Raw genomic sequence first — 55,888 nt, forward strand, 5'->3', positions numbered from 1 at the left:
CGCGGACTGGTTCAAGGCCATGGGCACCGAGAAGTCGACCGGGTTCGGCATCTTCAGCCTGTCCGGACACGTGAAGAACCCTGGTCAGTTCGAGGCCCCACTGGGGATCACGCTGCGCGAGCTGCTCGACCTCGCCGGCGGGATGCGCGACCCGCAGAAGAGGCTGAAGTTCTGGACTCCCGGTGGGTCCTCGACGCCACTGTTCACCGACAAGCACCTCGACGTCCCACTGGACTTCGAGTCGGTGGGCGCCGCCGGGTCGATGCTCGGCACGCGGGCACTGCAGATCTTCGACGAGACCACCTGCGTCGTTCGGGCGGTCGAGCGGTGGACCGACTTCTACAAGCACGAGTCCTGCGGCAAGTGCACGCCCTGCCGCGAGGGCACCTGGTGGCTCGCGCAGATCCTCGAGCGGCTCGAGCACGGTGAGGGCAGCGAGGCCGACCTCGACAAGCTGCTCGACATCTGCGACAACATTCTCGGCCGGTCGTTCTGTGCCCTCGCTGACGGTGCGACCTCGCCGATCACGAGCAGCATCGAGTACTTCCGGGACGAGTACATCGCGCACCTGACCCACGGCGGCTGCCCGTTCGACCGGGACGCCTCGTCGCTCTTCGCGAGCCAGAAGGAGTCGGCGTCGGCATGACCACCACACCCACCTCACCCAGCACGTCTCAGAGCACCTCCGTCGCGGGTACGCCGTTGACCAGCCCCGCTGACGGCGGCAACGCGGTGAGCAGCGGCAGCAACGCCAAGCCGCCCAAGGGAGCCGACGACATCACACTCACGGTGGACGGCGTCGAGGTCTCGGTCCCCAAAGGCACCCTGGTGATCCGGGCGGCCGAGGAGATCGGCGTCCAGATCCCGAGGTTCTGCGACCATCCGCTCCTCGAACCGGTCGGAGCCTGCCGGCAATGCCTCGTCGAGATCGCCACGCCGGGCCCCGACGGGTCGATGCGCCCGATGCCCAAGCCACAGGCGTCGTGCACGATCACCGTGGCCGAGGGCATGAAGGTCAACACCCAGCTCACCTCGGCCGTCGCCGACAAGGCCCAGCACGGGCAGATGGAGTTCCTCCTCATCAACCACCCGCTCGACTGCCCCGTCTGCGACAAGGGCGGCGAGTGCCCGCTGCAGAACCAGGCGATGAGCAACGGGCGCGCGGTCTCGCGGTTCGAGGACGTCAAGCGCACCTACCCCAAGCCGATCAACATCTCCAGCCAGATCCTGCTCGACCGCGAGCGCTGCATCCTGTGTGCGCGCTGCACGCGTTTCTCGGACCAGATCGCGGGTGACCCGTTCATCGCGCTGGTCGAGCGGGGTGCGCTCCAGCAGGTCGGGATCTACCAGGACAAGCCGTTCGAGTCGTACTTCTCCGGCAACACCGTGCAGATCTGCCCGGTCGGGGCGCTCACCGGTGCGGCCTACCGGTTCCGCTCCCGGCCCTTCGACCTGGTCTCCACGCCGAGCGTGTGCGAGCACTGCGCCTCCGGTTGCGCGATCCGCACCGACCACCGCCGCGGTGTCGTGCTCCGGCGGATGGCGGCGACCGACACGGCCGTCAACGAGGAGTGGAACTGCGACAAGGGCCGGTGGGCCTTCCAGTACGCCACGCTCGCCGACCGCCTCGAGGTGCCGCTGGTGCGTGGTGACGACGGGGAGCTGCGAGCAGCAGGCTGGCCCGAGGCACTCGAAGCCGCGGCCGCCGGGCTGCGTCGCTCTCGGGCTGCAGGCGTACTCGTCGGCGGTCGAGTGTCCGTCGAGGACGCCTACGCCTATGGCAAGTTCGCCCGAGTCGCGCTGCACACCAACGACGTCGACTTCCGCGCCCGACCGCATTCCGCTGAGGAAGTCGACTTCCTGGCTCGGCACGTCGTCGCGACCGGCCCGGACGGGGGAGCGGTGACCTACACCGACCTCGAGCACGCCAAGGCCGTCCTGCTGGTCGGTTTCGAGCCCGAGGACGAGTCCCCGATCGTCTTCCTGCGGCTGCGTAAGGCCGTCCGGGCCGGCACCACCTCGGTGTATGCCATCGCGCCTTTCCGCACCCGCGGGCTCGACAAGATGCTGGGCACCCTCCTGCCGTCCGCACCAGGGCGCGAGACCGCGATCCTGCGCGAGATCGGCGCCACCCGTGCCGGGTCCGGCGCCCACGAGGCCCTGCGTGACGGCGGGGTCATCCTGGTCGGGGAACGGATGGCCATCGTCCCCGGTGCCCTCACCGCGGCGGCTGCCCTCGCGGCCGAGACCGGCGCTCGACTCGCATGGATCCCCCGACGTGCCGGTGAGCGCGGCGCACTCGAGGCCGGCGCCCTGGGGGCGCTGCTGCCTGGCGGTCGCCCCGCCACCCACGCCGGAGCGCGAGCCGAGGTCGCCGAGGCCTGGGACGTCGTCGGTCTGCCCGACACCCCCGCTCGAGACACGGCCGGGATCCTGCGGGCCGCCTGCGAGGGCGAGATCGACGCGCTCGTGGTCGGCGGCGTCGACCCAGCCGACCTCGCGAGCCTCGATGTCGAGGAAGCGCTCGCCAAGACGTTTGTCGTCTCCCTCGAGGTCCGGCGGTCGGCCGTGACCGAGATCGCCGACGTGGTGCTCCCGGTGGCCCCACACGCCGAGAAGGTCGGTGCGTTCGTGAACTGGGAGGGCCGCGTACGCCCGTTCCATGACGCTCTCGCCACCAACGCGATGAGCGACCACCGGGTTCTCGACATGCTGGCTGCCGAGCTCGGGAGCTTCCTCGAGACCCGGACCCAGGAGCAGGTGCACGAGCAGTTCCAGCGGCTCGGCGCCTGGACGGGGACCTACGACGTCACGGAGCCGACCGACGCCAACCCCGACGCCCCCCCCGACGCCGCCCCCGACACCCCCGGACCCGGTGCGGGCGGCGCCTTCCTGCTCGCGACCTGGGCCAGCCTGCTCGACGCCGGCCGACTGCAGGACGGCGAGCCGTTCCTGGCCGGCACGGCTCCTCGCGCTGTCGCCCGCCTCAACATCGCCGACGCCGAGCGCGTCGGCGCCGCCGACGGCGACCTCGTCACGGTGTCCACCGAGCACGGGTCGGTCACGCTCCCGATGCTCCTCACTCCGCACCTCGTCGACGGCGTCGTCTGGTTGCCGACCAACAGCATCGGTTGCGCGGTGCGGAGCATGCTGGGTGCCGAGTCCGGTGCCCGGGTATCGGTGGGCGTGGCCGACGCCGACGCGGACGCCATCGCCCTCGACCGAAAGCATGATCTGGAAGGTGGGTGGCAGTGATGATGAGCGGCGCGCTGGTGCAGGCGGGCGGCATACCGGCTCTCGTGATGCCGATGGTCGACAACCCCCGCACCGACTTCACCACGACCCCGTGGTGGCTGTCCCTGATCAAGGCTCTGCTGATCTTCGTCTACCTGCTGATCAGCACGCTGCTGGTGATCTGGTTCGAGCGACGCGTCATCGGTCGCATGCAGCAGCGCCCCGGTCCCAACCGCGCCGGGCCGTTCGGTCTGTTGCAGACCCTTGCCGACGGTTTGAAGTCGATGCTCAAGGAGGACGTCACCCCGGCAGCTGCCGACAAGCTCATCTTCACCCTGGCGCCGATCCTGGCCGCCACCATGGCGTTCGTGTCGTTCTCCATCATCCCGATGGGTGACAAGGCGTCGATGTTCGGCACCATGACGCCGTTGCAGCTCGCCGACTTCCCGGTCGCGGTGCTGCTGGTGCTGGCCGTCGCCTCCGTCGGCGTCTACGGGATCATCCTGGCCGGCTGGTCGTCCGGCTCGACCTACCCGCTGCTCGGCGGCCTGCGTGCCACCGCTCAGGTGATCTCCTACGAGATCGCCATGGGTCTGTCGCTCGTCGCCGTGTTCATCTACAGCGGCTCGATGTCCACCTCGCAGATCGTCTTTGGACAGTCGTCGGTCTGGTACCTCATACCTGCCTTCTTCTCGTTCGCCGTCTACATCATCACCATGGTCGGAGAGACCAACCGGCTCCCGTTCGACCTCGCCGAGGGCGAAGGCGAGCTGACGGGCGGGTTCCACACCGAGTACGGCTCGATGCGGTTCGCCATGTTCTACCTCGGTGAGTACATCAACATGTTCACGGTCGCGGCGCTGGCCACGACGATGTTCCTGGGCGGCTGGCAGGCGCCCCCGCTGATCTCGCTGATCAACGACAACATGTTCAGTGGTGGCTGGTGGGGCGTGCTCTGGTTCACCGCCAAGCTGTGGTCCTTCATGTTCTTCTTCGTGTGGCTGCGCGGATCGCTGCCCCGGGTGCGCTATGACCAGTTCATGCGCTTCGGCTGGAAGTTCCTCATCCCGGTGACGCTGGTCTGGGTCGTTGTCGTGTCGTTTATCCGCGGCTCGCAGAACGGCTGGTTCGGCGACTCGGTCGTGTCCATCGCCGGGCGCAACTTCCCCACCGTCACCCTGGCCGCGGTCGGCGTCGTCGCCGTGCTGGCGCTCGCGGTGTCGTGGGTCTACGACACCCGTCGCGCCGAGGAGGAGGACGCCGAAGGCTCGCCGGGCACGCCCCGCGAGGTGGACCCGTTCGCGGGTGGATACCCTGTTCCGCCGTTGCCCGGTCAAACCCTGAGAGAGCCGGCACGTAAGGCTGTCCCCGTCGGCAGCACGACCACCATCGAGGAGGACACCCGTGGCTGAGCGCCAGAGCGGTGCTGACGTTCCGGAGACCCCGGAGCAGCAGCCGGCTCCGGCGACGCCCCCGGCCAAGCGAGTCCCGCCTCGGACCAACGTCAACACGCCCAGCACCAGCGCTGGTGCGCCGGAGGAGCAGGAGAGCTTTCTCAAGGGTTTCTTGGCTCCGGTCGCTGGGTTCGGCGTCACCTTCGCCACGATGTTCCGCAAGGTGGCCACCGAGGAGTACCCCGAGGTGAAGCGCCCCACCGAGGCCCGGTTCCACGGCCGCCACCAGCTGAACCGGCACCCGGACGGCCTCGAGAAGTGCATCGGCTGCGAGCTGTGCGCCTGGGCCTGCCCCGCGGACGCGATCCTCGTCGAAGGCGCAGACAACGACGACAGCGAGGGCGGCACCGGCCGGTTCTCACCGGGTGAGCGGTTCGGCCGCGTCTACCAGATCAACTACCTGCGATGCATCTTCTGCGGGTACTGCATCGAGGCCTGCCCGACCCGCGCGCTGACCATGACGAACTTCTACGAGCTCGCCGACAACAACCGCGCCGACCTGATCTTCACCAAGGACCAGCTCCTCGGGCCGATCCAGGACGGGATGCTGCCGGCGCCGCACCCGATGGTCGACGGCATGGAGGAGCAGGACTACTACCAGGGCAAGGTGACCCGTTCGACGGCGGAGCAGGAGGAATGGGTCCTGTCACACCGTCGTCAGAACGAGGATCTGGACGGCACTGCCGGCGACGTCACCGAAGAGGCCGTCGGCCTTGGCAACACCGGTACGCGTGGACCCGCACCGACGAAGCACGCCGGTGGCGCCCTGCAGACCGGCTCCGTGAACTCCCCGGTCTCCCAGACAGGGGGTGCCCCGTGACGTCCACGGGTGAGGCGGTCATCTTCTGGATCCTCGCACCGCTCATGGTCATCGCCGCGTTCGGGCTGCTGTTTGCTCGCAAGGCGGTCCACGCCGCCTTGTGCGTGGCGTTCGTCATGGTCAACCTGGGCGTCCTCTACATCGTGCAGCAGGCGGAGTTCCTCGGCGTCGTCCAGATCTTCGTCTACACGGGCGCCGTGGTGATGTTCTTCCTGTTCGTGCTCATGCTGGTCGGCGTCGACTCCTCCGACTCGCTGGTGGAGACGATCCGCGGCCAGAAGGCGGCCGCGACCGTGCTCACCCTGGGCCTGGCCCTGGTGATGTTCTTCGCGCTCGGCTCGATCACACTCCCGACCCCGAAGTTCCTCGACGCCGTCAACGCCGACCCCGGCAACGTCAGCGGGGTCGCCAACCTCGTGTTCGGCAAGTACGTCTGGGCGTTCGAGCTCACCTCCGCCCTGCTCATCACGGCCGCGATGGCGGCCATGGTGCTGGCCCACCGTGAGCGGTTCGGCGAGAAGCGCTCCCAGAAGGCCTGGTCGCAGCGCCGGGTCCGCGAGAACCAGTTCGTCGCTGGCCTGCCGGCGCCGGGTGTCTACGCACGTCACAACGCAGTCGACACCCCAGCGTTGCTTCCGGACGGGACGCCCACCGAGCTGTCCGTCTCCCGCGTGCTCAAGTCGCGCGACCAGGTCTCCCCCCCGGGGCGCTACAGCGCCGTCGAGCAGGCCATCGAGAGCGAGATCGAGGAGGGGTCGACGCGGTGAACCTCGTCCACTACATCTACCTCGCCACGATCCTGTTCGCGATCGGGGCGGCCGCCGTGCTGATGCGCCGCAACGCGATCATCGCGTTCATGGGCGTCGAGCTGATGCTCAACGCGACGAACCTCGCCTTCGTCACGTTCGCCAGGGTGCAGGGGACGATCGACGGACAGGTCATCGCCCTGTTCGTGATGGTCGTCGCCGCCGCCGAGGTCGTCGTGGGCCTGGCCATCATCATGGCCATCTTCCGTGCCCGCCGGTCGGCCTCGGTCGACAACGCCAACCTCCTGAAGCTGTGAGGACCCGACTGTGCTGACCCTGGCCGGCCTACCCAACGCCGAAGGGGCCGCTTCGGCTGCCACCGGCATCACCTCATACGCGTGGCTGCTCGTTGCCCTGCCCGCGCTCGGTGCTGTCGTCCTGCTGGTCGGGGGTCGCCGGACGGACAAGTTCGGCCCGTTGGTCGCCACCTTCCTGTCCTGGGGGTCGTTCTTCGTCGGCCTGCTCGTGGTGCTGTCGATGGTCGGGCGTAGCGCCGAAGCCCGGGCGATGGGGGTCCACCTGTTCGACTGGCTGCCCGTCGGGCAGTTCCAGCTCAGTGCCGGCCTGCTGATCGACCCTCTGTCGATGTCGTTCGTGCTGCTCATCACGTTCGTCGGGTCGCTCATCCACGTCTACTCACTCGGCTACATGGCCCACGACCCCGACAAGCGCCGGTTCTTCGCCTACCTCAACCTGTTTGTCGCGTCGATGCTGCTGCTGGTCATCGCCGACTCCTACCTGCTGCTCTACGTCGGATGGGAGGGCGTTGGCCTGGCCTCGTGGCTGCTCATCGGGTTCTGGAACTACAACCCGGCGTATGCGACAGCCGCCAACAAGGCGTTCGTCGCCAACCGCGTCGGTGACCTCGGGCTGTCCGTCGCGATCATGATCATGTTCTTCCAGTTCGGCAAGGTCGACTTCGCCTCGGTCAACGCCGGGGTCGGCCAGGCCAGCCAGGGCGCGCTGACGGCAATGGGGCTCTTCCTGCTGCTCGGTGCCTGCGGCAAGTCGGCCCAGTTCCCGCTGCAGAGCTGGCTCGGTGACGCCATGGCCGGCCCGACACCCGTCTCGGCGCTGATCCACGCCGCGACCATGGTCACGGCCGGCGTCTACCTGGTCGTGCGCAGCCATGCGATCTTCAACGCCGCGCCGACCGCACAGCTGTTCGTGGTGATCGTGGGTGCCATCACCCTGCTCTACGGCGCCATCGTCGGCTGTGCCAAGGACGACCTCAAGAAGGCGCTCGCCGCTTCGACGATCAGCCAGATCGGCTACATGATGCTCGCCGCTGGTCTCGGGCCGGTGGGATATGTCTTCGCGATCGCCCACCTGCTGACCCACGGCTTCTTCAAGGCCGGGCTGTTCCTCGGTGCCGGGTCCGTGATGCACGGGATGAACGACCAGGTGAACATGCGACGGTTCGGGGCGCTGTGGTTCGCGATGCGGATCACCGCTGTGACGTTCGCGTTCGGATGGGCGGCCATCATCGGCTTTCCTTTGCTGTCTGGCTACTGGACCAAGGACAAGATCATCGAGGCGGCGTTCGTGGGGGAAGGCGTCCGCCCATGGATCTTCGGGCTGGCCGCGATGCTCGGCGCGGGAATCACGGCGTTCTACATGTCGAGGCTGTTCTTCATGACTTTCCTGGGAAAGAAGCGCTGGACAGAGGATGTGCACCCGCACGAGTCGCCGTTGACGATGACCGTGCCGATGATGATCCTCGCCATCGGCTCGGCCGCGCTCGGCGCAGTCCTCGTCCCCACCGGTGTCATCCAGAGCTGGCTCGAACCGGTCGTCGGGTCCCTCGAGGACGAGCACCCGGTGCTGGCTCCGGTCGCGATTACCGTGCTCACCCTGGTGCTGGTCGCCGCCGGCGCAGGTCTCGCGTGGATGCGCTACCTGCGCGATGAGGTGCCGCAGACCGCTGCGGTCGGCAGTCTGTTCACCCAGGCGGCTCGCAACGACCTCTATCAGGACGAGGTCAACGAAGGGCTGCTGATGCGCCCGGGCATCCACCTGACCCGCTCGCTCGTCTTCGCCGACAGCGCGGGCGTCGACGGAGCGGCGACCGGCCTCGCACGGCTGGTCGGCGGGCTGTCGAGTCGATGGCGACGGCTGCAGAACGGGTATGCCCGCTCCTACGCGCTGACCTTCTTGGCCGGCGTGGTCGTCCTGCTCGGCGTCCTGTGGGTGATGCAGGGATGAACCAGTTCCCCTGGCTCACCGTCCTCGGCGCGGTTCCCCTGATCGGGGCCGTCGTCGTCTGGCTGCTCCCGACCGGAGCGGCGGCGCGTGCCAAGCAGGTGGCCCTCGGCTTTTCGCTGGTCACGCTCGTCCTCGGCGTTGCCGCGACCGTCGCCTACGTCGGGCAGAGCTCCACCGGACAGTTCAAGTTGGCCGAGCAGCACTCCTGGATCCCACAGTTCGGGGTGAGCTACGCACTCGGCGTCGACGGGATCGCGCTCGCGCTGATCCTCATGGCACTGGCGCTCACGCCGATCTGCCTGATCGCCGCCTGGCACGACCTGCCCGCCGGCGATGGCGGTGAGAAGAACTACTTCGCCCTCATGCTCGTCCTCGAGACGTTCATGGTGGGCGTTTTCGCGGCGACCGACGTCTTTCTGTTCTACGTGTTCTTCGAGGCCATGCTCATCCCGGTCTACTTCCTGATCGGGCAGTACGGCGGCCCTCGCCGGCAGTATGCCGCGGTGAAGTTCCTCATCTTCTCGCTCGTCGGCGGTCTGATCATGCTGGCGTCTGTCATCGGCCTTTACACGCAGGGACCCGGCGGGTCGGACGGGTTCCTCGTCGAGAAGCTCACCGGGTTGGCGCTCGACCCGACCACGGGTCGGCTGCTCTTCCTCGGGTTCTTCTTCGCGTTCATGGTCAAAGCGCCGATGGTGCCCTTCCACACCTGGCTGCCCGACGCTGCGACCGAGTCGACCCCAGCCACAGCCACCCTGCTGGTGGGCGTGCTCGACAAGGTCGGCACCTACGGGATGATCCGGTTCTGCCTGCAGCTGTTCCCCGAGGCCAGCAAGTGGGCCACCCCCGTCGTCATCGCGCTCGCGGTGATCTCCGTGCTCTACGGGGCGCTGCTGGCGATCGGGCAGACCGATGTGATGCGGCTGATCGCCTATACCTCGATCAGCCACTTCGGCTTCATCGTCCTCGGCATCTTCGCCATGACGACCACCGGATTTGCCGGGTCGACGCTCTACATGGTCAACCACGGGTTCACCACGGCTGCACTGTTCCTGTTCGCCGGGATGCTCGTCAAACGCCGTGGCAGCAAGAAAATCGCCGACTTCGGCGGGTGGCAGCGGGTCACACCGTTGCTTGCCGGTGCGTGGCTCGTCGCGGGTCTGTCCGGCCTGGCCCTTCCTGGGCTCGGAGCGTTCGTCGCGGAGTTCCTCACCCTGGTGGGGACGTTCCAGCGCTATCCCGTGCCGGCGGTGCTCGCGACGATCGGGATCATCCTCGCAGCCCTCTACATCTTGTTGATGTACAAGCGGATGATGACGGGACCACCGCCGGAGTCTGCCGCGGGCACCTCCGACCTCAGCGGCCGTGAGAAGTGGGTCGTGACACCGCTGATTGCTCTGTTCCTGGTCCTGGGCTTTTATCCCAAGCCCGCCCTCGACATCATCAACCCCGCTGTGTCGGTGACTCTGAAGTATGTCGGCGTCACCGACCCTGCGCCGGTCGTCCCCGTGAGCGTCGCCGAAGGGAGCGCGAAGTGACTGCCGTGGCACCTGCCGTGTTCACGCAGGCCAGCATCGACTACGCGGCGGTACTCCCGATGCTCATCGTGTTCGGGGCCGCGGTCGTCGGCGTGCTGGTCGAGGCCTTCGCTCCCCGTCGACGTCGATATGCCCTGCAGGTCGGGCTCGCCCACGCGGCGATGCTCGGCGCCTTCCTTGCCGTCGTCCTGGTCGCGGTGAACCACCAGACCGCGACGGCCGGGATTGTTGGCGTGGGAGGAGCCGTGAAGGGTGCCGTCGTCATCGACGGCCCGGCTCTGTTCCTGCAGGGTGCGGTGCTCCTGCTGTCCTTCATGGGCATCCTCACCATGGCCGAACGGCTCGGCGGCGTGGGCGCCGACGCGTTCACCCCCATGGGTTCGGCGGTCCCGGGCTCCGCCCAGGAGGCCCAGGCCATGCGTGCCGGGATGATGACCTCCGAGGTCTTCCCCCTTGCCCTGTTCGCCGTCGGGGGCATGATGCTCTTCCCGGCCGCCGGCGACCTGCTCACGATGTTCATCGCTCTCGAGGTCCTGTCGCTCCCGCTCTATATCCTCACGGGACTGGCTCGACGCCGTCGGCTGCTCTCGCAGGAGGCATCCCTCAAGTACTTCCTGCTGGGCGCCTTCTCGTCCGCCTTCTTCCTCTTCGGTACGGCGCTACTGTTCGGGTACTCGGGCTCGGTCTATCTGCCGGACATCGCCCAAGCCATCCCGACCGGTGGCACAGAGCTCAACGGTCTGCTCGTCCCCGGCATCCTGCTTGTCGCCGTCGGCCTGCTCTTCAAGATCGGTGCCGCCCCGTTCCACGCGTGGGTACCCGACGCATACGAGGGTGCTCCGACTCCCGTCACGGGCTGGATGGCTTCGGCCACCAAGCTGGCGGCGTTCGGCGCGATCCTGCGGTTCGTCTACGTCGGCATCGAGTCCGATCGATGGGACTGGGCGCCGGCCGTCAGCGCGGTCGCGATCCTCACCATGATCGTCGGCGCCGTTCTGTCGGTCACCCAGACGGACATCAAGCGGATGTTGGCGTACTCGTCTATCGCGCACGCCGGGTTCATTCTCGTCGGCGTGCTCGCGTTCGACCGGGCCGGTGTCAGCGGTGTGATGTTCTACCTCGTCTGCTACGGCTTGATGACGATAGCCGCGTTCGGGATCGTCGGGCTGGTTCGCGACAAGGACAACGCGTCGGAGGCCACCCGACTGACCCAGTGGGCCGGTCTCGGCCGAAGCCATCCCCTCACCGCGGGAGTCTTCGCCTTTCTGCTCCTGGCCTTCGCCGGCATACCGCTGACCTCGGGTTTCACCGCGAAGTTCGCGGTCTTCGAGCCGGCCCTTCGCTCCGGTACTGCGGGGACGGTCATGGTCATCGTCGGTCTGATCTGCAGCGCCACCACCGTGTTCGTCTATGTGCGGGTCATCGTGCTGATGTACTTCAGCGAGGCGTCCTCCGGTTCGGTCGGGGTGGTCACCCCTTCGGCGATGACCAAGATCTCGATCGGGATCGGCGCCGTGCTCACCCTCGTTCTCGGTGTCGCCCCGGCGTCGCTGCTGCTGCTAGCCCAGAACGCGGCTCAGTTCCTGCGGTGAAGCCTTCGCGTTCGACCGACCCTGAGACACTGGTGGTATGAGTACCACGCCGCCCGTCCTCGCGATCCCGGGCATCTCGGTGGGCCTGTCGACGCGGCTGCAGGACGGTCTCGCCAAGGTCGACGAGCTCATCACCGCGACCGTCGACTACGACGACCCCTTGATCGCCGACGCGTCCGCGCACCTGTTCGACGCGGGTGGCAAACGGGTTCGCCCGTTGCTCACCCTGCTGGCCGCGGAGCTGGGCACCGGCCCCAACCCCGACGTCGTCGCGGCAGCCGCCGGTTGCGAGCTGACCCACCTCGCCTCGCTTTACCACGACGACGTGATGGACGAGGCAGACGTACGAAGGGGCGTTCCGAGCGCCAACGCGAAGTACGACAACTCCACGGCGATCCTCATCGGTGACCTGTTGTTCGGCAAGGCGTCCGAGCTGGTGGCCGGGCTGGGTGCCGAGGCGGTCCTCATCCAGGCGCGCACGTTCGTACGCCTGTGTGCGGGTCAGATCCGCGATGACCGTCCGAGCCCGCCCGGGGTCGACCCGGTCGAGTACTACCTCGGCGTTCTTGCCGACAAGGCCGGTGCCCTGATCGCAACGTCCGCGCGCTATGGCGCCATGTTCTCCGGCTGCTCCGCCGAGACCGTCGACGTCATCACGGCCTTCGGCGAACGGCTCGGCGTCGCCTTCCAGATGGCGGACGACCTCATCGACATCTCCTCCGACGGGACGGAGACCGGCAAGACCCCGGGCACCGACCTGCGCGAGGGGGTGGCCACCCTGGCAGTCCTTTACGCACGAGCCGGGACCGACCCGCGCGATGCTCGGTTGCGCGAGCTGCTCGGCGGCGACCTGCGTGACGACGCCCGACTGACCGAGGCCCTCGACCTGCTGCGGACCAACGCGGCCCTCGAACAGGCCCGCGAACGGACCAGGGCCGTCGGAGCAGAGGCCGTCGCGCTGCTCGGCGGACTGCCGGAGTCGGACGCGAAGACGGCGCTCACCGCGCTGGTCACCTCGGTCGTCGACCGGCTCGGCTGACGCCCGGTGACACCATGAGCCCCACACTGTTGACCGTCAACCTGGGCCGGCTGACAGCACGCACCAACCCGAAGCTGCTGCCGACCGCGATCGACAAGCACCCGCACGACGGGACGGTCGAGGTCCGCGACCCCGGAAGCCGTGCGCACGGGCTCGGGAGCGGCCTCGTGGGTGACGAGATCGGCGACCACCGGCACCACGGCGGCGACGGTCAGGCGGTGTATGCATTCGCTCGCGAGGAGCTGGACGAGTGGGGACGGCTGCTGGGCCGGGAGCTTCCGAACGGCATGTTCGGGGAGAACCTGACGACGCGCGACCTGGTCGTCTCCGACGCCGTCATCGGTGAACGATGGCGGGTCGGACCCGAGGTGGTCCTTCAGGTGAGCGGGCCGCGCATCCCGTGTGGCCGGTTCCGCGAGCACATGGCCGTCAAGGGCTGGCTCAAGACCTTCACACGGGCCGGCAGGTCCGGGGCATACCTGTCCGTTGTCACACCGGGCACGATCCGGGCGGACGACGAGATCGTCGTGGTCCATCGTCCCGACCACCACGTGACGGCATCCGACGCGTTCCGGGCGCTCACCCTCGAGCCCGGGACACTGCCGCAGCTGCTCGCGGCCGGCGACGACCTGCCGCCCGAGCTGGCCGAGATGGCCAGGGCCGGACAGACCTACTCGCTCTCCTAGCTCATCGGCCGCAACTGTCGACCACGCGGTCGCTCGTTGCGGCGAAACCGGCCGTTCGGCCACAACTGTCGACCACGCGGTCGGATGTTGCGTTCGGCAATCGCCCGGTCCTTCGGCCGATCAGGGGGCCGGGTCGCAGGCTACGCCGGACGAGAGGCCAGCGATTGCATGCTCGCGCCCCTGTCGCCGTCGGGTGCTGACCAGCGAGTCGATGGTGAGCAGGACGAGCGCGAGCCAGACGATCCCGAACCCGACCCACCGCTCACTGGTCATGTGCTCGCCCAGCAAGACCACTCCGCACAACAGCTGCATGACGGGGGTGACGAACTGCAACAGCCCGATGGTGACCAGCGGCACCCGTCTCGCGGCGGCGGCGAAGAGCAGCAGGGGGACGGCCGTGACGACACCGGACAGCACGAGAAGGGTGGGGTGCCACGGAGCCCCGGTGGTGAACGTCTGGTTCCCCGAGATGCCCAGCCACAGAACCAAACCCACGGCCACCGGGGTGAGGATCGCCGACTCGACGGTGAGGCCGTGCAGCGCCGGCAGGGTAGCGCCGAGGTGCTTCTTGGACAAGCCGTAGAGCGCGAAGCTGAACGCCAGCGACAACGCGATCCACGGGAACGTCCCGCCGGTCACCGTCAGGAAGACCGCCGCCGCCAGACCGACGCCCACCGCAACCCACTGGAGCGGCCGCAGCCGCTCACCCAGGACGAGGACGCCCAGCCCCACGGTGACGATGGGGTTGAGGAAGTAGCCGAGTGCCGCCTCGGTGACGTGCCCGGAGCCGACCGCAGCCACATACACCGTCCAGTTGACGGCCAGCACAACAGCCGCGAACCCGATGCCGAGCACGAACCGGCGGCGCTTGAGCAGCGGACGTACCCACGTCCAGTCGCGTCGGACCGTGAGCACCAGCAGACAGAGAACCAAGGTCCACATGATCCGGTGCGCGAGGATCTCCCACGCCCCAGCGGGAGCCAAGGCGTAGAAGTAGAGGGGAAACAAGCCCCAGAGCAGGTATGCCGAGAAGCCGAACAGGGCTCCTCGGCGCTCGTCGGTGCCGTCGGTCGGTCCGGACGGGGGTCCGGAGGTCGGGGTCCGGGAGGTCGGGGTCCCGGCAGTCGAGGACAGCGACTCTGGAACCCCGCTCACGCCCCCACGTGCCAGGAGTCTCGGCCCGCGAGCAGTGCGGCGAGGTCGTCGTCGGTCGCAGGACCGCCGGCCCCGATGACCGTGCCGTCGACCTGGGCCCGGACGAGGTCGTCGTAGGTGGACCGGTCGACGTCACGGAAGATGCCCATCGGCACATGGGTCATCGACGGGTCGTCCAACCGGGAGAGGGCGAACGCGAGCGACGGGTCGTCGGCGTGCACGTCGTGTCGCACGATGCGGGCAGGGTCGGCCTCGTCGCGGGGCAGCACGACCAACGCACCGTCGTCACCCCGGACGACGACGGTGTCTCCGGCCGCCACCTCCTGGCCGTCGACCAGGTGCATGATCCGGGCCTGCGCCTGCGTGTGGTCCTTGAGGACGTCGAAGACGCCGTCGTTGAAAATCGGGCAGTTCTGGTAGATCTCGACGAGCGAGGTACCCCGGTGCGCTGTCGCGGCGCGCAGCACCTCGGTCAGGTGTGCGCGGTCGGAGTCCATTGTGCGCGCGACGAAGGTCGCTTCGGCGCCCAGCGCCAGACTGACCGGGTTGAAGGGCCTGTCGACCGACCCGAACGGCGTCGACTTCGTGACGAGCCCGACGCGCGACGTGGGGGAGTACTGACCCTTGGTGAGTCCGTAGATCTGGTTGTTGAACAACAGGATTGTCAGGTTGACGTTGCGGCGCAGGGCGTGGATGAGGTGGTTGCCACCGATGGACAACGCATCGCCGTCGCCGGTCACGACGAAGACCGACAGGTCGGGTCGCGAGGTTGCCAGGCCGGTGGCGATGGCGGGTGCACGACCGTGGATGGAGTGCACGCCATAGGTGTCGAGGTAGTAGGGGAACCGTGACGAGCAGCCGATCCCCGACACGAAGACGACGTTCTCGCGTCGCAGCCCGAGCTCGGGCAGGAACCCCTGGACCGCTGCGAGGATGGCGTAGTCACCGCACCCCGGACACCAGCGAACCTCCTGGTCGGACGTGAAGTCCTTCTTGGTCTGCGGGGTACTGCCTTCGGGTAGCGTTGGTACGCCTACCAAGCCGTGTGGTGATGAGGCAGGCATACCCAGGTCGATGCTCATTCGGTGACTGCTTTCTGGATGACGTCCTCGAGCTCGCTGGCCCGGAATGGGAGGCCTCGGACCGCTGTGTGCGACTGGACGTCCACGAGGTACTTGGCTCGCAACAGCATCGCGAGCTGGCCGAGGTTCATCTCAGGGACGACCACCCGCCGGTATGCCGCCAGTACCTCGCCGGTGTTGGACGGGAACGGGTTGAGGTGACGCAGGTGGGCTTGAGCCACCGGGATGCCTTGGCTCCGAAGGGCTCTGACGGCGGCGGCTATCGGTCCGTAGGTCGAGCCCCACCCGACGACGAGGACCTCGCCGTCGCCGTCGGGGTCGTCGACCTCGAGGTCGGGCACCGTGATCCCGTCGATCTTGGCAGCGCGCAGGCGGGTCATCAGGTCGTGGTTGTCGGGGTCGTAGGAGATGTTGCCCGTCACGTTGGCCTTCTCGATGCCCCCGACCCGGTGTTCGAGCCCCGGAGTGCCGGGGACGGCCCACGGCCGGGCGAGTGTCTCCGGGTTGCGCAGGTAGGGGTGGAAGACCGGATCACCTTTTCCGTCAACGGCGTTGGGCTCGGTCGCAAACTCGACATGGAGGTCGGGCAGGGTGTCGACGTCGGGGACCGACCACGGTTCGGAGCCGTTGGCGAGATAGCCGTCAGACAGAACGATCACCGGGGTGAGGTGGGTGGTCGCGATGCGGACGGCCTCGATCGCGATGTCGAAGCAGTCGGCCGGTGACTGCGGCGCGACGATGGCGACCGGCGACTCACCGTTGCGCCCGAACATCGCCTGCAGCAGGTCGGCCTGCTCGGTCTTGGTCGGCAGGCCGGTCGACGGCCCCCCGCGTTGGATATCGCAGATGACCAGGGGCAGCTCGAGCGAGACGGCGAGCCCGATCGTCTCGGCCTTGAGGGCCAGCCCCGGACCCGATGTCGTCGTCACCCCGATGGCCCCACCGAACGCCGCTCCGAGCGCGGCACCCACGCCGGCGATCTCGTCCTCGGCCTGCATGGTGGTGACCCCGAACCGTTTGAGCCCCGCGAGGGTGTGGAGGATGTCGGAGGCCGGGGTGATCGGGTAGGACCCGAGGACGATCGGCAGCCCACTGCGGTGCGCCGCCGCGACCAGGCCGTAGGAGAGCGCGACGTTGCCCGTGATGTTGCGGTAGAGCCCGGCCTTCATCGGTGCCGGGCCGACCTCGTAGCGGTGCGCGAAGTCCTCCGTCGTCTCGCCGTAGCTGAACCCGGCGCGCAGAGCTGCCAGGTTGGCCGCGAGCAGGGTCGGCTTCGAGCCGAACTTCGACGTCAGGAACCGCTCGGTGGTCGCGATCGGACGGGTATAGAGCCAGGACAGCAGGCCGAGCGCGAACATGTTCTTCGCGCGTTCCTTGTCTTTGCGGGTCAGGTCGAACTCCGCGAGCGCCTGAACGGTGATCGAGGTCAGGGCCACCGCATGAACGTGGTAGCTCTCGAGCGTCCCGTCGTCGACGGGGGAGGTGACATAGCCGACCTTGCCGAGGTTGCGCCTACTGAACTCGTCGGTGTTGACGATGATCGTGGCCCCGCGCGGCAGGTCGGCGAGGTTGGCCTTGAGCGCCGCGGGGTTCATCGCCACGAGGACGTCGGGGTCGTCACCGGGGGTGAGCACGTCATGGTCGGCGAAGTGCAGCTGGAAGCTGGACACGCCTGGCAACGTCCCCTGCGGAGCACGGATCTCCGCGGGGAAGTTCGGCAGGGTCGAGAGGTCGTTGCCCAGGATTGCCGAGTCGGTGGTGAACCGGTCGCCGGTCAGCTGCATCCCGTCGCCGGAGTCGCCGGCGAACCGGATGACGACACGGTCGAGCCGCTCGATCGGCGTGCTCGTGGGCGTCGGGGTGGGCATGGCTGGAGATCACCAGATTCGTGGGGCGTGCAGGCCGCGTGTGAGGGCCTTTCGACTATCGTATGTCGCCACCTCGGTGGGGCGTCGGAGGCTTCCCCAACTGAGATGAGCGGGTCAAGGCGGACGTCCCATCCGACTGGCTGCTGTCCGATTTGAGGCCCTGTTGTGGCGCCCAGCCGGAATATGGCCAGCCGGTCCGGACCTGTCCGGGTCAGACCGGCCGACCTGACTCCGTGTTACGCCGGTCCCTCGACGGCCGATGCGTCGAGCACCCGCAGCAGCGGCCGGTAGTGGCGGATCACCGCGGTCCGGTACCCGCCGAGGTCGCCGCGCTCCGCGGCGCGCAGCATGTCGCCGTGCGCCGCGGCGGTCTCCACGATGTCGGCGGGAGTGGGAACTCCGAGCCGGGGCAGGACACGCGTATGGACTTCCCAGAGAGCTTCCACCATCTGGCCGAGCAGTCGGTTCGGGAGCTTGGCCAGCAAGGCGACATGGAAGGCCCGGTCCTGCGCGGTGAAGGCCTCGCCACGTTCGCTGAGTTTGACCATCTGGGCCACGAGCTCGTGAAGACCAGCGGTGACTGTTCCCTGCACGGCAGCCACCAGCGGTTCGGCGACTCCTAGATCGAGCGCAGTGCGGATCTCGACGACCTCTCGCAGCGCCTCGTAGTCCTCGCCGGGCGTGAGCACCCCCCGGAAGGCCAGCCCGTTGACGAGGGGATCAAGGGACAGGTTGCCCACGAAGGTGCCGGTTCCGTGCCGGACCTCCACGATGTCCAACGCGCTGAGCGTTCGGATTGCCTCCCGCACGCTGGACCGGCTGACCCCGAGCTGCTCACAGAGCACGGACTCACTCGGAAGCGGGTCGCCTGGCCTCAGCCGGTGCTCGAGCAGGTACTCCTTGATGGACTCCTGGGCGGCGGATGCTGCTCCGGGCCTTAGGTGCTTTGCCAAGTTGACCTCCTTTGGAGGACACCCTATAGTGGCACATCAGACATCAGACATCAGATGTCTTCTGAGAGGATGACATGCCTGCTATCTCGCAGATTCAGACCCCGACCACGACCCGGCGCGGCTTTCTCGGGCTGGTCGGCACGCTCAGTGCTGCTGCCGCCATAGCGGGATCGGTCAGCGCATGCGGCGGGGAGAACCCGAACAAGCGCCCAGCAGGATCGGCAACTGCGGGGACGGCGGCGAAGGACGGCACGATCACCGCCGGGATCTCCTACGAGCTGGGGACCAACGGGTTCGACCCCATGACCACCAGTGCAGCGCTGACGGTCGCCGCCAACTGGCACACCATGGAGGGGCTGACCGAGGTTATGCCCACGCCGGGCCGTGAGGTCTACGCGGCTCTAGGTAAGGAGTTGCCCAAGCAGGTCGATCCGACGACCTACGAGGTGACGCTGCGCGACGGCGCCACGTTCCACGACGGTTCGCCGGTCACCGTGGACGACGTGACCTTCAGCTTCGACCGGGTACTCGACCCGGCCAACAAGTCGTTGTACGCGTCCTTCATCGCCTTCGTCGCCAAGGTGAGCAAGAAGGACGACAAGACGGTCACGGTCACGCTGAAGTATCCCTACTCCCTGGTCAACGAGCGGCTGGCCGTGGTCAAGATCGTGCCGAAGAAGGCTGCAGAGGCCGACCGCAAGGCGTTCGACGCGAAGCCCGTCGGTACCGGGCCGTACAAGATGACCGACAACGGGGCAGCCTCGAAGACCATCCGGTTCGAGCGGTTCGAGGGCTACAGGGGCCCGCGGCCCGCACTGGCCAAGGTCATGGAGTGGAAGATCCTCCCGGACGAGTCCACCCGGACGAACGGGCTGCAGTCCCAGGCCGTACAGGCGATCGACTCGGTGCCTTATCTGTCCATCGACTCGATCAAGGCCTCGAGCACCGTTGAGTCGGTGCAGGGCTTCGGTCTGCTCTTCGCGATGTTCAACTGCGGTTCGAAGCCGTTCGACGACGTCAAGAACCGCCAGGCGGTGCTCTACGCGATCGACATGGAGAAGGTCATCAAGACCGCCCTGCTCGGCAACGCCACCGCAGCGACATGCTTCGTGCCGGAAGACCATCCGGCGTATCACAAGGCGTCGATGGTCTACGCCTTGGACGCTGCGAAGGCCAAGAGTCTCCTCGCGGAGACCGGCCTGACCCGGATCCGGATGCTGTGCACGGACCACGACTGGGTCAAGAAGGCCACGCCGATCATGAAGGAGAGTCTGGAAGCGATCGGGCTGTCGGTGGACTTCATGCAGAAGAAGTCGGCTGACGTCTACACCACGATTGACGGCAAGGCGGACGCCTACGATCTGGTGATCGCGCCCGGGGACCCTTCGGTGTTCGGCAACGACGCTGACCTGCTGATGCGGTGGTGGTACGCCAACGACACCTGGACCGACCTGCGAATGCACTGGAAGGGACAGACCCCCTACACCCAGCTGCAGCAGGTCCTCGACAAGGCCGTTCGCGAGACGGGCTCGGCCCAGAAGGACCAGTGGCACCAGGCGTTCGACCTAGTCTCCGAACAGGTGCCGCTCTACCCGCTCTTCCACCGCAAGGCCCCGACCGCCTGGAACGCTCAGACCTTGGTCGACTTCAAGCCGATCTCGCTGACTGGTCTGAGCTTCCTGAACGTGGCCTCAACGAAATGACCAGACCGGCCTGGATGGCTGCTGTCACCCGGGCCCCCGGAAGCCCGTCGCAAGGACTGCCCCTATGAACACTCTGATCCGGCTGGTCGGCCGGCGACTTCTGGCTCTGCCTGTCATGCTTCTGGGAGTCACGTTCCTCGTCTTCTTTATCATGTCGTTCTCGCCGGTGGATCCCGCGCGACTGGCTCTGGGCGAGTCCGCCTCGCCGCAGGCCCTGCAGCAGTACCGAGAGCAGTACGGTCTGGACGATCCGCTGCTCCTGCGCTACGTCCACTTTCTTGGTGGCATGTTCCACGGGGACCTCGGCACCTCGAGCGGGAACGTCCAGGTCACCAGCCTGGTGGCGAACGCCTTCCCTATCACGTTGCAGCTGACCCTGCTGGGTTTGCTGATCGCGGTCGTGCTTGCGGCCGTGTTCGGGGTGGTGGCTGCGCTGTTCCGGGACCAGTGGCCGGACCAGCTGATTCGAGTCGTGTCGATCGCAGCGCTCGCGACACCGTCGTTCTGGTTGGCGATCCTGCTCATCCAGTGGCTGGGTGACATCCCCGGCGGCGCGGGCATCTTCCCGGCGCTGGTCGCGGTCTGGGTGCCGTTCACCGAAGCGCCGGCGGTCTACCTGAACAACGTGTTCTTACCGGCGGTCGCGTTGGCGGTTCCGGTGGCTGGGTCACTCACCCGGGTCGTGCGTACCGCGATGGTGGAGGAGCTGGACCGCGACTACGTCCGCACCGCGATCGGTGCCGGCATACCAAAGCATGTGGTGGTGGGGCGCAACGTGCTGCGAAACGCGTTGATCACGCCGATCACGGTGCTCGGGCTGCGGTTCGGGTACCTCATCGGTGGCGCGGTCATCATCGAGATCATCTTCAACATCCAAGCGATGGGGCAGCTCATCCTCGACGGTGTCACGCGCAACGACGTGAACCTCATTCAAGGTGTCACCTTGACTGTCGCGCTGGCCTTCATCGTGGTCAATGTCGTGGTTGACCTGCTCTACGTGCTGGTCAACCCCAGGATCAGGAGCGTGTGAGATATGCGTCGCTCACTCACCGAACGGCTCAGCGAGCCAGGGCTGCGTCTAAGAGCACTGCCCATCGGCTCGAAGATCGCGCTTGTCGTGGTCGCCCTCGTCTGCCTGCTGGCCGTCCTGGCCCCGCTGGCCGGCGATCCCCTGGCCAGCGGCACGCCGGTCCAGCCCCCTGGTGGTGGCCATCTGTTCGGCAGCGACGCCATCGGGCGCGACATCTTCGCCCGGGTCGCCTTCGGCGCACGCTCGTCGTTGCTCATCGGGCTGGGCGCCACCGCTGTCGCCCTGGTCGCGGCGGCGGTGCTCGGCTCGGTCGCCGCCACCGCCCACCGGTGGGTTGCCGAAGTCCTCATGCGACTCCTGGACATCATCATGTCCTTCCCCGGAATCGCCTTGGCCGCGGTGTTCGTCGCCGTGTTCGGCAGCTCGTTGCCGATTCTGATCGGTGCGATCGCGTTCCTCTACACCCCGCAGCTGACCCGAGTCGTCCGGGCCAACGTGCTGGCTCAGTTCGGTGAGGACTATGTGGCCTCGTCGCAGGTCATGGGCGCCAGCACCGTATGGATCCTCACCCGTCATGTGGCCCGGAACTGCATCGCGCCCATCTTGGTCTTCGCCACTGTGCTCGTCGCTGACGCCATCGTGTTCGAGGCGTCGCTGTCGTTCATCAACGCTGGAGTCCGGCCCCCCGACCCGTCCTGGGGCAACGTCCTGTCCGACGGTAAGGCGCTCTTGCTGTCTGGGTACTGGTGGCCGACGTTCTTTCCCGGTCTCATGATCTTGATCACCGTGCTCTGCCTCAACGTCCTCTCCGAAGGCCTGACCGACGCCATGATCAGCCCGCGGCTGCGCCGCAAGATACAGGTGCAGGACGAGGTCGCCCGGTCGACGGCAGTCGACAGCCCGGTCGCCGAGCCTTTCACCCCGTCGGACCAGGCCGCGGACGTCAGCCAGGCAGAGGAGGACGATCTCGTCCGATCCGACGGCCTTGTCCTGGCCGACGGTGGGATCGCGCTTAGGGACCGCCTGGCGGAGCTGCGCGAGGCCGAGCTTCGGCGCTCCGACCGGCTCGTCTACACCGGGGACGCTGCCCCGATCCTGCAGGTGCGCAACCTTTCGATCGCCTTTCCCGAGGCCCACGGCGACGTCGACATCGTCGATAATGTCTCCTTCGACGTGCGGCCCGGTGAGACCATGGGACTGGTCGGCGAGTCCGGTTGCGGGAAGTCCATCACCTCGATGGCGGTGATGGGTCTCCTGCCCAAGACCGCGCGGCTGCATGGGCAGATCCTCTTCGACGGCCGGGACGTGCTCACCATGTCCCCGCAGCAGCACAACAGCCTGCGTGGCCACGAGATCGCCATGATCTACCAGGACGCCCTCAGCTCACTGAACCCCTCCATGTTGATCCGCTCCCAGCTGGCGCAGCTGACCAAACGCGGAGGCCAGCGCAGCGCTCCGGACCTCCTCGACCTCGTAGGTCTCGACCCGGCCCGGACGCTGAAGAGCTACCCGCACGAGCTCTCCGGCGGACAGCGACAACGCGTGTTGATTGCCATGGCGCTGACCCGGAACCCGAGGCTGGTCATGGCCGACGAACCCACCACCGCCCTGGACGTCACCGTGCAGCAGCAGGTCGTCGACCTGCTCAACCAGCTCCGACGGGAGCTCGGCTTCGCCATGGTCTTCGTCAGCCACGACTTGGCCCTGGTGGCCCAGCTGGCCCACCGGATCACGGTGATGTATGCCGGCCAGGTGGTCGAGTCGGGCACCACTACCGAGTTGCTCACCGACCCCCGCCACGAGTACACCCGGGGTCTGCTCGGCGCCGTTCTGTCGGTCGAACAGGGCGCCGCGCGTCTGCACCAAGTGCCTGGCGTGGTCCCCTCTCCGGCCGACTTCCTGACCGGGGACCGCTTCGCCCCGCGGTCCTCCCACCCCGAGGTCGGACGGGACGTCAAGCCCACGCTGCGGCAAATCGAGGGGACGTCACACCGCTACGCGACCACCCCTGAACGTGAGGAACTGGAGATGGCCCGATGACCTCGGTGTCGCCGGAGACGGACGCGACCGTGCCTGTACTCGAGCTGCGCGACGTCCACGTCGTGCACAAGGCCCGAACCGGCTCACTGTTCCGGCCCGACCGGGTCCAGGCGGTACAGGGCGTCGACCTGGAGATCCGGCGCGGGGAGACCATCGGCATTGTCGGCGAGTCCGGCTGTGGCAAGACCACCCTGGCCCGGGTGATGGTTGGCCTACAGCGCGCTACCAGCGGCGAGGTGCTCTTCCGGGGCGAGCCACTACGGTCGGGCCGCAGGGCCCGTAAGACGCTGGGCCGGGCTGTCTCGGTGATCTTCCAGGACCCCGCGACGGCGCTGAACCCACGGATGCTCATCCGGGACACCTTGACCGACCCGCTGCGCGTCCACGACATCGGTGACCCCGCCAGCCGCGCCCGGCGGGTCCGCGAGCTCCTGGATCTGGTCGGCCTACCTCGCTCGGCGATGGACGTGCTGCCCCGCCAGATCTCCGGGGGGCAGCGTCAGCGGGTGGCCATCGCCCGCGCCCTCGCGCTCAACCCCGACGTGGTCGTCGCCGACGAGCCCACCTCGGCGCTCGACGTATCCGTGCGAGCGCAGGTGCTGAACCTGCTGGCCGACCTTCGCCACGAGCTGCAGCTGGGCATGGTGTTCATCTCTCATGACATCAACACCGTGCGGCACGTATCGGATCGGATCGTCGTCATGAACGCCGGGCGGATCGTGGAGGAAGGACCGACCGAACAGGTCTTCCAGTCACCTCGAGACGCCTACACGCGCACGCTGCTCCAGGCTGCGCCGACCCTGCTATGAGCTCGAGGAACCTACAGTGACCCAGCCACGACGCCTACACGGCGTTATCCCGCCCATGATCACCCCGTTCGACCCTCACGGTGGGGTCGACCGCGCCACGTTGACTCGGCTCGTCGACCGCCTCGTTGCCAGCGGGGTGCACGGGCTCTTCCCGTTGGGTTCGACGGGTGAGGTCGCCTACCTGACCGACCGGCAGCGTCAGGAGGTGTGCGAGGTCGTCGTGCAGGCGACGGCCGGTCGGGTGCCGGTGATCGTGGGCTGCATCGACCTCAGTGCCCCACGGGTCATCGAGCAGGCGCGCATGGCGCAACGAGCCGGCGCCGACGGCGTGGTGGCCACCACACCCATCTACGCCATCAACGACGCGACCGAGACGGCCGATCATTTCCGTGCCATCCGGGCTGCCGTCGACCTGCCCCTCATCGCCTACGACGTGCCAGTCCGGTCGCACGCGAGAGTGCCGATCGAGGTGGTGATGCAGCTCGCCGAAGAAGGCGTGCTCGCGGGTATCAAAGACTCCTCCGGTGACGACATCGGGTTTCGCCGGCTGCTCAGAGCCAACCGCGCCGCTGGCAGCCCCCTGGCCCTGCTCAGCGGCCATGAGCTGATGTGTGACGCCATGCTGATGGCCGGCGCCGACGGCTTGGTGCCGGGGCTGAGCAACGTGGACCCGTCCGGCTACGTCCGGCTCTACCAGGCCGCCCAGCAGGGCGACTGGGGCCAGGCCGCGTTCGAACAGGACCGGCTTGCCGACCTCTTCGAAATCGTCTTCGCGGCGTCCGGCCGGTCGGCCGACGCCCGCGGGGTGGGCGCGTTCAAAGCGGCCATGGTCGTCCTGGGGCTGCTGCCGTCCGCCGCGATGGCGGCGCCGGTCACCGCCCTGGACGCCGAGCACCAGGAGGCCGTCCGCCAGATCGTCGTGAGCTGGCAGGCAAAGGCATCCGTAGACAGCGCAGTCTGACGCCGAAGCGCACCATGTCGCACGTGATCGGTAGCGTCGTCGCCGTCGACCTCGGCGGGACGAAGACCACCGCAGCATTGGTCACGCCCACCGGGGCGATCAGCGCACGGCACACCGTCCCCACGCCGGCAGCGGCTGGCCCGTCCGCGGTCCTGGACGCCGTTGCCGAGGTGGTCGACCACGTGTCCACCGAGGCGACCGCGCCGGTCCGGAAGGTAGGCGTCGGTAGCGCCGGCCTGGTCGACGTGGACACCGGCACCATCGTCTCTGCCACCAACGCCATGCCGGACTGGGCTGGAACGGCTCTGGGGGCCGAGCTGGTCGCTCGCCTGCGGAGCCGGTGGGGGCATTCGGTACGCGTGCACGTGCAGAACGACGTGGACGCCCACGCGACCGGCGAAGCCTGGAAGGGGGCTGCCCGCGGCCGCAGTTGCGTGCTGATGGTCACGGTGGGAACCGGCGTCGGTGCATCCCTGGTGCTCGACGGAAAACCCCGGTACGGAGCCCATTGGGGAGCGGGCGAGATCGGACACGTCCCCACCCCCAGGGCTGAAGGGCTGCGCTGCGCCTGCGGTCGACTCGGACACCTCGAGGCGGTAGCGGCCGGCACCGCGGTGGCCCGCCGCTACCAGGCCAGCACCGGTATCGTCGCAGACGGGGAACAGGTCGTGGCGCTCAGCCTTCGAGGCGACGTCACCGCGACACGGATGGTCACCGACGCGGCCGTCGCCCTCGGCCAAGCCATCGCGGGACAAGTCACCGTCCTGGACCCTGACATCGTGGTCATCGGTGGCGGCTTCGCGAACGCAGGCCCGCTGTGGTGGGCTGCGATGGACGACACGGTCCGTTCCGAGCTGGTTCCCGTCCTGCAGGCCGTCGAGATCGTTCCCACCAGCCTCGGCGCCGACGCGGCCCTGCTCGGTGCGGCCCGGGCGGCCCAGGACCTGCTCAGCCAGGATGCCGAGCCGGGGACCGCCCGGCGACCGAGCGCTCCGCACCGCCCTACCAGTGCGGCGAGCGCCGGACAGTCCTCGCCTCGCGACGGCATACACGACCACGATTCGGAGAACAGGCCCTCGTGAACGACCTCATCAGCTCGCTGCGGGACGGTTTGGTCGTCTCCTGTCAGGCCTACCCCGAAGAGCCGTTGCGCCACCCCGAGACCATGGCCCAGATGGCCGAAGCCGTCGTCGCCGGCGGAGCCGTGGCCGTGCGGGCTCAGGGGCTCGCCGACATCGCGTTCATCACCGGACGCGTTACCGTGCCCGTCGTGGGTTTATGGAAGGTGGGGCGGGACGGAGTCTTCATCACCCCCACCCTGCGTCACGCCCGCGCCGTCAGAGACTCTGGAGCAGACATCGTCGCCCTGGACGGCACTAGGCGCCCCCGCCCCGACGGCCTGACCCTGGCCGAGACGGTCCATCGCCTCCACGAGCAGCAGCCCATCCTCATCATGGCCGACTGCGGCTGCCTCGATGACGCCCTTGCCGCGCAGGAGGCAGGCGTCGACCTCGTCGGTACCACCCTGGCCGGCTACACCGAGGACCGAGCCAGAACCGCCGGACCCGATCTGGACCTCGTCGCCGACATCGTCGAGCGCGCGCCTGGGCTGCCCGTCGTCGCGGAGGGACGGGTGCATACCCCGGAGCAGGCTCGGCTAGCCCTCGCCGCGGGCGCCCACGCCGTGGTTGTGGGTAGCGCCATTACCCATCCCACCACCATCACCCGCTGGTTCAGCGACGCCATCGGCACGCCGTAAAGGCAGGTCGTCAAGGACAACGGAGCTTGGGAAGTGATCATCAGCAGCGCCGCCACCGAGGCTGGCAGGCTCGGCGCCGACGCGGCCGAGCAACTGGTCAGGGCAGGCCTGGCGCCGTCCTCGATCTGGCGACCGTGTCGAGTCCGCGGGTCCTTTGTGCAAACGGGCGACGAACTGCCGCGGCGGGTGACCGCGGGGGTGCTGTGGCTGGCGCAGACCCAGGGTTGCCTCGGGTTTCTGATGATGTGCGGCGACAGCGGCCGTACGTCAGCGAATACGGTCGGCGACTGGGTCAGACGGGTCAGACGGGCCGGCCCGACTCCGTGTAGGCCGGTCCGTCACCAGCCAGTGCGGCCAGGGCGGACATGACGCGACGCGCCGTGAAGTCGGCAGCCCGGTCATGCACCTCTTCGAGCGTGCAGAAGGCGATCTCACGGATCTCACGCGCTTGCAGCACGGCCGCGTCGAGGACCGAGGCCGCATGCACCCCTGCGTCGAACACGGTGCAGACCGCGTCGTCCCAACCGCCCCAGGGCGGCAGCCAGTCGGTGAGGAGGAGCGGCCCGATCGGCAGGTCCAGCGCGAGCTCCTCCACGACCTCCCTCCCCGCCGCCGTGTGCGGAGACTCCAGCCGTTCCACAACACCGCCGGGCAGGTCCCAGTCGTCCTTGTAGGTCGGATGGCAGAGCAGGACACGACCCTGCTCGTCGCGGACCAGCACCTGTGAGATGACCCGGGTGCGAGGCAGGAACGAGTTGAGCAGGGCGCGAAAACCTGCTCGCCCCTGCGGTTCTGCATCGTCACGCAACCGGGCGAGCAGCAGGTACTCGGAACCGTCAGCCGCCCGGATCCGACCCTCGTTGCGCAACCCCGACCCTCGGGCGGCGCGCACCGAACGCCCGTCGTCCACGGCCACTTTCGCTTGGACGCGGAGCAGCGTCCGGTCGTCGAAGGCGTGACTCACCACAAGGCTCACTGCCCGGGAGGCATACGCGTCCATCTCGTCGCCGTCGTCGACGCCCCAGGTGAGCTCACCGGTCGAGTCCGCGAGCTCGCGCAGCGTGACGTGTCCGACCGTCGTGCCGTCAGCGACGACGCTGAACCGCTCTCGACCATCGGGGGTGAGCACCACGACCCCGTCGGTGAGGGGCGGGGGACCGGGGTCAGTCATCCGTCGCCTGCGGGGCGTCGGCATCGGGCACGGACTCACCGGACCGTTCGTCGCGGTCGGCCCACTCGAGCAGCTGGTCGAGCCGGTATGCCTCGTCGTCGATGCTCGCGTGCAGGTCGCCCAGCTCCGCGAAGCGAGGTGGCACGGTGGCGACGGTGAAGTCGCGCGGCAGGACGTCGTCGACCTCGTCCCAACGGATCGGCGTCGACACGGTGCCCTCCGGCACGCCGCGCACCGAGTAGGCGCTCGCGACCGTGTGGTCGCGGGCATTCTGGTTGTAGTCGACGAACACCGTGTCGGGTGCGCGGTCCTTGCGCCACCACGTGGTTGTGACGTCGCCGCCGGCCCGTCGTTCGACCTCGCGGGCGAACGCCAGGGCGGCCCGCCGGACGTCCTGGAAACCCCACTCGGGGACGATGCGGACATAGATGTGCAACCCCTTGCCGCCGGAGGTCTTCGGAAAACCCGTCGCACCCAGTTCGTCGAGCACCTCGTGCGCGACGTGAGCGACCCGCCGAACCGTGGCGAAGTCACACTCGGGCATCGGGTCGAGGTCGATGCGCCACTCGTCGGGCACCTCGGTGTCGGCCCTGCGGGAGTTCCAGGGATGGAACTCGACGGTCGACATCTGGACCGCCCAGATGACGCTGGCCAGCTCGGTCACGCAGAGCTCGTCCGCGGTGCGGTTCCACCGGGGAAACGTCACCCGAACGGTTTCGAGCCAGGGAGGCGCTCCGTGCGGGACCCGCTTCTGGTGGACCTTCTCGCCGGCCAGTCCCTCGGGGAACCGGTGCATCATGCACGGCCGGTCGCGCAGCGCGCGGACGATGCCGTCGCCGACGCTGAGGTAGTAGTCGACTAGGTCGAGCTTGGTCCAACCGGTGGCGGGGAAGTAGACCCGGTCCGGGTTGGTCACCCGTACCGTGCGGTCGCCGACCTCGAGCTCGACGGCGGGAGTGCTGGCCTTGGACGGCATACCCGTCAACCTAAACCGGATCGGCGTCCGCGCGACCTCGCCCCTTCGCCCGGCTATGGTCGCGGACGACTTGGGGAGGCGGACGCAGCGTGGTGAGGGTCGACATCGAGCGTGGAGCAGACCGGCCCGGACTGCGGGTGGCCGGCGAGTACAAGACCGAGCCGCTTTGGATAGTCGACCCGGACGGCGCACAGCAGAACCCCTCACCCGAAGAAATCGGGCTGCCCGCCGATCTCGCCGTCCCCGCCGTCGGCGACCGCTTCCATGTCACCTACCGCGAGCGCATGCAGCTCGCAGACGTGCCGCTGTCCCGACCCGCGCCCAACGCGGCGGGGCGGGGCGGGCCCGGCATACCGTTGGCCCATGTCAGCGACGACCGCCAGCCCCGATCTCGAACCACACGTCGGTGACTTTTTTGGCTACGAGACCCTGCTGCCCGCCCACGAGCAGAGCAAGATCCTGCGGCTGCGTGAGTTCCTCGACACCGAGGTCTGCCCGATCGCCGACGAGTACTGGGCCGAGGCGAAGTTCCCGGCCCAGCTCATCCCCGGTCTGCGCGACCTCGACATCGTCGGGGGTGCCTACGAGGGCTTCTCCGACAACGGCGACCAGGCGTACTCGCGGCTGTTCAGCGGGTTCACGTCGCTGGAGATGTCGCGTGTCGACCCGTCGTTCAGCACCTTCTTCGGGGTGCACGCCGGGCTGTCGTTCGCGAGCATCTACCACTGCGGGTCGCCCGAGCAGCGCGAGCGCTGGCTGCCCGCCATGGCTGACCTCCGCTCGATCGGGGCGTTCGCGCTCACGGAGCCCGAGCATGGGTCGGACATCGCGGGTGGTCTGGAGACCAGCGCCCGCAAGGTCGACGGGGGATGGGTCCTGAACGGCAAGAAGCGGTGGATCGGCAATGGGACGTTCGCGGACGTCGTGGTGCTGTGGGCGCGGGACGTCGAGAGCGAGGAGGTCGTGGGGTTCGTCGTGGAGGGCGGGACGCCGGGGTTCACTGCCACCAAGATCACAGGCAAGATCGCGCTGCGTTCGGTGCAGAACGCCGACCTCGAGCTCGTCGACGTGTTCCTGCCCGATGACCATCGGCTCGAGAACGCCCGGTCCTTCAAAGACACCGCCAACGTCCTGAGGATCACGCGAGGCGGAGTCGCCTGGGGGTCGGTGGGGCTGCAGATGGGGGCCTACGAGACGGCGCTGGCCTACGTCATGCAGCGCGAGCAGTTCGGCAAACCGCTCGCCGGATTCCAGCTGGTCCAGGACCACCTCGCCACCATGCTGTCGAACATCACCCTCGCACTCGGGATGGTCGTCCGGCTCGCCCAGATGCAGGACGCCGGCATCGAGAAGGACGAGCACGCGGCGATGGCCAAGGCATCCGCCTCGTCACTCATGCGCGAGACCGTGGGTATCGCTCGAGAAGTAATGGGGGGCAACGGGATCGTCCTCGACCACGGCATGGTCCGCTACTTCGCCGACGCCGAGGCGGTCTACTCCTACGAGGGCACGCGCGAGGTCAACCAGCTGATCGTGGGCCGCGCGATCACCGGGACGGGCGCGTTCGTCTGAACCGTGCGGTGACGCACACCCGAGTATGCGTCACCGCCTCGCTCAGCGACCCTCAGGGGACGACGACGAGCTTGCCGCGGATGTGTCCCGCCGCGCTGTCGAGGTGGGCCTGCGCGGTCTCCTCGAGCGGGTAGGTGCGGGCGATCGGCAGGTCCAGCTCGCCGTCGGCGACCAGCTGAGCCACCTCCGGCCACGCCTTGGCCCGCACCTCGGTGCCCGGGTCCGCGCCGGGACCGCCGCCGATGGGCGTGATGCCGTCGGCAGCTCGCTGGAAGGCGGCGATGCTCACGATGCGTGTCTGGTCGGGCACGAGCGCCAGGGAGACGTCGATAGACCACCGGCTCGGCGCCGAGCCCGCGTAGGTAGTCATGGTTGGCCTCGCTGGCCATCGCGATGACCCTGGCGCCTCGGCGGACCGCCAGCTGGACCACGAGACCGCCGACGCCACCGGCCCCCCCGTGTAGCAGCAGGGTGTCGCCTTCGGCAATACGGGCCGCCTCGACCGCATGCACGGCCGTGCCGCCGACGAGGGTCACTGCCGCCCCCTGGTCCGACGGCGTCGACCACGCCCGCGACCTCACTTCCTGTGGAGGTCAGCGCCTCGGGGTCTCGGCTCATCCGAGCTGTTCAGGGCCGCCGAAGCCGGCGGGAGCGACGATGCGTGTCATGGCTGGGGGAACGCCCGGCCTGAGCGGTCGATTCTGAACGTCCAGTCCGTGGGCGGCGCGGTGAAAGATCCGACCCCTCAGAAGGGGTCAAACCCTTCACGAGGATCGTCGACCCGAGGCGCCCGGGAGGGAACAGCCGGCAACGCGCGTAGGGGCTCTGGTCGCGGATGACCCGGCTGCCTCTCGCTAGGGTGACCGCATGACGGAGCAGGCTGGCTGATGGGCGGGTACGCCGTCGTCGGAGCCGTCGTGGTCGCCGGGATCCTCCTGGTCCTGGCCGCCGGCATGACACGCCGTCTGCTCGCTCCCCGGGCACCCACCCGGGCCAAGCGCACGACCTACGAGTCGGGCGTCGACCCGGTCGGCAGGGACTGGGCCCAGACACGCATCCGCTACTTCGTCTACGCCTACCTCTACGTCATCTTCGCCGTCGACGCGGTCTACCTCTTCCCGTGGGCCACGGTCATCCGCGACCCGCAGCTCGGCAAGGCCAGCCTGGTCGAGATGGGCATCTTCATCACCGTCCTGGTCGTGGGGCTCGCGCACGCAGGACGGCGCGGCCTGCTGCGCTGGGTATGAGGGAGCGCCGATGACGGTCGACCTGCCAACGCCCCGCGTCGGCCCCCTCTCGGAGCGGGCGCCGGAACCCATCAAGGTCGTCCTCAACTGGGGCCGGCGTTACAGCCTGTGGGTGTTCAACTTCGGGTTGGCCTGCTGCGCCATCGAGTTCATCGCCGCGTCGATGGCCCGGCACGACTTCATCCGGCTCGGCGTGATTCCGTTTGCGCCGGGTCCACGCCAGGCCGACCTGATGGTCGTGTCCGGCACGGTCACGGACAAGATGGCCCCCGCCGTGCGACGTCTCTACGACCAGATGCCGGAGCCGAAGTACGTCATCTCGTTCGGAGCCTGCTCCAACTCCGGTGGGCCCTACTGGGACTCCTACTGCGTCACCAAGGGGGTCGACACGATCATCCCTGTCGACGTCTACGTACCCGGCTGCCCGCCTCGCCCCGAGGCCTTGCTGCAGGGGATCATCCGGCTGCAGGAGAAGATCGCCGCGGAGTCGTTGTCCGGCAGCGCAATCGGACGCCGGTATGCCGGTGGTCGCCTCGCGTCCGCGGCTGAGGTGCAGCGCCCTCTCGTCACCCGCTCCACCGCCCCCGGCCGCGGCGACGCCACCGGCCGTCCTGGGCGCGCCGGCCCAGCGACGGTGGCGATCCCCGTCGCCCGCCCGGGGAACCCGACCCGCGTCGTCAGGGCGGTGGCGTCGGGAACCACCGCACTGCCGTCGACCGAGCTCGCAGACACGCCCCCCGCGCCCCGTCGGCTGAGCCGTCGCGAGCGGGAACGTCAGCGCCGACGAGAGCGTGGCGAGACGCTCGCCGAGGACATCTTCGAGCTGGGCGACGACGAGTGACCACCCCACCCAGCGGCAGCGACCGGGCGGGCCCGGCCCGGGACGTCCTCGATGATGTGCTCGAGGTCGCGCCGGGCGAGTGGCAGCGGGCCGTCGCGGACGCCCGCGACCGGGGGCTGACCTTCTTCGACTGGCTGACCGCGGTCGACCAGCTGGACGCCGAGGACAACCCGGGTTTCGACGTCGTCGTCCACCTGCTCGACGTGTCGACTCCCGGATCGCTCAAGGCGCAGATGATCCGCACCCGGTTGGCGGAGGGAGCGCCGCTCGCGAGCCTCACCCCGGTGTTCGCGGGTGCGGCCTGGCACGAGCGCGAGACTCACGAGATGTTCGGCATCGACCTGACGGGCTTCGACGACGGCACCGGGCTCGGGCTGCGGCCCCTGCTGCTGCCCGACGGGTTCGAGGGCACGCCGCTGCGCAAGTCGTTCGTGCTCGCTGCCCGTGCCTCCAAGCCGTGGCCCGGCGCCAAGGAGCCCGGCGAAGGTCATGACAGCGCGCGCGCTCCCGGCCGACGACGGGTGCAGGCTCCCGGCGTACCCCCGCCCGAGTGGGGTCCCAGATGAGCCTGCTGGAGGTGGTGCTGCGTGCGATCGCCGTGCTCCTCGCGTTCCTGGTCCTGCCCCTGCTGGTCGGGCAGACCGAGCACAAGGTGATGGCGCACATGCAGGGGCGGCTGGGGCCGATGTATGCCGGTGGCTTCCACGGGTGGGCCCAGCTGGTCGCCGACGGCGTCAAGTTCGTGCAGAAGGAGGACGTCATCCCCGCCGCGGCCGACCGGTGGGTGTTCAAGCTCGCACCGGGGGTCGCCCTCGTCCCTTACCTCGTCGCATACAGCGTCATCCCGCTCAGCCCGAGCGTGGTCGGCGCCGACGTCGACGCCGGGCTCCTGTTCGTCGTGGCGCTCGCCGGCGTCGGCATCCTCGGGACCCTGATGGCAGGGTGGGCCAGCGCCAACAAGTACTCGCTGCTCGGGGCGATGCGCTCGGCGGCTCAGCTCCTCAGCTACGAGCTGCCCATCGTGCTGACGACTGCGTCGGTTGGGCTCGCCGCGGGGACGCTCTCGCTGACCGGGATCGTGCAGCAGTGGAGCCCGTGGTGGCTGCTCTGGCAGCTGCCCGGGGCGGTGGTGTTCCTCGTGGCGGCTCTCGCCGAGCTGCAACGCCCACCCTTCGACATGCCGGTGGCCGACTCCGAGGTCGTGTTCGGGGCCTACACCGAGTACACCGGGCTGCGGTTCGCGTTCTTCCTGCTCGCCGAGTACGCCGGGATCGTGCTGTTCTCGCTGCTGTTCGCCGTGCTCTTCCTCGCAGGGTGGCGGGGTCCGTTCTCCGACCATCTCGGGTGGGCGTGGACGTTGCTCAAGGGGTTCGTGGTCGTGCTGATCATCCTGTGGTTCCGGATGTCCTGGCCGCGGATCCGGGAGGACCAGCTGCAGCGGCTCGCCTGGGTCTGGCTGGTCCCCGTCGCGATCGCCCAGGTCGCACTCACCGGCGTGGTGGCGGTCGTGACCCGATGACCGACACGCAACCCGACGTCGAACCCGAGATGCCGGCAGATCCGGAGTCGCAACCGCGGGCGGCCCACCGCGCGGGGAACGGCCGCTCAGGCCCGCCCGGCCTGCCCGGACTGCTCAAGGGGCTCGCGACGACGGCGCGCACGCTGGTTCGCCCGACGCACACGAGCGAGTACCCCGACGCCTTGCCCGCCCTGCCTCCTCGTTCGCGCGGCGTCATTGCCCTCAGCGAGGAGAACTGCACCTCGTGCATGCTCTGCGCTCGCGAGTGCCCGGACTGGTGCATCTACATCGACTCGCACAAGGAGACGCTGCCGGCGACGACGGAGGGCGGGCGTGAGCGGCAGCGCAACGTCCTCGACCGGTTCGCCATCGACTTCTCGCTGTGCATGTACTGCGGCATCTGTGTCGAGGTGTGCCCCTTCGACGCCCTGGACTGGAGTCCGGAGTTCGAGTACGCCGAGACCGACATCCGTGACCTGCTGCACGAGAAGGACCGGCTGGGGGAGTGGATGCAGACCGTACCGCCGCCTCCGGCGCTCGACCCAGGGTCCGCCGAGCCGGCCGAGGTGACTGCGGCAAACCGACCGCCGCGTGCTACCGGACTCCGCGAAGGACAGGCGGCCCGGACCGCCCGTATGCCAGTGGTCCCGCCCGCGTCGCAGGCCGAAGGCGACGAATGACGGCACGCGACCTGGTCTTCGCCCTCGTCGGGGTCATCTGTGCGGCGAGCGCCGTCCTGGCCGTCACCACCCGCAACCTCGTGCACGCGGCCCTCTGGCTGGTCGTCTGCCTGGGGACGGTGGCCGGGTGCTACGTCATCCTCGGCGCCGAGCTCGTGGCTCTGGTGCAGATCCTGGTCTACGTCGGCGCCGTCGTCGTCCTCGTGTTGTTCGCCCTGATGTTGACCCGAGCGCCGATCGGTCCGAACCGTGACCTCAGCGCCCCGCTCTGGCAGCGGCTGCTGGCGGCCGTCCTGGCGCTGTCGGTCACCGGCCTGCTCGCCGCGACGCTCATCCCGGTGGTCGGAATGGACCCCGTCGACTCGCGCAACGGTGACACACGAGCGGTGTCGGTAGCCGTCTTCGGCACCTGGGTCTGGCCGTTCGAGCTGCTGTCGGTCCTGCTGCTGGCCGCGCTGATCGGAGCCTTCGCCCTCGCCAAGGTCGCCGGCGCGGCACCCACCACCTCGACGACCAGCTCCACGGCGGCACGGGAGGCGCCCTGATGCATCTCGCTCTGCCCATGCTGCTCGCCGCCATCCTTGCCGGTGCCGGCACCTATGGCGTCATCGCGCGCCGCAACGCCGTTCTCGTGCTCATCGGGGTGGAGCTGATCCTCAATGCGGCCAACGTGATTCTGGTTGCGCTCGGTGCCGCCGACGACTCACCGCTGCAGGTCGGACAGTCGCTCACGCTTTTCGTCATCACGATCGCGGCGGCAGAGATCTGCGTCGCGCTCGCCGTCGTGCTGGCGATGTTCCGGGTCCTCGGACACGTGGACCTGACCAGGGTTGCGGCAGCCGATGACGACGGTGAGACGGCTGCGGACACCGACGGTGCGGGGCCGGCACCGGAGTCTGTCGGGAAGGCTCGCAGGTGACCGTTTTGACCGTGGCTACCGTGCAGCTCACGGTGCTGCTGCCGGCCATCGCCGCTCTGCTGGGGCTGTTGCTGCGGGGGACCCGAGCGTTGGCCGGGCTCGTCGGGACCGCTGCCGCCCTTGCCGTCCTGGCGCTGGGGGTCGTCCAGTTCTGGCTCACCGCAGGCACATCCGTGTCGGTGCCCACCTTCGGTCCGCTCGCGACCGGCGAGCTCGCCATGCCGCTCGACCTGCTCGCCGACCGAACCTCGGCGGTTATCGCGGTGGCGGTCGGCATCGTCGGTCTCGCCGTCCAGGTCTTCTCCATCTGGTACCTGCGTGACGACCCGCGGTACGCCGTCTTCTCCGCCACGGTCTCGCTGTTCGTTGGCGGCATGCTGCTCGTCGTCCAGTCCTCCGACCTGGTCCTGACCCTCGTGGGGTGGGAGGTCATGGGCTGGTGCTCCTACCTGCTGATCGGGCACACCAACGCCCGCGAGTCCGCGCGACGGGCGGCATACAAGGCCCTCCTCGTCACCCGCGTCGCCGATATCGGGTTCGTCCTCGGCCTGGTCATCCTTGCCGCCGGAGCCCGGTCGACCGACCTGACGGCCGTGATCTCGCACTGGGGCGGTTTCACGGGGCAGGCCACGGCGCTGTTCACGTCGACATCGCCGGCGCTCACAGCGGCGCTCGTGCTGCTGCTCATCGGGGTCGCCGGCAAGTCGGGCCTCGTCCCCTTCCACGACTGGCTTCCTGACGCGATGGAAGGCCCGACTCCGGCTTCGGCGCTGATTCATGCGGCGACGATGGTCGCGGCAGGCACCTACGTCGTGGCGCGGCTGCATCCCCTCTATGCCATCGACGACACCTCGCGCACGGTGCTCGGCGTCCTCGCCGCCGTGACCATGCTCTGGGCCGGCGCGCTCGCCTTCGCTCAGTCCGACGTGAAGCGGCTGCTGGCGTACTCCACGCTGAGCCAGGTCGCCATCATGATCTCTGCGCTGGTCTTCTCCATTCAGCCCCGCCAGGCGCCCGACGCCGCGCTCGGGCACCTGTTCTCGCACGCGATCTTCAAGTCGTTGCTGTTCCTGGCCATCGGGTGGCTCTCGGTCCTCGGCGGCGGGACGGCCTTTGTCGCGCTGCGGGGACGGGCTCGGGGACGGGGTGCTCTCGAGTGGTCGATCGGAATCGGTCTCGCGGCGCTGGCGGGAGTGCCCCCGCTGGTCGGGTTCTTCAGCAAGGAGGGGGTGCTCGCGGTCGCGGAGGACTCCCTGGGCGGCCGGGATGGGGGTCTGGCCCTGTTCCTCCTCGTCGCCCTGTTGCTCACGATCGTGTTGACCGCGGCCTACTGCACCCGTGCCTGGTTGCTGCTCACGACGGAGCAGGCCGGCGGCCTGGCAGCCGCCGAGTCGGCGGAGGGACAGGCCGAGAGCCTCGAGGAGGCGGCTCTGGCCGGCGACGACCTGCCGACGTCTGCCCACGAGGGACGGCCGATCACCGTGGGCGCCGCCGTGACCGTGTTCGCGCTCGCCGTCCTCACCGTGTTCGGCGCTCTGCTTCTCGTGCCGATCGAGGGCATCCGCGTCGGGGTGGTCGTCGCCGCGCTCTCGGTGCTGCTCGTGGCCGGGGTCTTCGTGGGTATCCGGGCCCTTGCCGACGGCGGGCGTGACCCGCTCGAGCGGGTGCCGGCTCGACTGACGGCTCGCGCCGAGAACGGATTCGGCGTCGATGCGGTCTACGTGGCGGTGGGGCGCGCCGTCGTCGCGACAGCGCGTCTCGTAGTGCGACTGGACCGGGACGTCGTCGACGCATACCCGCGCGGCCTGGTCGTCCTGACCCGCGCCGGGGGTCGAGCGGGTGAGCGCGCCCACCGCGGCGCTCCCTCCACCGGCCTGCTGGCGGTGGTCGCCGGAGTCGTAGCGGTCGCCGTGGCGGGGGTGACCGTGTGGCGCTGACCCTGTTCCTCCTCGTGCCGGTCGTCGCAGCCGCGTGGCTGTTGTCCGCCGGACGGGGCTCGCCCGTCCGGGTCGCGCGGCTGGTTGCTCTGGCCGCCAGCGCGCTGACCCTGGTCATCGCCGTCGTGGTCGTCACCTTCCGTCCGGAGGTCGACGCGCGATGGGTGCCCGCACTTAGCCTGCGCTGGCACCTGGCCGTCGACGGGATCAGCGTCCCCCTCGTACTGCTCACGGCCGCCCTGGGCCTCGCCGTCGTCTTGCATGCCGGGGGTCGTGAGCCCCGTACGGACAGCGACACCGGCGACGCCGGCGACACCGGTGGCTCACGCGACCCGTACCCAGCCGCGGCCGGCCCGAACCCACCCGCGGCCACCTTCTACGGGTGCCTGTTGCTCACCGAGTTCGGCGCGCTGGCAACCTTTCTCGCTCGCGACGCCGTGCTCTTCTTCGTGGCCTTCGAAGTCGTCCTGGTGCCGATGTGGGTCCTCATCAGCCGGTTCGGCGACCCCCACGCGTCCGAGCGTGACCGGGCCGACGCCTCCAACCGGTTCGTGCTGTTCACGGCACTCGGATCCACCCTCATGCTCGTCGGCATCCTCATCCTCGTCACCGCGAGCGGCACGTCCGACCTGACCGAGCTCGCGACGGCCCGGGGATCCGGACTCGACCGGGGTACCCAGCTGACCGTGGCCGTGCTGCTCGTCGTGGGCCTCGGCATCAAGGTCCCGCTCTGGCCGGCCCATACCTGGCTGCCGCCCGCCCACACCGTGGCGCCGACCGCCGGGTCTGTGCTGCTCGCGGCGGTGCTGCTGAAGATGGGGACCTATGGGATCGTCCGCCTCGCTATCCCGACGGTGCCCGACGGCTTCGCTTCGGTCGCGCCGTTCCTGGCCGCGGCGGGAGCGGTGGGGATCATCTGGGGAGGCCTGGCCTGCCTGGTGGAGCGTGACCTCAAACGGTTGGTCGCCTACAGCTCCGTCGCGCACATGGGGTTCGTCGCGATCGGGTTGGCATCGGGCACCCAGACCGGGCTGCAGGCCGCGCTGTTCGCCAACATCGCCCACGGCCTGGTGTCCGCACTGCTGTTCTTCGTCGTCGGGACGCTCAAGGAACGTTGGGGCAGCGCCGACCTCACCGTCGCCCGTGATGCGCTGCGCGACGTCTCGCCGCGGACGGGTTTTGCTCTCGTCGTAGGGTTTGCTGCCGCGTTGGGACTGCCCGGCCTGGTGGGGTTCTGGGGAGAGTTCATCGCCGTGTACGCCGCGTGGTCCCCCGCGGGAGACCGTCCGACCGGGCTCTTCCGGGTGTGCGCGGTCGTCGGGGTCGTCGGGATGGCGCTGGCTGCGGCCTACTCCCTCCGGGTGCTTCGCACGGTCTGGGCTGGGCACTCGGGCTGGACCGGTGCGGCGGCAGCGGGCCGAAGCACAGACGCCCGGGGCGCCGAGCTCGCCGTCCTGGTGACACTGGTCGTCCTCATCATCGGCGCCGGTGTCCTGCCGCGGCCGTTGCTCGAGGTCACCGCCCCCGACAGCGCCGCGCTGCTCGGCGTCCGCTCGACGACCGTGACCGCGACCCAGGCGCCCGGGACGACGGTCGAGCCCGGGACGACGGTCGGGGCCGGCCCATGATCTCGTTCGACGTCGGGACGCTGCTGCCCGCACTGGCGCCGGTGGTCGGAGCCGTCGTCGTGCTGGTGGTCGACCTGTTCGACCCTCGGGGACGCCGCATCCACTACGCCGTCGCGTTCATTGCGCTGGTCTTCGGGATGCTCGGGACGGCCGGACCGCTGGGGAGCACGACAGGCGACGCCGTCCGTACCCTGTGCGTGCCAGCGGGCACTACCTGCTTCTACACCGGGACGGCGCTGACGGCCGCGCTGCAGCTTGCGACCCTGCTCGCTGCGGTCGTAACCCTGCTGCTGGCCTGGCCGACCGAACGTCCCGGTCAGGCGGCCCGAACCCATGAGACCGCGGTGACGGTCGCACTTCTGTTGGCCGCGACCGGCGGGGCCGTGGGTGTGGCAGCAGCCCGTGACCTCGGGTCGTGGCTCGTCGCCCTCGAGCTGGCCACCCTCCCCGTGGTCGCTCTGACCGCCCTCCCGGGCACGCGCCGTGCGGTCGCCGGCGCGATCCAGCTGCTGACGACCTCGCTCGTCTCGTTCGCCATGCTCACGCTGGCCGCCGCGTGTTGGTACGCCGCCACCGGGTCCCCGACCTTCACCACCGCGGCGACCCTCTCCGCGACGTCGACGCCGCAGCGCGCCCTGCTGGCGCTGGCGGTCGTGCTGGTACTCGGCGGGATCGGGTTCAAGCTCTCGCTCGTCCCGTTCCACGCCTGGACCCCGGCCGCCTATGCCGGTGCGCCCCTTCCGGTGACGGTGTTCCTCGCGGGAGTGTCCAAGGTCGCCGCGCTGGCGGCTCTCCTGGTGGTAATCAGCGCGGTCACCGTGCTCGGTCAGTCCGCCCTGGTGGTGGTGGCCGTTCTCGCGATCGCGAGCATGACGTTGGGCAACCTCGTGGCCCTGCGACAGGACGACGCCGTGCGGCTGCTGGCCTGGTCGACGATCGCCCAGGCCGGCTGGGTGGTGCTGCCGCTGCTCACCGTCTCGGCGGTGGGCACGCGCGCCTCGGCGGGCTACCTCCTGACCTACCTCGTCGCCACGGTTGTCGCCTTCACCGTCGTCGTGGTGACGGTGCGGACCGCCCGCGGGCGGGACCTGCAGGCATACCGGGGGATGTTCCGGACCCACCCCTGGGCAGCGGGGGCGCTGCTGCTCGCCCTCACCTCGCTCGCCGGACTGCCCCCCGGACTGTTCGGGTTGATCGGCAAGGTGCTCGCGCTGCGCCCGGTGCTGGCCGAAGGGTGGTGGGTCGTCGGTGTCCTGGCTGCCGGCAACGCCGTCCTCGGAGTGGCGGTCTACCTCCGGTGGGCGCGCTTCCTGTTGCAGTCCGATGGCTCCCCGAGCTCGGCATCCGAGGAGGGGGGTGGCGAGCGGGGTGGCGATCCCGGTGCGGCGGTGACCACTCGGGTACGCCTGCACCCGAGCCACGCCGTCGCCCTCGCCATCGGAAGCGCCGCCCTGGTGATCGGGTCCGTCCAGCCACAGTGGCTGCTCGGGCTGCTGGGTTGACTCGCCTAGGGTTGCGCCAACTCTCCTGAGGAGAGCTCGTCCGACGAGGTCATGCTGAGGCTCGGCTGGGAACCGGGCCGGGGCACATGACGTTTCCCTCACATGCAGCGGCACTTCAACGGCGTCAAGACGGTCGCCCTCTTTGGCGCCATCTGGGCCATCCTCCTTGGCATCGGTGCGCTGGTGTCCGGCGGCCGGTTCATCTGGCTGTTCGCGCTGATCGGCGTCGCCACGACCTTCTACGGTTACTGGAACAGTGACAAGCTCGCGATCCGGGCGATGCACGCCTACCCGGTCAGCGAGGCCCAGGCTCCCGCGATGTACCGCATCGTCCGCGAGCTGTCGACGCGCGCCAGCAAGCCGATGCCGCGGCTCTACATCTCCCCGACCGAGGCGCCGAACGCGTTTGCCACCGGTCGCAACCCCCACAACGCTGCCGTTTGTTGCACCGAGGGGATCCTCCAGCTCCTCGACGAGCGCGAGCTGCGTGGCGTGCTCGGTCACGAGCTGCAGCACGTCTACAACCGCGACATCCTCACCAGCTCCGTCGCCGCCGCGGTCGCGGGCGTCATCACTGCCGTGGCCCAGATGGCCATGTTCGCCAGCCTGTTCGGCAGGGGGGACGACGAGGACCGAGGCAACCCCTTCGCGCTGCTCCTGCTCTCCCTGCTCGCCCCGATGGCTGCGACCGTCATCCAGCTCGCGATCAGCCGGACCCGCGAGTACGACGCGGACGAGGACGGAGCAAAGCTCACGGGCGATCCGATGGCTCTCGCGTCCGCCCTGCGCAAGCTCGAGCTCGGCGTCGCGAAGTCCCCGCTCGCGCCGCAGCAGCAGATTGTCAACGCCAGCCACATGATGATCGCGAACCCGTTCCGGGCCCAGGACGTGTCGGGGTTGTTCTCCACGCACCCTCCGATGCCGGAGCGGATCGCCCGGCTCGAGACGATGGCGACGGGTTACCTCGAGCGCTGACGACCGACGTCGAATGGTCCAATCTCCCCAGAACCGCGCACGACCAGCGTCGGCGTGCTGACCAAGCTCTTCGGCGCCGACCGGTCGCCCTCGATCCGCGCGAAGAGCAGCTCCGCCGCGCGTCGCCCGATGGCCCGGACGTCCTGCCGCATCACCGTCAACGAGGGGGTCATCAGGTCGGCAAGCGGGAAGTCGTCGAAGCCCACCAAGGCGACCCGATGCGAGAGTCCGAGGGACCGCAGCGCCAGGATGGCGCCGATGCTGAGGATGTTGCGACAGGCGAAGACCGCTGTCGGGGGGTTGTCGCCGGTCATCATGGTCATCAGCGCCGCTTGGGCCTCGTCGGACGTGCGCAGGCCGGTGACGACGAGCTCGGGGTCGACGCGAAGCCCGGCGGAACGCAGTGCCATCTCATAGCCGCGCAGCCGATCGGCGGCGGTGGGGATCGAGGCGAGGTCGACGAGTACGGCAATGCGGGTATGCCCGTTCGACAGCAGGTGCTTCACCGCCTCCCGGGCGCCGCGACGGTTCTCCACGAGAACCGAGTCGGCGGCGATGCCGCGAGGAGGCCGGTCGACGAAGACGGCGGGAAAGCCGGCTCGAACCTCGGCGGCGAGGTAGGACTGGTCGGTCGTCGACGGCATGAGGATCAGCCCGTCCACGCGGCGGGCCACGAGGTCGGCCACGAGGGAGCGCTCTCGGTCGGTCTCCTCGTCGATGCTTGCCGCGAGCACGACACAGTGCCGTTCCCGGGCGGCGTCCTCCAAGCTCCGCAGGAGCGCGACGGAGAAGCTGTTGCTGACGTCCTGCACCAGGGCGCCGACGACACCGGTACGCCCGTGGCTGCGACGCAGGTTGCTGGCGCTGAGGTTGTGCGTGTAGTCCAACCTCCCGACGGCCTGCGCGACCCGGTCACGCAGGTCCTCGGAGACCCCGGCCTCGTGGTTGACCACCCGCGAGACGGTCTTGAGGCTGACGCCGGCTAGGGCGGCGACATCGCGCATCGTCGCCCGGCCCATTCTGGGCGGGGCAGTATCGGATCCTGACATCGTTGTCATCGCCACGATCCCAATTAGGTCACAGTCGTTGACTGACGCACAAGGGGACGCTATACATGCATCTGACAACGTTGTCACAACGATGGAGGTTTGACATGAAGCTCACCACCGCCCCGTCACGGCGCACCCGCGCTGTCGCGTTGGCCTCGGCCGCCGGGTTCGCCATGGCGCTCGGCGCCTGCAGCAGCAGCAGCAGTGGAGGAGGCAGCGGCTCTGGCTCCACCGGCGGTGGTGGCGAGAAGATCGGTGTCGCCCTGATCACCAAGGACTCGAACAACCCGTTCTTCGTCGCCATGCAGAACGGGGCCAAGGAGCAGGCAGCCAAACAAGGGAACATCAACCTGACGGTCGCCTCCGGCAAGCAGGAAGGTGACGACCAAGGCCAGATCGACGCGATCGAGGCCTCGATCGCCAAGGGTGACAAGGGGATTCTCATCACGCCCATGTCCACAGGGGTGAACTCGGCGATCAAGAAGGCCCGAGATGCCGGTCTCTTCGTCATCGCCCTGGACACCCCTCCCGACCCCGCCGACACCGTCGACATCACGTTCGCCACCGACAACTTCAAGGCGGGCACGCTGATCGGCCAGTGGGCCGAGAAGCAGATGGCGGGCAAGCCGGCCGTCATCGCCCTCCTGGACCTGTTCAGTGACAAGGTTGTCTCAGTCGACTACAACCGCGACCAGGGCTTCCTTACCGGCATGGGCATCGATGTCGTCGACAAGACGAAGAACGGCGACGAGGCGAAGACCGGGAAGTACAAGGACGGCACCTACACGATCGTCTGCAACGAGGCGGGCCAGGGTGCCGCGGACGGTGGTCGATCCGCAATGGAGCGATGCCTCACCAAGAACCCGGACATCAACCTCGTCTACACGATCAACGAGCCCACCGCCGTCGGCGCCGACGCGGCGCTCAAAGCGGCCGGCAAGTCGGCCATCATCGTCTCGATCGACGGTGGCTGTGCCGGGGTGGCGTCGGTGAAGTCCGGTGTCATCGGAGCCACCGCCCAGCAGTACCCGCTGAAGATGGCCCAGCTCGGGATCGAGGCGATCTACAAGATCGCCACCGGTGGGGCGAAGCCGGCCACCTCCCCGGGGCTGAGCTTCTTCGACACGGGCGTCGCGCTGGTGACCGACAAGCCCGCCGACGGTGTCCAGAGCATCACCAGCGCTGAAGGCGCCAAGATCTGCTGGGGCAGCGCTTCATGACTTCGACGACGACGGGCGGTGCTCGACCGAGCGCCGCCCAGGCGGAGCTGTCGCGACTGTCGCACAGTCCCCTGCAGCGGATCCAACACCAGCTGCACCGCAGCCCGTGGCTCAGCCCGCTGGTGCTGCTCGTCGTGACGATCGTCGTGTTTGCGGTCGTCAACCCCCGGTTCATGCAGCCGAACGCCTTGTCCCTGCTCGTGCAGCAGACGGCGGTGGTGGCGGCGCTGGCCCTGGGTCAGACCCTCATCATCCTGACCGCTGGGATAGACCTGTCGGTCGGCGCGATCTGCGTCCTGTCGATGATGATCATGGCCTCCCTGTCGGCCAAGAACGGCGTCCCCGGCCCGCTCGCCCTGCTCATCGGGATCGGGTTCGGGCTGCTCGCGGGCTACCTCAACGGCCTACTCGTGACCCGGCTCAACCTGCCTCCGTTCATCGTCACCCTCGGCACCTTGAGCATCTTCACCGCTATCGCGCTGCTCTACTCGGGTGCCGAGAGCATCCAGGACAACCGGCTGCCCGACATTCTCAACTGGACGGGGAAGAGCTTCTCGGTCTTCGGTTTCAGGATCACCGCGGGAGTGCTGCTCGTCGTCGCGATGTACATCGTCGTCGGCTTCGCCCTGAGCCAGACGGCCTGGGGGCGGCACGTGTTCGCCGTGGGTGACGACGCCGAGTCGGCCCGCCTCAGCGGCATCGCCAGCAAACGCGTCCTGGTCTCCGTCTACACCGTCGCCGGCTTCATCTTCGGGATCGCCGGCTGGGTCCTCATCGGCCGTTCCGGCGGGGCGACCCCCAATGCGATCCCCACCGGCAACCTCGACAGCATCACCGCTGTCGTCATCGGCGGAACCAGCCTGTTCGGTGGCCGCGGCGGGGTGGTCGGAACGGCGATCGGTGCGCTGATCGTCTATGCCTTTACGTTCGGGCTGTCGCTCGCCGGCGTCGACCAGCAGTACCGGGTGCTCGCGGTCGGCGTCCTCGTCATCCTGGCCGTGTCGATCGACCAGTGGATCAGGAGGGTCAAGTCATGACGGTCCAGGACACGGCCACGAGCAGCACCGCGTCCGGCGCTCAGACGACCGGGGGGCAGGGTCGGACACCGGTCCTCCAGGGCAGGGGCATGGTCAAGACCTTCGGTCGTGTCGTCGGGCTCGACGGCGTCGACCTCGAGCTCTATCCCGGCGAGGTGTTGGCCGTCATCGGTGACAACGGCGCCGGAAAGTCCACGTTGATCAAGTGTCTCTCCGGCGCATACCAGCTCGACGGTGGAGAGATCGAGCTGGACAGCAGACCGGTGAGCTTCAAGCGTCCCCAGGACGCGCGGGACTCGGGGATCGAGACTGTCTACCAGACCCTCGCGGTGATTCCCGCGCTCGACATCGCGAGCAACCTTTATCTGGCGCGGGAGGAACGCCGCCCGGGTCCCCTCGGCTCGGTGCTTCGGATGCTCGACAAGAAGGGTATGCGGGACCGGGCGAGCGACGCGGTGCAAGGACTCGGCATCCAGACGATCCAGAACATGGGTCAGGCGGTCGAGACCCTGTCCGGTGGGCAGCGTCAGGCGGTTGCCGTCGCCCGGGCGGCAGCGTTCGGGAGCAACGTCGTGATCCTCGACGAGCCGACCGCCGCCCTCGGTGTCAAGGAGGGCAACGCCGTCCTGGACATGATCAAGGGCCTGCGTGACAAGGGCCTGCCGGTCATCCTGATCAGCCACAACATGCCTCATGTGTGGGAGGTGGCGGACCGCATCCACATCCAGCGGCTGGCCCGGCGCGCGGGGGTCATCACCCCCCAGTCGCACACCATGCAGGAAGGGGTGGCGATCATGACCGGCGCGATGACCATCGACGGTGTCGACGCCAGCAAGGAGCCCTCGTGACCGTCGTCGTCGGCTACCTCCCCACCCCGGAGGGGTCTGCAGCCGTCGACCACGCAATGGCGGAAGCCAAGCTGACCTCCGCGCGGGTGGTGGTCGTCAACACCGGCCATCACGGGGACTTCTCGCACCCCGACTTCGCCACCGCGCAGGACATGGACACGCTGGATCGGCAGCTGACGACCGCCGGGATCGAGCACGAGGTCCGTCACGACACCGGAAGCAGCTCTGCCTCGGAAGCGATCCTCAACGCGGCGACGGAGACGTCGGCGGACCTGATCGTGATCGGGATCCGGCGCCGTTCGCCAGTGGGCAAGCTGTTCGCCGGCTCTACCGCCCAGGAGGTCCTGCTGGACGCCGACTGCCCGGTGCTGGCGGTCAAGCCCCGCTGAGCTGTGCCGGTCCCCGATCGCGGGCCGGAGGTGCGGATGACCGTGCCTCCGGCCGTGCTCGTACGAGGCGGGATGGGTGGCCGGCCTCATCCGGGGCCGCCGCCGAGGAGTGGGCCGCAGCGATCCGAGTGACCGGGTACGGCATCGCCGGTTGCCTCGCGGGAGTGGTTCGGGCCGCCCTCGCCGAGCTGAGCTCAGCGCCGGTTCGTGTACTGCAGGGCGGTCTCGAGCTCCTTGGCGTTGAGGAGCTGCTGCACCGCCTGCAGGTCGTCGCGCGACTTGCTCGTCACCCGCAGCTCGTCGCCCTGGATCTGCGACTTGACCGACTTGGGGCCCTCGTCCCGGATGATCTTGCCGATCTTCTTGGCGACGTCCTGGGAGATGCCCTCCTTGAGGCCCACCTCGAGGCGGTACTCCTTGCCCGAGAGGCGCGGCGTCGGCTTCTTGTCGTCGTTGCCGTAGTCCAGGTGCTTCAGCGAGACCTTGCGCTTGACCAGCCAGGTCTGGAACACGTCGAGGACCGCCAACGCGCGCTCCTCGGAGTTGGCCTTGATGAGCACCTTGTCCTGGCCGGAGAACTCCAGGGAGGCACCGACGCCCTTGAAGTCGTAGCGAGTGGCAATCTCCTTGGCCGCCGTGTTCAGCGCGTTCGCCACCTCCTGGTGGTCGACCTTGCTCACGATGTCGAACGACGAGTCGGCCATGGGTGCTCCTGTGTCTCGCTGGCGGTACAAAGGCGGTCCAGAGGCGGTCCAACGACGATTCGGGCCTCTGCCGGTTGCTTGCTATCCTTCCATGCGCACCACGGCAGGTTGCCCGAGCGGCCAATGGGAGCGGACTGTAAATCCGTCGCGAAAGCTTCGAAGGTTCGAATCCTTCACCTGCCACCACCAGCCAAAACGGCCCCTGACCAGCACCTTTGCCCGTCATGGTCTGTTTTGCTGTTTCCGGCCACGTCCGACCCAAACCGGTCATCTACGGCCGTCCGTGGCCTCTTTCTGGCCGAGCAGGGTCCAGCGCCGCCGCGATCCGGTGTCGGGCCAGGCCCTCCTGGTCGTCGAGCGCGTGGGCATACACGCGGAGCATCACTGCGACGCTGTGACTAGCCCACGCCGCCACCTGGACGGGTGCAACGCCGGCCGCCAGCCACGTCGACAAGCACGCATGCCGACGGTCGTGCGGAGGACGAACCAGCGACGAGGCCAGTTGGACCGGGGTGGTCTCGCAGTGGAATAGCAGTTGCTATAGTTTGGTCATGACAGAGGACCTGGCCGAGGTCGCGCGCCAGACAGATGCGGCGACATCTCGCGCGCGCGTCAAGTTGGTGCGGGCAGTTCGGCGGGCTGCATATGAGGGGATGACCCAGACGCAGATCGCCCAGCAGATCGGACGCAGTCAACCTGAGGTCTCCCGTCTGTTGCGTTTCCATGGGACGTCCCCGCTCGCGCGACGCCTGCGAGGCAACGCCGGCCGGGTGCGACAGATCGTGGCCGAGGCCGGCGGTGGCCGGGTGCGGGTTTTTGGCTCGGTCGCCACCGGCCAGGATCGTCCGGACTCGGACGTTGATCTGTTGTTCACGATGAGCGAGCCCTTGAGTTTGATGGAGCTTGGACGCCTCGAACAGCGGCTCGAGGAGGCGATCGGCGCCTCGGTGGACCTGGTCCCGGATGCGGCGATCCGCCCCGACCTGAGGGAGCGCGTGCTGGCAGAGGCCGTAGCCCTGTGAGCCGTTCGGAGCAGGAGGTTCTGCGAGAGGCACTCACCCACTTTGAGCTGATGCTTGACCATGCTCATGGCGATGTCATGGACCAACTGGTCGTTGACGCCGTCTGCATGCGGCTGTCTGCCGGTCTGGAGGTGTTGAACCGGCTCGATGCCTGCGTCCGTGACGAATTGTTCGGCGACAGTTGGCGCCTCATGTGGGGCATGCGCAATCGCATTGCCCACGGCTACCTCCTCGTGGAGCCCGCGATCATCCGCCGGACCCTGGACACTGACATTCCGGCGATCATGACTCAGATCCACCGAGCGCTCACTGGAAGGTGAGGCCGTCCGCATTTGCCGCGAGTCGGGCGAACATCGGACCTCGGCTTGCTGCATTGACCTACGGAGTATCAGGGGCGCGGCTGCACCGCGCCTAGCCGGCCTCCGCCCGTCCGGCTCACGGCAGGGACCCCCGCGCTTAGGCGCTTCGCGCCACGCGCACCCCCACCGCTCACCTCCCGGGCACGGCCGGCCCGACGTGAAGCAGCTCGTGGTTGAGGACCATGCGTAGGTCATCTGAGCCGCCGACCCGCCGCAGGAGCATCCGCCTGACTACGGGCCGCATCAAGGGCGCTGACGCGTCGCTACGCGATGACCTCCGGCCACCCTTGACCCAGCCACTCCGCTCGGGCTCTCGTGCTCCGCTATGGGTTCGGTGGCTCTCCCTGGCAGGCTGTAAGCGCACTCCCTCGGCCCCCACCTGTGGCGTCCGGTCACCCCGAAAGAAGAGCGATGTCTATCGCCTCGTATACCAAGGTGCTCGTCAAGCTCCAACGCCCCTTCATGGTGCTGGGGCGAGGGCTCAACACGTCGTCCGGAATCCCCAGAGCCATGACACGACGCGTGCCCGACCCTCCGGTGTGGTGGCAAAAGGACGGCGTCGCGACGGTCTTCCGCCTGACACCTTCGAAAGGGTCCAAGAGCGAGACTGCGGAGTATGGCGCCAACCTGTGGTGGGCGTCGGAGGCCGATCAGCTTCCAACTTTCTCAGACCCGCCAGTGGCCGCTGGTACCAACACGCTCGATCTCAGCGAGCCCGGCATCACCGGCGTTCTGCCCGTCCACGGATCGAATAGCGACTTCTGGCCTGTCACCTTCCAGTTTCCATCCGAGTCAGTGACCTTCGACTGGACGGTCCGCGCTCCCCGAGCAGCGCCAGGCGTACCCGCATTGCCTTTGACCGCCGCAACCATCACCCTCGTGTTTCGCTAGGCCACCCACGGCCCCTGGCCTATGCACGTCCCAGGTCATTCCTGCCGACGAAAGCGTGCAGGTCACAGCCTCGGAACCGCCCGACTGTAAATCCGTCGCGAAAGCTTCGAAGGTTCGAATCCTTCACCTGCCACCGAGCTCGGTCGGGGTGGTAGAGGAGGGTGATAGCGGTCCGATTTCCGACCGGTATCACCCTCCTTCCTCTCTTGGACGGCGTCGAAGTAGTCATCGCGGAGGCGGTGGGTTTAGTCGGCGGATCCTACGCATACGGGTCAGGCGTTTTCGTCCCCGTGGTCGAGGTAGCCCAGACCGTTGCCGTTACGGTCGGCGAGCGAGGACATCGGCGGAACGCCCTCCACTGCACCCGCGGGCAGAACTCATTGAACCGTGGAGCTGGATCACTGTGGCGTCGAGACCAACGGCTCCACGTCACGGAAGGCGTGCTCGACGACTGAGCTCGGCTCCTCGAAGACCATGGCCTCGCCCGTCGTCGGCGTCCACACCGGCCAGCTGGCATCACCGTCCTTGACGAATCGCACTGCCGCAGCGTGCATCTCGTCGGCCAGCCGCTGAGGCGGCGCGGAGGTCAACCGTTCGACGCGATCCGCGTCCAGGCAGTCGAACCAGTAGGGCAGGTCGGCGCAGTGCACCGCAAGCCCGGACGCCGGCGAGCGCCGCGCGAACCGGTAGGCCCATGTCGGTGAGGCATCCCGCGCGGTCGCCACGCGGACGACCGGTGCGCGGAACACCTTGTCGGTGATGTAGCGGCCGACGGCCGCGACCGTTCCGGGGCCGGTCGCGCTCACGTTGCCCGCACGGTAAGCGGCCCGTGGCCCGCGCGCCATACCGAGCCGGTCGAGCATGAACGAGGTAGGGACGAACCGCAGCACGTTTCGGTAGCCCATCAGCGCGCTGGAGAACTCGTCGTCGGTCGCCCCCAGCAAGAGCGGCTTGGCTGCCCCGATGCCGTCGGCGATGGACCCGATCGCCTTGTCCGGCACGAGATCTCCGTCCACCATGGGGCCCAGGGGGAGGCCCTCGTCGAGCACCACCCGTACTCCGGCAAAAGGGTCGCGGCGGCCGCGGCCCCTGACCGGCTTCTGCTGAGCCGCGAGCAGCTGCTCCTCAGAGACCGAGCGGAACCCCGTCAGCGTTGCCTCCACACCGGCCGTCGCCGCCAGCCGGTGCGCGTAAGCCTCGGCCCGGGAGGGAGTGACGTCGGCGGTTGCGCCCGAGATGCACAGAGCGGAGCGGAAGAGGTGTTGGGCCCGAGGCATACCGAGCAGGGTCAGGACCGCTCCGCCACCCGCCGACTGGCCGGCAATGGTGACCCGAGACGGGTCGCCCCCGAAGCCGGCGACGTTGGCACGCACCCACTCGAGTGCGAGCAGCCAGTCGAGGACGCCGCGGTTGTGTGGAGTCCCGGGGACCCAGCCGAACCCGTCGAACCCCAGTCGGTAGGACAGCGTCACGGTGACGACCCCGTCGCGGTTGAAGGCCCGGCCGTCGTACCACGGGCTCGCGGGGGACCCCGCGGTGAACCCTCCGCCGTGGATCCAGACCAAGACCGGCATCGCGGGCATGGTCGTGGTCGGCGACGGCGTGAAGACGTTGACGTTGAGCGTCGACTCACCCGGGATGGACGGTTCGGGGATGCCCTGGTTCGCGGGATCCCCACCGCGTTGGGCCGTGGGTCCGTATGCCGTGCAGTCGAGTACGCCGTCCCACGCCGCTTTCGGCCGGGGCGCAGCGAACCTAAGGCCGCCGATGGGCGGCTCGGCGAAAGGCAGTCCCAGGAATGCCGCCGACCGCCACCCGTCTGGTGAGGTGCGCCACACACCTCGTACCCGGCCGTTCGCCGTGGCCACAACCGGCACGACCGGCACGACCGGCACGACCGGTGCGTCGGGCGCGCCGGTCCCTCGGCTTGGCTCGTCGGTCACCGAGGTCTCACTGGTCATGCCGACATTCTCACCGACCCGTTTCGGGCCAATCGCCGGGGCCCACTGTGACCGCGGCAGCGGCACACGGCCAAGGGTGATGATCCGTGGAGCGCGGACACAGATGCATACCTCACCATGGACCGATGCGCCTTCCCGGACGGTGTGACCAGGCACGACGCCAGCCGCGTTGCCGCCGCGTCGCCGTCATCCTGGGGCTGGTGCTCGTGACCGGCGCGGGAGGTGTGGCGGTTGCGGGATGCAGCCCCACGGCACTGGCTCGTGATGTCGCCGAGCTGACGCCGTCCGTCGACTCCTCCGCCACTGCGTTGACGTCGGCCGAGGAAACGAGCGGCGTGAGGCCGCCTTACGTCGCCCAGGCTCGATGGGTCAACGCTGCTCGCGGTCGGAGTCTGCACATTTTCCCGACCGCGGCCGGCCGGGACGCCCAGGGCGGGACCGCCCAGGACGAGGCGTGGGCTGAGGTCGTCCGGTTGGCGCCGGACGCCGCGCAGCCTGGCATGCGCGCGCAGTTCGACTGTCACTGGGTCTATGCCCGGCTGCTCGACCCCGCCAAGGCCTCGTGGAACATCGAGCCGTGGCGGCCGACCGTCAGTGACAGCCGGATGGTGCAGACTGGCTGCAACCCCGGAGGGCCGGAGTCACTGGAGAACTGAGGACGCCCCCCGGTGTCTTCAGCGTGAGTAGTCGTCCTCCAGGCGCTCGATGTCGTCCTCGTCGAAGGTGCCGTAGGCGATCTCGAGAATCCGAGCGACCTGGGCGGTGGGGTTGCCCATCCGGTGGGTAGCCCCCCGCGGCACCCAGATCCGCTCGTCGTGCTCGGCGGTCCACCGCCGGTCGTCGACCTGGATGTCCATGGGTCCGTCGAGGACCTGCCAGAACTCCCCACGGTGCTCGTGCCGCTGCAGCGACAGCCGCGCACCGGGCTCGACGGTGATGATCTTGACGGTCGAGACCTCGTTAAGGGTGTACTGGTCGAACCGCCCCCACGGACGCTCGGACTGGTAGGCGGCCTCGCTCGGCGCCGCCTCTCGCTGGATGGTGTCGGTCATGGTTTCCCCCTGCTGGTTGGGCCGGACCGGGCGGACCGGGTCGGTGGTGCTGGGTCGGTGGTGGTGGTCGGATAAGACGTGGACGGAGGAAGGTCAGCCGACGCGGCCGGCCATCCCCTCGAGTACGGGGGCCATCCGGTCGGCAACGTGGTCATGAGGCGAAGACGACAAGGTTGTCCTGATACCCACCGGCAGACTTGACGTACTCGCCACCGCAGGTGATCAGGCGTAGCGCCGGACCGGGAACGGGGCCATAGGTGGCCTGGGTGGGAAAGCCGGCCTTGGCGAAGTTCTGCGAACCGTCCACCGTGAAGGTGACCTGGGAGCCGTCCCGGCGGGTGACGATGATCGGCGCGCCAACGGCGAGCGTGCGCAGCTGGTAGAACACCGCGGGCCCCGTCTTGGAGTCGACATGCCCCGCGATGACCGCTGGTCCGCGCTGGCCGGGGGCAGGACTCGTGCCCAGCCAACCGGCCTGCTGCGCTTCCGTCGGCACCTGGATGGTGCCGTCGCCGGCGATTGCCAGGTCGACCAGGGCCGAGTCGACGCCGATCGACGGGATGGTGATGCGGGCCGGCCGCAGGGCGTCGGGAACCGCCGCCGCCGTGCTGGACGGCGCCGGGACGGAAGCTGGCTCCGCCGGCTGCGGCGCGGCGGCGCCGGCGGCCGGCCCCGGTGTGGCGGCGGCAACCGGGCCGCGAGTGGCGGATGTCGTCGGCGCCGATGTCGTCGAGGCAGTTGATGACGCCGACGAGGGGATGGGCTGGGAGGCGGGGGCGGCTCCGTCGTGCGCCCCCCCGCATCCAGCGAGGACGAGCGAAGCGCACGCGAGCACCGCAGCCACCGTGAGTCGCGCGCTGCGCGACCTGGGCTTGGGGCTCATCAAGCTCACCGCTCGACGCGGGCGGCCATCGGCGCGCGACGGAGGTGACGACGGTGCCGGACGGCGAGGAGCACGAGGGCCAGAGCGAGCGCCGAAGCGCCGAGGGGGTCGATGTCACGCGATGTGGTCTGGATGCCGGAGGTCGGGGAGATCTCGGAGGCCATGCCACCCTCACCCGTCGCGGCCGCGCCCGCCGGGGTGGCGACTGCGCCCGCGGCGTCGGTGATCAGCTTGATCTGGACGCTGTCCGCACCGGAGTCGAGGATGACCACCGTGTAGACGCTCCCGCTCGCCAGACCCACGCTCTGCTGGGCGCTCAGGCCGGAGTTGTACGTGAGGTTGAGCGTCCAGCTGCCCGCCGGGACGGTGGCGTAGCTGGTGGCCTGGCCGAGGACGGCACCGGTCGTGATCGTCGGTCCGTTCATCGCGTCGACCGACACCGTCTGGGCGTGACTGGCAGCAGGCAGGACGCGTACCCGTGCGGTGTTGGCAGCGGGGGGAGTCAGGTCGTCGTCGAGGGCTACCAGGCGGGGAGCGTCGACGGTGCCGAGCACAGCGAGCGTGGTCGCCTTGCCGGCGACCACGGTGAACGCACGCTGCAACATGGGCGCGGTGTCCAGCGAGGCACCCTGCGGCCGGACATAGACGGTGTAGTCGCCCGGGTCGATCTTCTGGTACTCGGTGACGTCGCCGTAGGAGGCCGACGGGGACATCGCGATCGAGGTCGTGGCGCCGGACTGCGGGACGAGGTCGATGCGGGTCGAGCCGATGCCGGGGACGAGGTGACCGGCGCGAACCCACGCCTTGCCGGGAGGGGTCGACTGGTCCGCCTGGGCCGGCGCGACGCCGAGCAGCAGGATGGCGAGGGCGGCGACGGTCGTCGCGATCACGGTGAGCACGGGACGCTGGTGCCTCATCGGCTGGCTCCATTCACGGGGGGGGGTGTGGCGGTCACCGAGGGTTCGGAGCCGGATGGGAGCCGGATGGGAGTAATGGCCCCCGTGTTGTCGGCCGCGTCAGAGAGGTTCTCGGGTGCGCGAGGCCCTTACGCGGGCGAGCGCCCGAACCGGCTGCGCAGCCATGGCACCAGGTCACGTCCCCAGGGGGAGACGGGTGTGTATGCGGGGCACACGGCCGAGCCGCACTCACCACAGTCGGTGCCGGCGCGGAAGTGCTGGTGCGTGTCGCGCCGGTGTCCGCACGTGCAGACCCCTCCGGTGGCGGCTGGCTCGGTCGGCATGGCACAGATGTACACCACCGGCGGCCTGTGAGCACGCCGGACTCGGCGGCAGTCGTGCCACTCGACCGGAGGGCGCCCAGGAACGACTGGTCGCAACCGGGCCCAATCCGGCGGCGGTGGGAGACCGAAACCCTTCTGTCACGGTGATCGGCTGCAGGTGGACCCGTGACGCTGCCGCGTCGACGACGACGTGCTCCTGTGTCCGCACGTTTCACGAACCGTGTGGTCGCGCTGCCCCGTCCTTGCCGTCCCTTTCCTCGGAGAAGAACCCATGGCTACGACCATCCGTCGTTCCACCACGCCCACCATCTCGATCATCGTCCCGGCCCGCAACGAGGCCCGGAACCTCCAGATCGTCCTTCCTCAGCTTCCCGACGTCCACGAGGTCATCGTGGTCGACGGGCACTCCAGCGACGACACGGCGATGGTCGTCGGTCGCACGCTCCCGTCGGCACGTTTCATCCAGCAGACCCGGCGCGGCAAGGGCAACGCCCTCGCCTGCGGGTTCGAGGCCGCGACCGGCGACGTCATTGTCATGTTCGACGCCGACGGCTCGGCCGACGCACAGGAGATCGAGGCATACGTCGAGTCCCTCGTCGCCGGGGCCGACTTCGCCAAGGGCAGCCGCGTGCTCGGCGAGGGAGGCAGCGAGGACATCACCTGGCTGCGAGACCTCGGCAACCGCGGGTTGACGACGTTGACCAACGTGCTCTTCCGCACGCGGTACACCGACCTCTGCTACGGCTACAACGCGTTCTGGCGGGACATCCTGCCGGTCCTCAACATCCCTGCGGCCCGCAGCTCGCAGGACCAGTGGGGTGACGGTTTCGAGATCGAGACCCTGATCAACTGCCGGGTTGCGGCTGGTGGTCTGCAGATCCACGAGGTGCCGAGCGTGGAGCTCGAGCGCATCCACGGCGAGAGCAACCTCAACACCTGGCGGGACGGCTTCCGCGTCCTGCGGACGATTTTCACCGAACGGCTGCGCCGCGGCGGGGCGTCCCAGGTCGTGCCGTCGGCCGACGTGATCACCTCGCACTCGGACCACCGTCAGCACGCCACGCCGGTGCTGTCCGTGTTCACCGCGGAACGGCAGCAGGAGAGCGCGTGAGCGCGATCCTCGGGCACGGGGGTATGCCTGCCGTCGCCAGTGAACCAAGCCGCCCAAGCCGCCCGGGCCCCCCGGGACCACGCGTCCTCGTGGTCGGCTCGGGCTGGCGGTTCACCTCTGGCATCAGCTACTACACCTGCCGTCTCGCCAACGCCCTGTCCGCGGTCACGCCGACGGACGTCGTCCTCATGAGCCGGCTCGTACCTCGGGCGCTCTACCCGGGTCGAAGCCGCGTGGGCGTCGCGGTCAACGACCTCGACTACGACACCGACATCCAGGTGTACGACGGCGTGGACTGGTTCTGGGGACGTTCCATGCGCGACGCCCGCCGGTTCGTCCGGACCCAACAGCCCGATGTCGTCGTCCTCCAGTGGTGGACGGGCGCGGTGCTGCACAGCTATCTCAACCTGGCTCGGCTGGC

At 68.7% G+C, this 55,888-nt stretch carries 53 protein-coding genes, 1 tRNA gene and 1 pseudogene; 42 read left to right on the forward strand and 13 right to left on the reverse strand.

Going from position 1 to position 55,888, the window contains the following annotated elements; genetic code table 11:
* The 11 genes from ABI385_RS14250 to ABI385_RS14300 form a co-directional block, all read left to right on the forward strand.
* Positions 1–646 (forward strand): NADH-ubiquinone oxidoreductase-F iron-sulfur binding region domain-containing protein (locus tag ABI385_RS14250; RefSeq protein WP_348104418.1); only part of this gene is annotated, 646 nt, incomplete at its 5' end.
* Complete coding sequence (locus ABI385_RS14255) at positions 643–3,255, forward strand: NADH-quinone oxidoreductase subunit G (RefSeq protein WP_348104419.1); 2,613 nt, start codon at positions 643–645, stop codon at positions 3,253–3,255. The genes ABI385_RS14250 and ABI385_RS14255, both read left to right, overlap by 4 nt.
* A gap of 2 nt (positions 3,256–3,257) precedes the next feature.
* Positions 3,258–4,646, forward strand: a complete 1,389-nt coding sequence (nuoH, locus tag ABI385_RS14260) for an NADH-quinone oxidoreductase subunit NuoH (protein ID WP_348104420.1) — start codon at positions 3,258–3,260, stop codon at positions 4,644–4,646.
* 154 nt (positions 4,647–4,800) lie between these two features.
* Positions 4,801–5,508 carry an NADH-quinone oxidoreductase subunit NuoI gene (gene nuoI, locus ABI385_RS14265; RefSeq protein ID WP_407068282.1) on the forward strand — a complete coding sequence of 236 codons (708 nt, stop codon included), beginning with the start codon at positions 4,801–4,803 and terminating at the stop codon, positions 5,506–5,508.
* Positions 5,505–6,275, forward strand: a complete 771-nt coding sequence (locus tag ABI385_RS14270) for an NADH-quinone oxidoreductase subunit J (RefSeq protein ID WP_348104422.1) — start codon at positions 5,505–5,507, stop codon at positions 6,273–6,275. The genes nuoI and ABI385_RS14270 overlap by 4 nt, the downstream gene beginning before the upstream one ends.
* Positions 6,272–6,571, forward strand: coding sequence for an NADH-quinone oxidoreductase subunit NuoK (gene nuoK / locus ABI385_RS14275; protein WP_348104423.1), 300 nt, complete (start codon positions 6,272–6,274; stop codon positions 6,569–6,571). The genes ABI385_RS14270 and nuoK (ABI385_RS14275) overlap by 4 nt, the downstream gene beginning before the upstream one ends.
* A 13-nt stretch (positions 6,572–6,584) precedes the next feature.
* Positions 6,585–8,519, forward strand: a complete 1,935-nt coding sequence (nuoL, locus tag ABI385_RS14280) for an NADH-quinone oxidoreductase subunit L (protein ID WP_407068283.1) — start codon at positions 6,585–6,587, stop codon at positions 8,517–8,519.
* Positions 8,516–10,057, forward strand: coding sequence for an NADH-quinone oxidoreductase subunit M (locus tag ABI385_RS14285; RefSeq protein WP_348104425.1), 1,542 nt, complete (start codon positions 8,516–8,518; stop codon positions 10,055–10,057). The genes nuoL and ABI385_RS14285 overlap by 4 nt, the downstream gene beginning before the upstream one ends.
* Positions 10,054–11,649, forward strand: a complete 1,596-nt coding sequence (gene nuoN, locus ABI385_RS14290) for an NADH-quinone oxidoreductase subunit NuoN (RefSeq protein ID WP_348104426.1) — start codon at positions 10,054–10,056, stop codon at positions 11,647–11,649. Before ABI385_RS14285 ends, nuoN begins: the two co-directional genes overlap by 4 nt.
* A 37-nt stretch (positions 11,650–11,686) precedes the next feature.
* Positions 11,687–12,688 carry a polyprenyl synthetase family protein gene (locus ABI385_RS14295; RefSeq protein WP_348104427.1) on the forward strand — a complete coding sequence of 334 codons (1,002 nt, stop codon included), beginning with the start codon at positions 11,687–11,689 and terminating at the stop codon, positions 12,686–12,688.
* Between the two features lie 14 nt (positions 12,689–12,702).
* Positions 12,703–13,374 (forward strand): MOSC domain-containing protein, encoded by a 672-nt coding sequence (locus tag ABI385_RS14300; RefSeq protein ID WP_348104428.1) that lies wholly within the window; start codon positions 12,703–12,705, stop codon positions 13,372–13,374.
* Between the two features lie 120 nt (positions 13,375–13,494).
* Here the strand turns inward: ABI385_RS14300 and rarD are convergent, their stop codons facing one another.
* The 4 genes from rarD to ABI385_RS14320 all read right to left on the reverse strand — a co-directional run bounded on the left by rarD (position 13,495) and on the right by ABI385_RS14320 (position 18,432).
* A complete protein-coding gene (rarD, locus tag ABI385_RS14305; RefSeq protein ID WP_348104429.1) occupies positions 13,495–14,529 on the reverse strand; it encodes an EamA family transporter RarD in 1,035 nt (344 codons plus the stop codon).
* Positions 14,526–15,611: a 2-oxoacid:ferredoxin oxidoreductase subunit beta gene (locus tag ABI385_RS14310; protein ID WP_348104430.1), complete on the reverse strand. Its 1,086-nt coding sequence runs from the start codon at positions 15,609–15,611 to the stop codon at positions 14,526–14,528. The genes rarD and ABI385_RS14310 overlap by 4 nt, the downstream gene beginning before the upstream one ends.
* Positions 15,608–17,479 carry a 2-oxoacid:acceptor oxidoreductase subunit alpha gene (locus ABI385_RS14315; RefSeq protein ID WP_348104431.1) on the reverse strand — a complete coding sequence of 624 codons (1,872 nt, stop codon included), beginning with the start codon at positions 17,477–17,479 and terminating at the stop codon, positions 15,608–15,610. Before ABI385_RS14315 ends, ABI385_RS14310 begins: the two co-directional genes overlap by 4 nt.
* Positions 17,480–17,715: 236 nt before the next feature.
* The gene (locus tag ABI385_RS14320) at positions 17,716–18,432 is read right to left on the reverse strand and encodes a GntR family transcriptional regulator (protein ID WP_348104432.1); all 717 of its coding nucleotides are present in this window, start codon (positions 18,430–18,432) and stop codon (positions 17,716–17,718) included.
* A gap of 74 nt (positions 18,433–18,506) precedes the next feature.
* Here ABI385_RS14320 and ABI385_RS14325 point away from each other — a divergent pair, with 74 nt between their 5' ends.
* The 7 genes from ABI385_RS14325 (at position 18,507) to ABI385_RS14355 (ending at position 26,734) form a co-directional block, all read left to right on the forward strand.
* A complete protein-coding gene (locus ABI385_RS14325) occupies positions 18,507–20,135 on the forward strand; it encodes an ABC transporter substrate-binding protein (RefSeq protein WP_348104433.1) in 1,629 nt (542 codons plus the stop codon).
* Between the two features lie 64 nt (positions 20,136–20,199).
* Positions 20,200–21,165 carry an ABC transporter permease gene (locus tag ABI385_RS14330; RefSeq protein ID WP_348104434.1) on the forward strand — a complete coding sequence of 322 codons (966 nt, stop codon included), beginning with the start codon at positions 20,200–20,202 and terminating at the stop codon, positions 21,163–21,165.
* Positions 21,166–21,168: 3 nt separating this feature from the next.
* Complete coding sequence (locus tag ABI385_RS14335) at positions 21,169–23,205, forward strand: dipeptide/oligopeptide/nickel ABC transporter permease/ATP-binding protein (protein WP_348104435.1); 2,037 nt, start codon at positions 21,169–21,171, stop codon at positions 23,203–23,205.
* The gene (locus ABI385_RS14340) at positions 23,202–24,014 is read left to right on the forward strand and encodes an ATP-binding cassette domain-containing protein (RefSeq protein ID WP_348104436.1); all 813 of its coding nucleotides are present in this window, start codon (positions 23,202–23,204) and stop codon (positions 24,012–24,014) included. The genes ABI385_RS14335 and ABI385_RS14340 overlap by 4 nt, the downstream gene beginning before the upstream one ends.
* 16 nt (positions 24,015–24,030) lie before the next feature.
* On the forward strand, positions 24,031–24,975 hold the full coding sequence (locus ABI385_RS14345; RefSeq protein ID WP_348104437.1) for a dihydrodipicolinate synthase family protein: 945 nt from the start codon (positions 24,031–24,033) through the stop codon (positions 24,973–24,975).
* Positions 24,976–24,998: 23 nt separating this feature from the next.
* Positions 24,999–26,057: an ROK family protein gene (locus ABI385_RS14350; RefSeq protein WP_348104438.1), complete on the forward strand. Its 1,059-nt coding sequence runs from the start codon at positions 24,999–25,001 to the stop codon at positions 26,055–26,057.
* The gene (locus ABI385_RS14355) at positions 26,054–26,734 is read left to right on the forward strand and encodes an N-acetylmannosamine-6-phosphate 2-epimerase (protein WP_348104439.1); all 681 of its coding nucleotides are present in this window, start codon (positions 26,054–26,056) and stop codon (positions 26,732–26,734) included. Before ABI385_RS14350 ends, ABI385_RS14355 begins: the two co-directional genes overlap by 4 nt.
* A 301-nt stretch (positions 26,735–27,035) precedes the next feature.
* Here the strand turns inward: ABI385_RS14355 and ABI385_RS14360 are convergent, their stop codons facing one another.
* A complete protein-coding gene (locus tag ABI385_RS14360) occupies positions 27,036–27,905 on the reverse strand; it encodes an NUDIX hydrolase (protein ID WP_348104440.1) in 870 nt (289 codons plus the stop codon).
* Positions 27,898–28,881 (reverse strand): non-homologous end-joining DNA ligase, encoded by a 984-nt coding sequence (ligD, locus tag ABI385_RS14365; RefSeq protein ID WP_348104441.1) that lies wholly within the window; start codon positions 28,879–28,881, stop codon positions 27,898–27,900. The genes ABI385_RS14360 and ligD overlap by 8 nt, the downstream gene beginning before the upstream one ends.
* A gap of 89 nt (positions 28,882–28,970) precedes the next feature.
* Here ligD and ABI385_RS14370 point away from each other — a divergent pair, with 89 nt between their 5' ends.
* Both ABI385_RS14370 and ABI385_RS14375 read left to right on the forward strand, forming a co-directional pair.
* A complete protein-coding gene (locus ABI385_RS14370) occupies positions 28,971–29,291 on the forward strand; it encodes a hypothetical protein (RefSeq protein ID WP_348104442.1) in 321 nt (106 codons plus the stop codon).
* On the forward strand, positions 29,245–30,453 hold the full coding sequence (locus ABI385_RS14375; protein WP_348104443.1) for an acyl-CoA dehydrogenase family protein: 1,209 nt from the start codon (positions 29,245–29,247) through the stop codon (positions 30,451–30,453). The genes ABI385_RS14370 and ABI385_RS14375 overlap by 47 nt, the downstream gene beginning before the upstream one ends.
* A 52-nt stretch (positions 30,454–30,505) precedes the next feature.
* Here ABI385_RS14375 and ABI385_RS14380 read toward each other — a convergent pair whose 3' ends face one another.
* Entirely contained in the window at positions 30,506–30,823 is a 318-nt protein-coding gene (locus ABI385_RS14380) for a zinc-binding dehydrogenase (protein ID WP_348104444.1), read from the reverse strand.
* A gap of 517 nt (positions 30,824–31,340) precedes the next feature.
* Between ABI385_RS14380 and ABI385_RS14385 the strand changes: the two genes are divergently transcribed.
* The 11 genes and pseudogenes from ABI385_RS14385 (at position 31,341) to htpX (ending at position 41,701) form a co-directional block, all read left to right on the forward strand.
* A complete protein-coding gene (locus tag ABI385_RS14385) occupies positions 31,341–31,700 on the forward strand; it encodes an NADH-quinone oxidoreductase subunit A (protein ID WP_348104445.1) in 360 nt (119 codons plus the stop codon).
* A gap of 10 nt (positions 31,701–31,710) precedes the next feature.
* Positions 31,711–32,247 (forward strand): annotated as a pseudogene (locus ABI385_RS14390) (NADH-quinone oxidoreductase subunit B); the annotation flags it as partial.
* Between the two features lie 290 nt (positions 32,248–32,537).
* Positions 32,538–33,107, forward strand: coding sequence for an NADH-quinone oxidoreductase subunit C (locus ABI385_RS14395; protein WP_348104446.1), 570 nt, complete (start codon positions 32,538–32,540; stop codon positions 33,105–33,107).
* Complete coding sequence (locus ABI385_RS14400; protein WP_348104447.1) at positions 33,104–34,060, forward strand: complex I subunit 1 family protein; 957 nt, start codon at positions 33,104–33,106, stop codon at positions 34,058–34,060. Before ABI385_RS14395 ends, ABI385_RS14400 begins: the two co-directional genes overlap by 4 nt.
* Positions 34,057–34,740 (forward strand): NADH-quinone oxidoreductase subunit I, encoded by a 684-nt coding sequence (locus tag ABI385_RS14405; RefSeq protein ID WP_348104448.1) that lies wholly within the window; start codon positions 34,057–34,059, stop codon positions 34,738–34,740. Before ABI385_RS14400 ends, ABI385_RS14405 begins: the two co-directional genes overlap by 4 nt.
* Positions 34,737–35,285 (forward strand): NADH-quinone oxidoreductase subunit J, encoded by a 549-nt coding sequence (locus ABI385_RS14410; protein WP_348104449.1) that lies wholly within the window; start codon positions 34,737–34,739, stop codon positions 35,283–35,285. The genes ABI385_RS14405 and ABI385_RS14410 overlap by 4 nt, the downstream gene beginning before the upstream one ends.
* A complete protein-coding gene (gene nuoK / locus ABI385_RS14415; protein ID WP_348104450.1) occupies positions 35,285–35,659 on the forward strand; it encodes an NADH-quinone oxidoreductase subunit NuoK in 375 nt (124 codons plus the stop codon). The genes ABI385_RS14410 and nuoK (ABI385_RS14415) overlap by 1 nt, the downstream gene beginning before the upstream one ends.
* Before the next feature lie 11 nt (positions 35,660–35,670).
* Entirely contained in the window at positions 35,671–37,596 is a 1,926-nt protein-coding gene (locus tag ABI385_RS14420) for an NADH-quinone oxidoreductase subunit L (protein WP_348104451.1), read from the forward strand.
* On the forward strand, positions 37,587–39,224 hold the full coding sequence (locus ABI385_RS14425; protein ID WP_348104452.1) for an NADH-quinone oxidoreductase subunit M: 1,638 nt from the start codon (positions 37,587–37,589) through the stop codon (positions 39,222–39,224). Before ABI385_RS14420 ends, ABI385_RS14425 begins: the two co-directional genes overlap by 10 nt.
* Complete coding sequence (locus ABI385_RS14430; RefSeq protein WP_348104453.1) at positions 39,221–40,726, forward strand: proton-conducting transporter membrane subunit; 1,506 nt, start codon at positions 39,221–39,223, stop codon at positions 40,724–40,726. Before ABI385_RS14425 ends, ABI385_RS14430 begins: the two co-directional genes overlap by 4 nt.
* Before the next feature lie 102 nt (positions 40,727–40,828).
* Positions 40,829–41,701: a zinc metalloprotease HtpX gene (htpX, locus tag ABI385_RS14435; RefSeq protein ID WP_348104454.1), complete on the forward strand. Its 873-nt coding sequence runs from the start codon at positions 40,829–40,831 to the stop codon at positions 41,699–41,701.
* Here htpX and ABI385_RS14440 read toward each other — a convergent pair.
* Positions 41,686–42,759 (reverse strand): LacI family DNA-binding transcriptional regulator, encoded by a 1,074-nt coding sequence (locus tag ABI385_RS14440; RefSeq protein ID WP_348104455.1) that lies wholly within the window; start codon positions 42,757–42,759, stop codon positions 41,686–41,688. The two genes, htpX and ABI385_RS14440, sit on opposite strands and share 16 nt — an antisense overlap.
* 95 nt (positions 42,760–42,854) lie before the next feature.
* Here ABI385_RS14440 and ABI385_RS14445 point away from each other — a divergent pair, with 95 nt between their 5' ends.
* From ABI385_RS14445 to ABI385_RS14460, 4 genes are read left to right on the forward strand one after another with little or no spacing between them, the layout of a single operon-like run.
* Positions 42,855–43,970 (forward strand): substrate-binding domain-containing protein, encoded by a 1,116-nt coding sequence (locus ABI385_RS14445; RefSeq protein WP_348104456.1) that lies wholly within the window; start codon positions 42,855–42,857, stop codon positions 43,968–43,970.
* The gene (locus tag ABI385_RS14450; RefSeq protein WP_348104457.1) at positions 43,967–45,007 is read left to right on the forward strand and encodes an ABC transporter permease; all 1,041 of its coding nucleotides are present in this window, start codon (positions 43,967–43,969) and stop codon (positions 45,005–45,007) included. Before ABI385_RS14445 ends, ABI385_RS14450 begins: the two co-directional genes overlap by 4 nt.
* On the forward strand, positions 45,004–45,855 hold the full coding sequence (locus ABI385_RS14455) for an ATP-binding cassette domain-containing protein (RefSeq protein ID WP_348104458.1): 852 nt from the start codon (positions 45,004–45,006) through the stop codon (positions 45,853–45,855). The genes ABI385_RS14450 and ABI385_RS14455 overlap by 4 nt, the downstream gene beginning before the upstream one ends.
* Positions 45,852–46,244 (forward strand): universal stress protein, encoded by a 393-nt coding sequence (locus tag ABI385_RS14460; RefSeq protein ID WP_348104459.1) that lies wholly within the window; start codon positions 45,852–45,854, stop codon positions 46,242–46,244. Before ABI385_RS14455 ends, ABI385_RS14460 begins: the two co-directional genes overlap by 4 nt.
* A gap of 194 nt (positions 46,245–46,438) precedes the next feature.
* On the opposite strand, the gene ABI385_RS14465 is transcribed toward ABI385_RS14460, so the two are convergent.
* Positions 46,439–46,948 (reverse strand): YajQ family cyclic di-GMP-binding protein, encoded by a 510-nt coding sequence (locus ABI385_RS14465; RefSeq protein WP_348104460.1) that lies wholly within the window; start codon positions 46,946–46,948, stop codon positions 46,439–46,441.
* 102 nt (positions 46,949–47,050) lie between these two features.
* Here ABI385_RS14465 and ABI385_RS14470 point away from each other — a divergent pair.
* The 4 genes from ABI385_RS14470 to ABI385_RS14485 all read left to right on the forward strand — a co-directional run bounded on the left by ABI385_RS14470 (position 47,051) and on the right by ABI385_RS14485 (position 49,220).
* Positions 47,051–47,134 (forward strand) — tRNA-Tyr (locus tag ABI385_RS14470).
* Positions 47,135–47,499: 365 nt separating this feature from the next.
* On the forward strand, positions 47,500–47,970 hold the full coding sequence (locus ABI385_RS14475; RefSeq protein WP_348104461.1) for a nucleotidyltransferase domain-containing protein: 471 nt from the start codon (positions 47,500–47,502) through the stop codon (positions 47,968–47,970).
* Positions 47,967–48,290 (forward strand): HepT-like ribonuclease domain-containing protein, encoded by a 324-nt coding sequence (locus ABI385_RS14480; protein WP_348104462.1) that lies wholly within the window; start codon positions 47,967–47,969, stop codon positions 48,288–48,290. The genes ABI385_RS14475 and ABI385_RS14480 overlap by 4 nt, the downstream gene beginning before the upstream one ends.
* Before the next feature lie 450 nt (positions 48,291–48,740).
* On the forward strand, positions 48,741–49,220 hold the full coding sequence (locus ABI385_RS14485; RefSeq protein ID WP_348104463.1) for a hypothetical protein: 480 nt from the start codon (positions 48,741–48,743) through the stop codon (positions 49,218–49,220).
* A 398-nt stretch (positions 49,221–49,618) separates the two neighbouring features.
* On the opposite strand, the gene ABI385_RS14490 is transcribed toward ABI385_RS14485, so the two are convergent.
* Entirely contained in the window at positions 49,619–51,181 is a 1,563-nt protein-coding gene (locus tag ABI385_RS14490) for a carboxylesterase family protein (protein ID WP_348104464.1), read from the reverse strand.
* Positions 51,182–51,306: 125 nt separating this feature from the next.
* Between ABI385_RS14490 and ABI385_RS14495 the strand changes: the two genes are divergently transcribed.
* Positions 51,307–51,837 carry a DUF2599 domain-containing protein gene (locus tag ABI385_RS14495; RefSeq protein ID WP_348104465.1) on the forward strand — a complete coding sequence of 177 codons (531 nt, stop codon included), beginning with the start codon at positions 51,307–51,309 and terminating at the stop codon, positions 51,835–51,837.
* An 18-nt stretch (positions 51,838–51,855) separates the two neighbouring features.
* On the opposite strand, the gene ABI385_RS14500 is transcribed toward ABI385_RS14495, so the two are convergent.
* The 3 genes from ABI385_RS14500 to ABI385_RS14510 form a co-directional block, all read right to left on the reverse strand.
* A complete protein-coding gene (locus ABI385_RS14500) occupies positions 51,856–52,233 on the reverse strand; it encodes a phosphomannose isomerase type II C-terminal cupin domain (protein ID WP_348104466.1) in 378 nt (125 codons plus the stop codon).
* A 151-nt stretch (positions 52,234–52,384) separates the two neighbouring features.
* A complete protein-coding gene (locus ABI385_RS14505) occupies positions 52,385–53,116 on the reverse strand; it encodes a class F sortase (RefSeq protein ID WP_348104467.1) in 732 nt (243 codons plus the stop codon).
* 5 nt (positions 53,117–53,121) lie between these two features.
* The gene (locus ABI385_RS14510; protein ID WP_348104468.1) at positions 53,122–54,033 is read right to left on the reverse strand and encodes a DUF4397 domain-containing protein; all 912 of its coding nucleotides are present in this window, start codon (positions 54,031–54,033) and stop codon (positions 53,122–53,124) included.
* A 594-nt stretch (positions 54,034–54,627) separates the two neighbouring features.
* Here ABI385_RS14510 and ABI385_RS14515 point away from each other — a divergent pair.
* Positions 54,628–55,467 carry a glycosyltransferase family 2 protein gene (locus ABI385_RS14515; RefSeq protein WP_348104469.1) on the forward strand — a complete coding sequence of 280 codons (840 nt, stop codon included), beginning with the start codon at positions 54,628–54,630 and terminating at the stop codon, positions 55,465–55,467.
* A partial coding sequence (locus tag ABI385_RS14520; protein WP_348104470.1) for a hypothetical protein occupies positions 55,464–55,888 on the forward strand: 425 nt, incomplete at its 3' end. The genes ABI385_RS14515 and ABI385_RS14520, both read left to right, overlap by 4 nt.

Origin of the sequence: Lapillicoccus sp. (assembly GCF_039935575.1) — a bacterium.
Lineage (GTDB): Bacteria > Actinomycetota > Actinomycetes > Actinomycetales > Dermatophilaceae > Lapillicoccus.

Bases quoted from the DNA above. Each gene is read 5' to 3' on its own strand.
- ABI385_RS14295 (WP_348104427.1), top strand. From the start codon at position 11,687: ATGAGTACCACGCCGCCCGTCCTCGCGATCCCGGGCATCTCGGTGGGC.
- ABI385_RS14445 (WP_348104456.1), top strand. From the start codon at position 42,855: ATGAAGCTCACCACCGCCCCGTCACGGCGCACCCGCGCTGTCGCGTTG.
- ABI385_RS14255 (WP_348104419.1), top strand. From the start codon at position 643: ATGACCACCACACCCACCTCACCCAGCACGTCTCAGAGCACCTCCGTC.
- ABI385_RS14450 (WP_348104457.1), top strand. From the start codon at position 43,967: ATGACTTCGACGACGACGGGCGGTGCTCGACCGAGCGCCGCCCAGGCG.
- ABI385_RS14285 (WP_348104425.1), top strand. From the start codon at position 8,516: ATGAACCAGTTCCCCTGGCTCACCGTCCTCGGCGCGGTTCCCCTGATC.
- ABI385_RS14475 (WP_348104461.1), top strand. From the start codon at position 47,500: ATGACAGAGGACCTGGCCGAGGTCGCGCGCCAGACAGATGCGGCGACA.
- ABI385_RS14500 (WP_348104466.1), bottom strand. From the start codon at position 52,233: ATGACCGACACCATCCAGCGAGAGGCGGCGCCGAGCGAGGCCGCCTAC.
- htpX (WP_348104454.1), top strand. From the start codon at position 40,829: ATGCAGCGGCACTTCAACGGCGTCAAGACGGTCGCCCTCTTTGGCGCC.
- ABI385_RS14510 (WP_348104468.1), bottom strand. From the start codon at position 54,033: ATGAGGCACCAGCGTCCCGTGCTCACCGTGATCGCGACGACCGTCGCC.
- ABI385_RS14310 (WP_348104430.1), bottom strand. From the start codon at position 15,611: ATGAGCATCGACCTGGGTATGCCTGCCTCATCACCACACGGCTTGGTA.
- ABI385_RS14315 (WP_348104431.1), bottom strand. From the start codon at position 17,479: ATGCCCACCCCGACGCCCACGAGCACGCCGATCGAGCGGCTCGACCGT.
- ABI385_RS14375 (WP_348104443.1), top strand. From the start codon at position 29,245: ATGTCAGCGACGACCGCCAGCCCCGATCTCGAACCACACGTCGGTGAC.
- ABI385_RS14385 (WP_348104445.1), top strand. From the start codon at position 31,341: ATGGGCGGGTACGCCGTCGTCGGAGCCGTCGTGGTCGCCGGGATCCTC.
- ABI385_RS14515 (WP_348104469.1), top strand. From the start codon at position 54,628: ATGGCTACGACCATCCGTCGTTCCACCACGCCCACCATCTCGATCATC.
- ABI385_RS14410 (WP_348104449.1), top strand. From the start codon at position 34,737: ATGACGGCACGCGACCTGGTCTTCGCCCTCGTCGGGGTCATCTGTGCG.
- ABI385_RS14440 (WP_348104455.1), bottom strand. From the start codon at position 42,759: ATGACAACGATGTCAGGATCCGATACTGCCCCGCCCAGAATGGGCCGG.
- ABI385_RS14335 (WP_348104435.1), top strand. From the start codon at position 21,169: ATGCGTCGCTCACTCACCGAACGGCTCAGCGAGCCAGGGCTGCGTCTA.
- ABI385_RS14340 (WP_348104436.1), top strand. From the start codon at position 23,202: ATGACCTCGGTGTCGCCGGAGACGGACGCGACCGTGCCTGTACTCGAG.
- ABI385_RS14400 (WP_348104447.1), top strand. From the start codon at position 33,104: ATGAGCCTGCTGGAGGTGGTGCTGCGTGCGATCGCCGTGCTCCTCGCG.
- nuoK (WP_348104450.1), top strand. From the start codon at position 35,285: ATGCATCTCGCTCTGCCCATGCTGCTCGCCGCCATCCTTGCCGGTGCC.
- ABI385_RS14300 (WP_348104428.1), top strand. From the start codon at position 12,703: ATGAGCCCCACACTGTTGACCGTCAACCTGGGCCGGCTGACAGCACGC.
- nuoH (WP_348104420.1), top strand. From the start codon at position 3,258: ATGAGCGGCGCGCTGGTGCAGGCGGGCGGCATACCGGCTCTCGTGATG.
- ABI385_RS14490 (WP_348104464.1), bottom strand. From the start codon at position 51,181: ATGACCAGTGAGACCTCGGTGACCGACGAGCCAAGCCGAGGGACCGGC.
- ABI385_RS14325 (WP_348104433.1), top strand. From the start codon at position 18,507: ATGCCTGCTATCTCGCAGATTCAGACCCCGACCACGACCCGGCGCGGC.
- ABI385_RS14405 (WP_348104448.1), top strand. From the start codon at position 34,057: ATGACCGACACGCAACCCGACGTCGAACCCGAGATGCCGGCAGATCCG.
- ABI385_RS14465 (WP_348104460.1), bottom strand. From the start codon at position 46,948: ATGGCCGACTCGTCGTTCGACATCGTGAGCAAGGTCGACCACCAGGAG.
- ABI385_RS14380 (WP_348104444.1), bottom strand. From the start codon at position 30,823: ATGACTACCTACGCGGGCTCGGCGCCGAGCCGGTGGTCTATCGACGTC.
- ABI385_RS14430 (WP_348104453.1), top strand. From the start codon at position 39,221: ATGATCTCGTTCGACGTCGGGACGCTGCTGCCCGCACTGGCGCCGGTG.
- ABI385_RS14495 (WP_348104465.1), top strand. From the start codon at position 51,307: ATGCGCCTTCCCGGACGGTGTGACCAGGCACGACGCCAGCCGCGTTGC.
- ABI385_RS14505 (WP_348104467.1), bottom strand. From the start codon at position 53,116: ATGAGCCCCAAGCCCAGGTCGCGCAGCGCGCGACTCACGGTGGCTGCG.
- ligD (WP_348104441.1), bottom strand. From the start codon at position 28,881: ATGCCGTCCAAGGCCAGCACTCCCGCCGTCGAGCTCGAGGTCGGCGAC.
- ABI385_RS14330 (WP_348104434.1), top strand. From the start codon at position 20,200: ATGAACACTCTGATCCGGCTGGTCGGCCGGCGACTTCTGGCTCTGCCT.
- ABI385_RS14360 (WP_348104440.1), bottom strand. From the start codon at position 27,905: ATGACTGACCCCGGTCCCCCGCCCCTCACCGACGGGGTCGTGGTGCTC.
- ABI385_RS14485 (WP_348104463.1), top strand. From the start codon at position 48,741: ATGTCTATCGCCTCGTATACCAAGGTGCTCGTCAAGCTCCAACGCCCC.
- ABI385_RS14455 (WP_348104458.1), top strand. From the start codon at position 45,004: ATGACGGTCCAGGACACGGCCACGAGCAGCACCGCGTCCGGCGCTCAG.